The sequence below is a fragment of the Streptomyces sp. NPDC088785 genome (assembly GCF_044750685.1).
Taxonomy (GTDB): Bacteria; Actinomycetota; Actinomycetes; order Streptomycetales; family Streptomycetaceae; genus Streptomyces.
The window spans coordinates 57,672-115,342 of sequence record NZ_JBIVKH010000019.1; the positions used below are offsets into that span (position 1 = coordinate 57,672).

44 protein-coding genes, 1 tRNA gene and 3 pseudogenes (1 of these 48 only partly in view) are annotated in these 57,671 nt (G+C 70.8%); 29 read left to right on the forward strand and 19 right to left on the reverse strand.

Features of this window, described 5'->3' with window-relative positions; translation table 11 throughout:
- Positions 1-156 precede the first annotated feature (156 nt).
- The 5 genes from ACIP5K_RS33270 to ACIP5K_RS33290 all read left to right on the forward strand — a co-directional run bounded on the left by ACIP5K_RS33270 (position 157) and on the right by ACIP5K_RS33290 (position 7,084).
- Complete coding sequence (locus ACIP5K_RS33270) at positions 157-981, forward strand: deoxyribose-phosphate aldolase (RefSeq protein ID WP_401415814.1); 825 nt, start codon at positions 157-159, stop codon at positions 979-981.
- On the forward strand, positions 978-1,796 hold the full coding sequence (gene iolB / locus ACIP5K_RS33275; RefSeq protein WP_401415660.1) for a 5-deoxy-glucuronate isomerase: 819 nt from the start codon (positions 978-980) through the stop codon (positions 1,794-1,796). The genes ACIP5K_RS33270 and iolB overlap by 4 nt, the downstream gene beginning before the upstream one ends.
- Entirely contained in the window at positions 1,793-3,724 is a 1,932-nt protein-coding gene (gene iolD, locus ACIP5K_RS33280; RefSeq protein WP_401415662.1) for a 3D-(3,5/4)-trihydroxycyclohexane-1,2-dione acylhydrolase (decyclizing), read from the forward strand. The genes iolB and iolD overlap by 4 nt, the downstream gene beginning before the upstream one ends.
- A 20-nt stretch (positions 3,725-3,744) precedes the next feature.
- Positions 3,745-5,259, forward strand: coding sequence for a CoA-acylating methylmalonate-semialdehyde dehydrogenase (mmsA, locus tag ACIP5K_RS33285; RefSeq protein ID WP_401415664.1), 1,515 nt, complete (start codon positions 3,745-3,747; stop codon positions 5,257-5,259).
- A 421-nt stretch (positions 5,260-5,680) separates the two neighbouring features.
- A complete protein-coding gene (locus ACIP5K_RS33290) occupies positions 5,681-7,084 on the forward strand; it encodes an APC family permease (protein WP_401415667.1) in 1,404 nt (467 codons plus the stop codon).
- Positions 7,085-7,161: 77 nt separating this feature from the next.
- On the opposite strand, the gene ACIP5K_RS33295 is transcribed toward ACIP5K_RS33290, so the two are convergent.
- A complete protein-coding gene (locus tag ACIP5K_RS33295) occupies positions 7,162-7,581 on the reverse strand; it encodes a GNAT family N-acetyltransferase (protein WP_401415670.1) in 420 nt (139 codons plus the stop codon).
- A gap of 193 nt (positions 7,582-7,774) precedes the next feature.
- Here ACIP5K_RS33295 and ACIP5K_RS33300 point away from each other — a divergent pair, with 193 nt between their 5' ends.
- Both ACIP5K_RS33300 and ACIP5K_RS33305 read left to right on the forward strand, forming a co-directional pair.
- Positions 7,775-10,486, forward strand: a complete 2,712-nt coding sequence (locus ACIP5K_RS33300) for an alpha/beta fold hydrolase (RefSeq protein ID WP_401415671.1) — start codon at positions 7,775-7,777, stop codon at positions 10,484-10,486.
- Between the two features lie 46 nt (positions 10,487-10,532).
- Positions 10,533-11,396, forward strand: a complete 864-nt coding sequence (locus ACIP5K_RS33305) for an ABC transporter permease (RefSeq protein ID WP_401415674.1) — start codon at positions 10,533-10,535, stop codon at positions 11,394-11,396.
- Between the two features lie 520 nt (positions 11,397-11,916).
- On the opposite strand, the gene ACIP5K_RS33310 is transcribed toward ACIP5K_RS33305, so the two are convergent.
- On the reverse strand, positions 11,917-13,128 hold the full coding sequence (locus tag ACIP5K_RS33310; protein WP_401415677.1) for an acyl-CoA dehydrogenase family protein: 1,212 nt from the start codon (positions 13,126-13,128) through the stop codon (positions 11,917-11,919).
- A gap of 20 nt (positions 13,129-13,148) precedes the next feature.
- Positions 13,149-13,616 carry an SCP2 sterol-binding domain-containing protein gene (locus ACIP5K_RS33315; protein WP_401415679.1) on the reverse strand — a complete coding sequence of 156 codons (468 nt, stop codon included), beginning with the start codon at positions 13,614-13,616 and terminating at the stop codon, positions 13,149-13,151.
- Between the two features lie 138 nt (positions 13,617-13,754).
- Here ACIP5K_RS33315 and ACIP5K_RS33320 point away from each other — a divergent pair, with 138 nt between their 5' ends.
- The 3 genes from ACIP5K_RS33320 to ACIP5K_RS33330 all read left to right on the forward strand — a co-directional run bounded on the left by ACIP5K_RS33320 (position 13,755) and on the right by ACIP5K_RS33330 (position 18,261).
- Positions 13,755-14,375, forward strand: a complete 621-nt coding sequence (locus ACIP5K_RS33320) for a TetR/AcrR family transcriptional regulator (RefSeq protein WP_401415816.1) — start codon at positions 13,755-13,757, stop codon at positions 14,373-14,375.
- 168 nt (positions 14,376-14,543) lie between these two features.
- Entirely contained in the window at positions 14,544-16,466 is a 1,923-nt protein-coding gene (locus tag ACIP5K_RS33325) for an AMP-dependent synthetase/ligase (RefSeq protein ID WP_401415680.1), read from the forward strand.
- Positions 16,467-16,560: 94 nt separating this feature from the next.
- Positions 16,561-18,261 carry an FAD-dependent oxidoreductase gene (locus ACIP5K_RS33330; RefSeq protein ID WP_401415818.1) on the forward strand — a complete coding sequence of 567 codons (1,701 nt, stop codon included), beginning with the start codon at positions 16,561-16,563 and terminating at the stop codon, positions 18,259-18,261.
- 28 nt (positions 18,262-18,289) lie between these two features.
- Here ACIP5K_RS33330 and ACIP5K_RS33335 read toward each other — a convergent pair whose 3' ends face one another.
- The 5 genes from ACIP5K_RS33335 to ACIP5K_RS33355 all read right to left on the reverse strand — a co-directional run bounded on the left by ACIP5K_RS33335 (position 18,290) and on the right by ACIP5K_RS33355 (position 24,571).
- Entirely contained in the window at positions 18,290-19,093 is an 804-nt protein-coding gene (locus ACIP5K_RS33335) for an ABC transporter permease (protein ID WP_401415683.1), read from the reverse strand.
- Positions 19,090-20,085, reverse strand: coding sequence for an ATP-binding cassette domain-containing protein (locus ACIP5K_RS33340; protein WP_401415685.1), 996 nt, complete (start codon positions 20,083-20,085; stop codon positions 19,090-19,092). The genes ACIP5K_RS33335 and ACIP5K_RS33340 overlap by 4 nt, the downstream gene beginning before the upstream one ends.
- 228 nt (positions 20,086-20,313) lie before the next feature.
- Complete coding sequence (locus ACIP5K_RS33345) at positions 20,314-21,165, reverse strand: DUF4097 family beta strand repeat-containing protein (protein WP_401415687.1); 852 nt, start codon at positions 21,163-21,165, stop codon at positions 20,314-20,316.
- An 81-nt stretch (positions 21,166-21,246) separates the two neighbouring features.
- The gene (locus tag ACIP5K_RS33350; RefSeq protein WP_401415689.1) at positions 21,247-21,768 is read right to left on the reverse strand and encodes a toxin-antitoxin system HicB family antitoxin; all 522 of its coding nucleotides are present in this window, start codon (positions 21,766-21,768) and stop codon (positions 21,247-21,249) included.
- A gap of 904 nt (positions 21,769-22,672) precedes the next feature.
- Positions 22,673-24,571, reverse strand: a complete 1,899-nt coding sequence (locus tag ACIP5K_RS33355) for an HNH endonuclease (protein ID WP_401415691.1) — start codon at positions 24,569-24,571, stop codon at positions 22,673-22,675.
- 480 nt (positions 24,572-25,051) lie between these two features.
- Between ACIP5K_RS33355 and ACIP5K_RS33360 the strand changes: the two are divergent.
- Positions 25,052-25,887 (forward strand): annotated as a pseudogene (locus ACIP5K_RS33360) (IS5 family transposase); the annotation flags it as partial.
- Positions 25,888-25,902: 15 nt separating this feature from the next.
- Here the strand turns inward: ACIP5K_RS33360 and ACIP5K_RS33365 are convergent.
- Positions 25,903-26,199, reverse strand: coding sequence for a barstar family protein (locus ACIP5K_RS33365; protein ID WP_401415693.1), 297 nt, complete (start codon positions 26,197-26,199; stop codon positions 25,903-25,905).
- 142 nt (positions 26,200-26,341) lie between these two features.
- On the opposite strand from ACIP5K_RS33365, the gene ACIP5K_RS33370 reads away from it, so the two are divergent.
- Positions 26,342-27,165, forward strand: a protein-coding gene (locus ACIP5K_RS33370; protein WP_401415695.1) for an IS5 family transposase whose coding sequence is annotated in 2 segments (ribosomal slippage) — positions 26,342-26,656 and positions 26,659-27,165 — 822 coding nt in all. Because the reading frame shifts where the segments join, the coding sequence is not laid out codon by codon here.
- On the opposite strand, the gene ACIP5K_RS33375 is transcribed toward ACIP5K_RS33370, so the two are convergent.
- Positions 27,162-27,755 (reverse strand): SRPBCC family protein, encoded by a 594-nt coding sequence (locus ACIP5K_RS33375; protein ID WP_401415697.1) that lies wholly within the window; start codon positions 27,753-27,755, stop codon positions 27,162-27,164. The genes ACIP5K_RS33370 and ACIP5K_RS33375 overlap by 4 nt on opposite strands.
- Before the next feature lie 112 nt (positions 27,756-27,867).
- On the opposite strand from ACIP5K_RS33375, the gene ACIP5K_RS33380 reads away from it, so the two are divergent.
- The 9 genes and pseudogenes from ACIP5K_RS33380 to ACIP5K_RS33420 all read left to right on the forward strand — a co-directional run bounded on the left by ACIP5K_RS33380 (position 27,868) and on the right by ACIP5K_RS33420 (position 36,349).
- Positions 27,868-28,410: a GntR family transcriptional regulator gene (locus ACIP5K_RS33380; protein WP_401415700.1), complete on the forward strand. Its 543-nt coding sequence runs from the start codon at positions 27,868-27,870 to the stop codon at positions 28,408-28,410.
- A gap of 45 nt (positions 28,411-28,455) precedes the next feature.
- Positions 28,456-28,581, forward strand: coding sequence for a hypothetical protein (locus ACIP5K_RS33385; protein WP_401415702.1), 126 nt, complete (start codon positions 28,456-28,458; stop codon positions 28,579-28,581).
- Positions 28,582-29,026: 445 nt separating this feature from the next.
- Entirely contained in the window at positions 29,027-30,451 is a 1,425-nt protein-coding gene (locus ACIP5K_RS33390; RefSeq protein ID WP_401415705.1) for an ATP-binding protein, read from the forward strand.
- Positions 30,435-33,152: a Z1 domain-containing protein gene (locus tag ACIP5K_RS33395; protein WP_401415707.1), complete on the forward strand. Its 2,718-nt coding sequence runs from the start codon at positions 30,435-30,437 to the stop codon at positions 33,150-33,152. The genes ACIP5K_RS33390 and ACIP5K_RS33395 overlap by 17 nt, the downstream gene beginning before the upstream one ends.
- Positions 33,149-34,132: a PD-(D/E)XK motif protein gene (locus tag ACIP5K_RS33400; protein ID WP_401415709.1), complete on the forward strand. Its 984-nt coding sequence runs from the start codon at positions 33,149-33,151 to the stop codon at positions 34,130-34,132. Before ACIP5K_RS33395 ends, ACIP5K_RS33400 begins: the two co-directional genes overlap by 4 nt.
- Positions 34,133-34,166: 34 nt before the next feature.
- Positions 34,167-34,505 (forward strand): annotated as a pseudogene (locus ACIP5K_RS33405) (plasmid transfer protein); the annotation flags it as partial.
- Positions 34,506-34,599: 94 nt separating this feature from the next.
- On the forward strand, positions 34,600-34,782 hold the full coding sequence (locus ACIP5K_RS33410) for a hypothetical protein (protein ID WP_401415825.1): 183 nt from the start codon (positions 34,600-34,602) through the stop codon (positions 34,780-34,782).
- Positions 34,783-34,785: 3 nt separating this feature from the next.
- Positions 34,786-34,926: pseudogene (locus ACIP5K_RS33415) on the forward strand (DUF2637 domain-containing protein); the annotation flags it as partial.
- A gap of 28 nt (positions 34,927-34,954) precedes the next feature.
- Positions 34,955-36,349, forward strand: a complete 1,395-nt coding sequence (locus ACIP5K_RS33420; RefSeq protein WP_401415712.1) for a tyrosine-type recombinase/integrase — start codon at positions 34,955-34,957, stop codon at positions 36,347-36,349.
- A 189-nt stretch (positions 36,350-36,538) separates the two neighbouring features.
- Here ACIP5K_RS33420 and ACIP5K_RS33425 read toward each other — a convergent pair.
- Positions 36,539-36,611 (reverse strand) — tRNA-Arg (locus ACIP5K_RS33425).
- Positions 36,612-37,021: 410 nt separating this feature from the next.
- Here ACIP5K_RS33425 and ACIP5K_RS33430 point away from each other — a divergent pair.
- The 7 genes from ACIP5K_RS33430 (at position 37,022) to ACIP5K_RS33460 (ending at position 46,059) form a co-directional block, all read left to right on the forward strand.
- Positions 37,022-38,659 carry a dynamin family protein gene (locus ACIP5K_RS33430; RefSeq protein ID WP_401415714.1) on the forward strand — a complete coding sequence of 546 codons (1,638 nt, stop codon included), beginning with the start codon at positions 37,022-37,024 and terminating at the stop codon, positions 38,657-38,659.
- Between the two features lie 5 nt (positions 38,660-38,664).
- Complete coding sequence (locus tag ACIP5K_RS33435) at positions 38,665-40,617, forward strand: GTPase (RefSeq protein WP_401415717.1); 1,953 nt, start codon at positions 38,665-38,667, stop codon at positions 40,615-40,617.
- Between the two features lie 141 nt (positions 40,618-40,758).
- Positions 40,759-41,277, forward strand: a complete 519-nt coding sequence (locus ACIP5K_RS33440) for a single-stranded DNA-binding protein (protein ID WP_401415720.1) — start codon at positions 40,759-40,761, stop codon at positions 41,275-41,277.
- A gap of 334 nt (positions 41,278-41,611) precedes the next feature.
- Positions 41,612-43,048 (forward strand): TQXA domain-containing protein, encoded by a 1,437-nt coding sequence (locus ACIP5K_RS33445; RefSeq protein ID WP_401415722.1) that lies wholly within the window; start codon positions 41,612-41,614, stop codon positions 43,046-43,048.
- A gap of 226 nt (positions 43,049-43,274) precedes the next feature.
- Positions 43,275-44,939 (forward strand): energy-dependent translational throttle protein EttA, encoded by a 1,665-nt coding sequence (gene ettA, locus ACIP5K_RS33450; RefSeq protein ID WP_401415723.1) that lies wholly within the window; start codon positions 43,275-43,277, stop codon positions 44,937-44,939.
- Positions 44,939-45,355, forward strand: coding sequence for an acyl-CoA thioesterase (locus ACIP5K_RS33455; protein ID WP_401415726.1), 417 nt, complete (start codon positions 44,939-44,941; stop codon positions 45,353-45,355). The genes ettA and ACIP5K_RS33455 overlap by 1 nt, the downstream gene beginning before the upstream one ends.
- A gap of 5 nt (positions 45,356-45,360) precedes the next feature.
- A complete protein-coding gene (locus tag ACIP5K_RS33460; RefSeq protein ID WP_401415820.1) occupies positions 45,361-46,059 on the forward strand; it encodes a hypothetical protein in 699 nt (232 codons plus the stop codon).
- A gap of 63 nt (positions 46,060-46,122) precedes the next feature.
- Here the strand turns inward: ACIP5K_RS33460 and ACIP5K_RS33465 are convergent, their stop codons facing one another.
- Positions 46,123-46,527, reverse strand: coding sequence for a globin (locus ACIP5K_RS33465; RefSeq protein WP_401415728.1), 405 nt, complete (start codon positions 46,525-46,527; stop codon positions 46,123-46,125).
- Positions 46,528-46,610: 83 nt separating this feature from the next.
- Here ACIP5K_RS33465 and ACIP5K_RS33470 point away from each other — a divergent pair, with 83 nt between their 5' ends.
- Positions 46,611-47,618 carry a methyltransferase domain-containing protein gene (locus ACIP5K_RS33470; protein WP_401415731.1) on the forward strand — a complete coding sequence of 336 codons (1,008 nt, stop codon included), beginning with the start codon at positions 46,611-46,613 and terminating at the stop codon, positions 47,616-47,618.
- 87 nt (positions 47,619-47,705) lie between these two features.
- Here ACIP5K_RS33470 and ACIP5K_RS33475 read toward each other — a convergent pair whose 3' ends face one another.
- The 7 genes from ACIP5K_RS33475 to ACIP5K_RS33505 all read right to left on the reverse strand — a co-directional run.
- Complete coding sequence (locus ACIP5K_RS33475; RefSeq protein ID WP_401415734.1) at positions 47,706-48,815, reverse strand: FHA domain-containing protein; 1,110 nt, start codon at positions 48,813-48,815, stop codon at positions 47,706-47,708.
- Positions 48,816-48,895: 80 nt separating this feature from the next.
- Positions 48,896-50,248, reverse strand: coding sequence for a VWA domain-containing protein (locus tag ACIP5K_RS33480; RefSeq protein WP_401415736.1), 1,353 nt, complete (start codon positions 50,246-50,248; stop codon positions 48,896-48,898).
- 58 nt (positions 50,249-50,306) lie between these two features.
- A complete protein-coding gene (locus ACIP5K_RS33485; RefSeq protein WP_401415738.1) occupies positions 50,307-51,548 on the reverse strand; it encodes a PP2C family serine/threonine-protein phosphatase in 1,242 nt (413 codons plus the stop codon).
- A 31-nt stretch (positions 51,549-51,579) separates the two neighbouring features.
- On the reverse strand, positions 51,580-54,066 hold the full coding sequence (locus tag ACIP5K_RS33490; protein WP_401415823.1) for a tetratricopeptide repeat protein: 2,487 nt from the start codon (positions 54,064-54,066) through the stop codon (positions 51,580-51,582).
- A 176-nt stretch (positions 54,067-54,242) separates the two neighbouring features.
- On the reverse strand, positions 54,243-55,544 hold the full coding sequence (locus ACIP5K_RS33495; protein ID WP_401415740.1) for a hypothetical protein: 1,302 nt from the start codon (positions 55,542-55,544) through the stop codon (positions 54,243-54,245).
- A gap of 52 nt (positions 55,545-55,596) precedes the next feature.
- Positions 55,597-56,667, reverse strand: a complete 1,071-nt coding sequence (locus tag ACIP5K_RS33500) for a glutamate ABC transporter substrate-binding protein (protein WP_401415743.1) — start codon at positions 56,665-56,667, stop codon at positions 55,597-55,599.
- Between the two features lie 14 nt (positions 56,668-56,681).
- On the reverse strand, positions 56,682-57,671 hold the 3' portion of the coding sequence (locus ACIP5K_RS33505) for a hypothetical protein (RefSeq protein WP_401415744.1). It continues 465 nt past the right edge of the window; 990 of the gene's 1,455 nt are visible here — the last part of the coding sequence; the start codon falls outside the window, past its right edge — the gene reads right to left on this strand; it ends in the stop codon at positions 56,682-56,684.

Here is a 57,671-nt window from a genome sequence, read left to right on the forward strand (position 1 = left end):
GAAAAACCCCGACCAGGAAAACCCCGAGCAGCAGAACCCCGGGCGAAAGACCCCGCCACCCTGATCCGCCTCCGAGCCGAACACCCCGAGACGATCCAGGAGGCGGCGACCACAAGGACCCGCCGCCCCCTCCTGCCCACCCCCGACACCCACCTCATGATCATCGCCGCCGACCACCCGGCCAGAGGAGCCCTCGCGGCAGGCGACCACGCACACGCCATGGCCGACCGCGCGGACCTCCTGGAACGGCTCTGCCTCGCCCTGTCCCGCCCCGGCGTCGACGGCGTCCTCGCCTCCGCCGACGTCCTGGACGACCTGCTCCTGCTCGGCGCCCTGGAGAACAAGGTCGTCATCGGCTCCATGAACCGCGGCGGCCTGTCCGGCGCGGCCTTCGAACTCGACGACCGGTTCACCGGCTACCGCCCCCGGGACCTCGCCCGGCGCCGCTTCGACGCGGGCAAACTGCTGCTGCGGCTCGGCTACGACGAGCCCGGCGATGGCACCGTACGGACCCTGGAGAGCGCCGCCCGCGCCGTCGACGCGATGGCCGCACGCCGCCTGCCCGTGTTCGTCGAACCGTTCGTCTCCCGCCGCGACCCCGGCACCGGCGTGCTCCGCAACGACCTGGGCGCCGACGCCGTCGTCCGCTCCATCGCCGTCGCCTCCGGGCTCGGCGGCACCTCCGCCTACACCTGGCTGAAGGTCCCCGTCGTCGACGACCCCGACACCATGGCCCGCGTCATGGAGACCTCCACCCTCCCGGCGGTCCTGCTCGGCGGCGACACCAAGGACGGCGACCAGGACGCCATGTTCGAGAGGTGGCGCAGTGCGCTGCGCCTGCCCACCGTGCGGGGCCTGGTGGTCGGCCGCTCCCTGCTCTACCCGCCGGACGGCCGGGTCGCGGCGGCCGTCGACACGGCGGTGGGCCTGCTCGCGCGAACCGGTCCGGCGACGACACCGAGGAGGACAGTGGAGGAATGACCCACCTCCCCAGGGGCAGCGCCGCCGACGGCCCGTACGCCCTGCACGTGGACCCCGACCGCATCCCCGGCAAGCCGCCCTGGTCCCGCGCGGCCCTGCGCGTGCTCGAACTGGAGCCCGGGCAGCGGCACGCCTTCGACACCGGCGGGAGCGAATGGATCGTGCTGCCGCTGGCCGGCGCCTGCTCCGTGCGCACCCCGGAGCGGGACATCGAACTGCACGGCAGGGACAGCGTGTTCAGTGGCGCGAGCGACTTCGCGTACGTCCCGCGCGACACCCGCGCAGAGATCTCCTCCGGTGCGGGAGGCCGCTTCGCCCTGGCAGGAGCGAAGTGCGGACGACAGCTCCCCGTCCGCCACGGCCCCGCACCGGAGGTCCCCGTCGAGGACCGGGGCAGCGGCACCAGCGCCCGCCAGGTCCGCAACTTCGCCGCCGCGGGCACCTTCGACTGCGACCAGCTCATCGCCGTCGAAGTGATCACACCGGGTGGCCACTGGTCCTCGTACCCGCCCCACAAGCACGACGAGCACCGCCCCGGCGAGGAGTCGGAGCTGGAGGAGATCTACTACTTCGAGATCGAGGGCCCGCGCGGATACGGGTACCAGCGGGTGTCGCCCTCCCGCGCCGGCGGCACCGACCTGCTCGCCGAGGTCCGCACCGGCGACGCCGTCCTGGTCCCGGACGGCTGGCACGGCCCGTCGATCGCCCAGCCGGGGCACGCCATGTACTACCTGAACGTGATGGCGGGCCCCGGGCAGGAGCGGGAGTGGAAGATCCGCTTCCATCCCGACCACGTGACGGAGGGATACCGATGACCGAGCCCACCGCTGGGCCGACCGCTGGGCCGACCACCGGGCCGTCCACCGGGCCGACGACCCGGCTCACCACCGCGCAGGCCCTCGTCCGCTTCCTCGCCCGCCAGTACACGGAGCGCGACGGCACCCGCCAGCGCCTGATCACCGGCGCCTGGGGCATCTTCGGGCACGGCAACGTGGCGGGGATCGGCCAGGCGCTGCTCCAGTACGCCGACGACATGCCGTTCCACCAGGGCCGCAACGAACAGGCGATGGTGCACGCGGCGGTCGGCTACGCCCGCCAGCGCGACCGGCTCTCCACCCACGCGGTCACCACCTCCATCGGCCCCGGCGCCACCAACCTCGTCACCGGCGCCGCCCTCGCCACCGTCAACCACCTGCCGGTCCTGCTGCTGCCCGGCGACGTGTTCGCGGGCCGCCCCGCCGACCCGGTGCTCCAGCAGCTCGAAGTCCCGTACGCGGGAGACGTGTCGGTCAACGACTGCCTGCGCCCGGTCTCCCGGTACTTCGACCGGATCACCCGCCCCGAGCAGCTGATCCCTGCCGCGCTCCAGGCGATGCGGGTCCTCGCCGACCCCGTCGACACCGGCGCGGTCACCCTCGCGCTGCCCCAGGACGTCCAGGCGGAGGCGTACGACTGGCCGGACGACTTCTTCGCCGAGCGCGTCTGGACGGTGCGCAGGCCCGCCCCCGACGCCGCCGAACTGGCCGCCGCCGTCCGCGCGCTGACCACCGCCGAGCGGCCGCTGATCGTCGCGGGCGGCGGCGTCCACCACAGCGGCGCCGAGGAGGCCCTCGCCGCGTTCGCCGAGACCACCCGCATCCCCGTCGCCAGTACGCAGGCCGGCAAGGGCGCGCTGCCGTACGACCACCCGGCCGACGTCGGCGGCATCGGCCACACCGGCACCGCGACCGCGAACGAGCTGGCCCGCGGCGCCGACCTGGTCCTCGGCATCGGCACCCGCTACACGGACTTCACCACCGCGTCGGCCACCCTCTTCGCCCACCCGGGCGTGCGCTTCCTGAACCTGAACATCGCCCCCTTCGACGCGCACAAACTGGCCGCCCAGCCGCTGGTCGCCGACGCCCGCGAGGGCCTGACCGCGCTCGACCGGGCGCTCGGCGCGAGCCTGCGCGCCGCACCCGCCCAGGTCGCCGCGTACACCGAGGACAAGGAGCGCTGGGAGGACCGGGTCGACGCCTGCTACACCGCCGACGACGACCTCGTCCGCCCGACCCAGACCCAGGTCCTCGGCCTGCTCGACGAGCTGGTGACCGGCGACGACATCCTCGTCAACGCCGCCGGCTCGCTCCCCGGCGACCTGCACAAGCTGTGGCGCACCCGCTCCCGCGACCAGTACCACGTCGAGTACGGCTACTCCTGCATGGGCTACGAGATCCCGGCCGCCCTCGGCGTCGCCCTCGCCGCGCCCGGCCGGCCGGTGTGGGCGCTGGTCGGCGACGGCACGTACCTGATGATGCCGACCGAACTGGTCACGGCCGTGCAGGAGAACGTCCCGGTCAGGATCGTCATTCTCCAGAACCACGGGTATGCCTCGATCGGCGGCCTGTCCGCGGCCGTCGGCGCGGAGGGCTTCGGCACCCAGTACCGGTATCCGGGCGCCGGCGGGCCGTGCTCGGGGGCGCCGCTCCCCGTCGACCTGGCCGCCAACGCGGCCAGCCTGGGCCTGGACGTGCACCGGGCGAAGACCGTCCGCGACCTGCGCGAGGCGCTCGCCGCGGCCCGCGCCGCGACCCGGCCCACATGTGTCTACGTCGAGACCGAAACGGCAGACACAGTGTCGGGCCCGCCCCCGGCGCAGGCGTGGTGGGATGTGCCCGTGGCCGAGACGGCCGACCGTCCGTCGACCGTCGAGGCCCGCGAGGAGTACGACCGGCACGTCACCGCTCGACGCCGCCACCTCTGAGACACCACAGGAGTCGCCCCATGTCTGACAGCGTTGCCAAGTCCGTCCACCACTGGATCGGCGGCAAGTCCGTCGAGGGCGCGTCCGGCCAGTACGGCCCGGTCACCGACCCGGCGACGGGCGCCGTGACGACCCGGGTCGACTTCGCCTCGGTCGAGGAGGTGGACGCGGCGGTCGCGGCGGCCAAGGCGGCGTACGCGAGCTGGGGCCGGTCCTCGCTGGCCAAGCGCACGGAGATCCTGTTCCGCTTCCGGGCGCTGCTCGACGCCAACCGCGACGCGATCGCCGAGCTGATCACCGCCGAGCACGGCAAGGTGCACTCGGACGCGCTCGGCGAGGTGGCCCGCGGCCTGGAGATCGTCGACCTGGCCTGCGGCATCAACGTCCAGCTGAAGGGCGAGCTGTCGATGCAGGTCGCCAGCCGCGTCGACGTCTCCTCGATCCGCCAGCCGCTCGGCGTGGTGGCGGGCATCACGCCGTTCAACTTCCCCGCGATGGTCCCGATGTGGATGTTCCCCATCGCCATCGCGTGCGGCAACACCTTCGTGCTGAAGCCGTCCGAGAAGGACCCGTCGGCCGCCGTCAAGATCGCCGAGCTGCTGGCCGAGGCCGGACTGCCCGACGGCGTCTTCAACGTCCTGCACGGCGACAAGGTGGCCGTCGACCGTCTCCTGGAGCACCCGGACGTCGCCGCCGTCTCCTTCGTCGGCTCGACCCCGATCGCCCGCCACATCCACCGCACGGCCTCCGCCAACGGCAAGCGCGTGCAGGCGCTCGGCGGCGCGAAGAACCACATGCTGGTGCTGCCCGACGCCGACCTGGACGCCGCGGCCGACGCCGCCGTCTCGGCCGCGTACGGCTCGGCCGGCGAGCGCTGCATGGCGATCTCCGCGGTCGTCGCGGTCGGCTCGATCGGCGACGAGCTGGTCGCCAGGATCAAGGAGCGCGCCGAGAAGATCAAGATCGGCCCCGGCAACGACCCGGAGTCCGAGATGGGCCCGCTCATCACGGCCGCCCACCGCGACAAGGTGGCGTCCTACGTGAAGGGCGCGGCGGCGGAGGGCTGCGAGGTCGTCCTCGACGGCTCCGAGCACACCGTGCCCGGCTTCGAGAACGGCCACTGGGTCGGCCTGAGCCTCCTGGACCGCGTCCCGACCTCCGCGAAGGCGTACCAGGACGAGATCTTCGGCCCGGTGCTGTGCGTGCTGCGCGTCGACACGTACGAGGAGGGCGTGGCGCTGATGAACGCGTCGCCCTTCGGCAACGGCACCGCGATCTTCACCCGCGACGGCGGCGCCGCCCGCCGCTTCCAGCTGGAGATCGAGGCCGGCATGGTCGGCGTCAACGTCCCGATCCCGGTCCCCGTCGGCTACCACTCCTTCGGCGGCTGGAAGGACAGCCTCTTCGGCGACCACCACATCTACGGCAACGACGGCACGCACTTCTACACCCGCGGCAAGGTCGTCACCACCCGCTGGCCCGACCCGTCCGACGCCCCCTCGGGCGTGGACCTGGGCTTCCCGCGCAACCACTGATCCGGTACGCACCCGAAGGCGCCCCGGCCGTCTCCGAGACGGCCGGGGCGCCTTCGGGCGTCCGGAGTCCGGACAAGTTTTGAACAAGTTCCCGGGGGCGGGCTGCGGTTCCCGTACAGAGGGGATGAATGGGGCGTCGGAAGCTCTTCGCCCCCTACACCTTCGATAGCAAGGTCATCTGCCCGCATCAACACATGGAAAGCGGCGGACTTTGCGAACAGCTAAGGAAGTCCGGGCGGTTGGCGCGAGGGGCGCGTACGGAATCCGTAGGGAAACGGCCGTTGACGTTCCGGTTATCGGCGATGTTCGATAACGCGCCGGGAGCGACGCACCACCCCACCCCCCAGCGTGTCCAGCCCATCGGAGGCGATAGCGCTCCCGCCCCACCCCGCTGCCGCACGAGTCGATCGGAACCGCCTTCATGACCGACACGCTTCGCCCCACCGCCGTCCCCGCGGCCGCGCCGGAACCCGGTGCGGCCCCGCAGCAGCTCAAGCGTTCCATCGGCGTCGTCGGCGGCACCCTGCTCACGCTGTCGTGCGTGACGCCCGCCTCCACGCTCTTCGTCGTCGTCCCCGACCTCTTCGGCGACCTCGGCACCGCCACCGCCCTCACCATCGCCATCGGCTCCCTGCTCTGCATCGGCGTGGCGTTCTGCTACTCGGAACTGGGCACCCTGATCCCCAGCGCCGGCGGCGAGTACGCGATGGTCACGACGCTCGCCGGCCGCCTCGCGGGCTGGCTGGTCTTCGTGCTCTCCCTGCTGGTCGTGATGATCGTGCCTCCGGTGATCGCCATGGGCACGGCCGACTACCTGGCCCCGCTGGTCCACCTCGACCCGTCCGTCGCGGGCGCCGGCGTGATGGGCCTGGCCACCCTCGCCGGCCTGCTCGACCTGCGCGCCAACGCCTGGATCACCGGCGTCTTCCTCGTCCTCGAAGTCATCGCGGCGGCCGTCGTCGCGGTCCTCGGCTTCGCCCACTCCGAGCGCGGAGCGGGCGCGCTGTTCTCGATGCGGGTCGCGGGCGACGGCGGCCACACCGACACCGTGACGGCGATGCTCGTCGTCTCCGGACTCGCCATCGCGCTCTTCGTCACCCAGGGCTTCTCGACCGCCGTCTACCTCTCCGAGGAACTGGAGAACCCCCGCACCTCCGTGGCCCGCACCGTCCTGGCCACCCTCGCCATCTCCACGGTGATCATCCTCGTCCCCGTCGCCGCCATCACCATGGGCGCGCCCGACCTCGCCGCGCTCACCTCCGGCAACATCAGCGGCATGGTCGAGGCCTGGTCGAACTCGGCCGTCGGCACCTTCGTCTCGCTCTGCGTCGCCCTCGCCATCATCAACGCGGGCATCGTCATGGTCATCCAGAACTCCCGCGTCCTCTTCGCCTCCGCCCGCGACAAGGCGTGGCCGGAGCCGGTCAACCGGGGCCTGGCGAAGCTCGGCCGCTTCGGCTCCCCGTGGGTCGCCACGCTCGTCGTCGGGGTGCCCGGCGCCGCCCTGTGCTTCGTCAACCTGGACACCCTGTACGGCGTGACCGGCGTCTCCGTCACCGGCATGTACCTGCTCGTCGCGGTCGCGGCGCTGCTCGCCCGGCGCGGCGACCACCGCCACCACTCCGCCTGGCGCATGCCGCTGTGGCCCGTGGTGCCGGTGGTGCTGATCGCGGTGATGGCCTACATCCTCGTCGAGCAGGACGTCTCGTACCTGCTGTGGACGGGCGGCATCACGGCCGTCGCCACGCTCTACTGGGCCTTCTACCTGCGCCCGCGCCGCGAGACCCGCTGGCTGGTGTCCCTGCCGGAGGACGCGCGCGACTAGCGCACGCGCGCGAGACCGGAGCGGGCGGGAGGGGAGTACGGGGGCGTACGACAGGGGCGGACGTAGGACGGGAGCCCCTAGCGTCCGCCCGGGAAGTCCCACGTGATCACCTGGCACGCCTCCGCCCGCGTGCCGCCCGCGCTGCGGTACGCGGCGAGCGCCGCGTCGTTGTCGAGGTCCACGCCGACCCACATGCCGTAGCAGCCGAGGCCGGCGGCCAGCTCCGCGAGCGTCCCGATCAGGGCGCGGGCGATGCCGCGCCGCCGGTACGGTGCGGCCACGGCGAGTTCGTAGAGGAACATCTCGCGCCCCTTGTCGGGGTGGACGGTCTCGACCCCGCTGATGAAACCGGCCGGTCCGCCGTCCGCCTCCGCGAGGTAGAGATGGTGGCCGGGCGCCGCGAGGAAGTCGGCCGCCCAGTCCTCGCGCGGCGGGGCGTCGAAGAGGGCGGCGGCCGCGTGCAGTTGTCCGGTCGAGGTGGCTCGGGTGATGCGCATGGGGGAGTCGTAGCACGGCGGGCCGGCCGGGGCGTCCGGTTTCGGAGCGTGAGGGGCCGGGCAGGCGGGGCTGAGCGGCCCGCCCCGTACCGCGTCCGTGGTAGACGGGCCGCACACCGTACTCCTCCGGGAGGGCACCCGGCTCCGACCGGGGACGGCGGTGACTGTCAGTGGCGACCCCTACCGTTGAGGCATGGATTCACAAGTGCGCGCATGGCGTGAGCGAGTACGCGGCGGGCCGCGACGGTTGATCGCCGTCGTGGCCGCCCTCGTGGTGCTCGCGGGCGCCGGGACCTGGACGGCCACGGCGTCGTCGGGTGCGGCGCCCACGGTGCACCGGCAGGACCGGATGATGGCGATGGGCGGCGGCGTCCGCATCGACACGTCGTACTTCACGACGGGGTCCGAGAGCCGGCGGCGGCCCGCCGTCCTGCTCACGCACGGCTTCGGCGGCAGCAAGGCCGACGTGCGCGGCGAGGCGCAGAAGCTGGCCCGGCACGGATACGCCGTGCTCACCTGGTCGGCGCGCGGCTTCGGGAAGTCCACCGGCAGGATCGGGCTGAACGACCCGCGCGGCGAGGTCGCCGACGTGTCGCGGCTGATCGACTGGCTGGCCGAGCGCCCCGAGGTGCGGCTCGACAAGGCGGGCGACCCGCGCGTCGGCATGACCGGCGCCTCTTACGGCGGCGCGGTCTCGCTGCTCGCCGCCGCCCACGACCCGCGGATCGACGCCATCGCCCCGCAGATCACGTACTGGAACCTCGCGGACGCCCTGTTCCCCGACGGCGTGTTCAAGAAGCTGTGGGCCGGCATCTTCTTCACCTCCGGCTCGGCGAACATCGGCTCGCGCACCAGCGAGGCCGGCCTGAACTGCGGCCGGTTCCTGCCGCAGCTGTGCGCCATGTACCAACGGGTGGCCGTCTCCGGCCGGCCGGACGCGGCGGCCCGCAAGCTCCTGGAGGAGCGCAGCCCGTCCGCCGTCGGCGACCGCATCAAGGTGCCCACCCTGATCGCGCAGGGCCAGACCGACTCGCTGTTCCCGCTCGGCCAGGCCGACGCCATGGCCCACCGGATCAAGGCCAACCACGCCCCCGTCACGGTGGACTGGCTGGCCGGCGGGCACGACGGCGGCGACATGGAGACCGACCGGCTCACCGGGCGCGTGACCTCCTGGTTCGACCGGTACCTGAAGGACGACGCGGACGCCGACACCGGCCCCGCCTTCCGCGTCACCCGCACCGGCGGCGTCGACTCCACCGACGGCGCGGCCACCCTGCGCGGCGCGAGCGGCGACCGGTACCCGGGGCTGCGCGGCGAGCGGCGCAGGAGCGTGCCGCTCAAGCACGCCACGGAGACGTTCCAGAACCCGCCGGGCGGCGGCCCGCCGTCCATCTCCTCCGTCCCCGGCCTCGGCTCCCTGGCGAAGCTGTCGTCCCTCGGAGTCGGCGTGTCGCTCGACTTCCCCGGCCAGTTCGCGCGCTTCGACTCGGCGCCGCTGGACACCTCGGTGCGCATCACCGGCTCACCGACGGTCACGGCGCACGTGAAGTCGTCCACCGGCACGGCCGTCCTGTTCGCGAAGGTCTACGACGCCGGCCCCGGCGGCGCCCGCGAGGTGCTGCCCTCGCAGCTGGTCACCCCGGTCCGGGTGACGGGCGCGGGCGGCGCGGGCAAGGACGTGCGGATCGCCCTCCCGGCCATCGACCACCAGGTGCAGAAGGGCCACATACTGCGGCTCGTCCTGTCCGCGACCGACCTGGGGTACGCGTCACCGGTCGAGCCCGCCACCTACCAGGTGTCGGTGGCCGGCGGGCTGAGCCTGCCGACCGCGCCCGACGTGCGCACCGCCGACACCCCGCTGCCCGGCTGGGTGTGGTGGCTGCCGCTGGGCGCGCTCGTCGTCGCCGCGGCGCTGCTGCTCACCGCGCGCCGCCGCACGACGGCACCGGCGCCCGACCCGGCCCTGGCCGACGTGCCGCTCCAGATCACCGGCCTCGCCAAGCGGTACGCGAAGTCCACCGACCGGTACGCGGTCCGCGACCTCTCCTTCCGCGTCGAGCAGGGCCAGGTCCTCGGCCTCCTCGGGCCGAACGGCGCGGGAAAGACGACCACCCTGCGCATGCTCATGGGCCTGATCGCCCCCGACGCGGGCGAGATCCGCGTCTTCGGGCACGCGATCCGGCCGGGCGCCCCGGTGCTGTCCCGCGTCGGCGCCTTCGTCGAGGGCGCCGGCTTCCTGCCGCACCTGTCCGGCCGGGAGAACCTGGAGCTGTACTGGCGCGCCACGGGCCGCCCGCCCGAGGACGCCCACCTGGCGGAGGCCCTGGAGATCGCCGGCCTCGGCGACGCGCTGGCCCGCGCGGTGCGCACCTACTCGCAGGGCATGCGGCAGCGCCTCGCCCTCGCGCAGGCCATGCTCGGCCTGCCGGACCTGCTGATCCTGGACGAGCCGACGAACGGCCTGGACCCGCCGCAGATCCGCGAGATGCGCGAGGTGATGATCCGTTACGCGCGCGGCGGCCGCACCGTCATCGTCTCCAGCCATCTCCTCGCCGAGGTCGAGCAGTCCTGCACGCACCTCGTCGTCATGGACCGCGGCCGGCTGGTGCAGGCCGGGCCCGTCGACCGGATCATCGGCTCGGGGGACACGCTGCTGGCCGGCCTGGCCGTGCCGGTCGCCGATCCGGTGGTCGAGAAGGTCGCCGCGCTGGCGGGCGTGGAGTCCGTCGTCCGCGCGGACGACGGACTCCTGATCCGGCTCTCCCCGGCCCCGGCCGAGCCCGACGGCGCCCCCGCGGCACGGCTGCTGGCCGACCTGGTGCGGCTCGACGTGCCGGTGAAGTCCCTCGGCCCGCACCGGCGGCTGGAGGACGCGTTCCTCACGCTCATCGGGGGTGCGCCGTGACCCGCGCCGTGCCCGATCCCGCCGCCCACCGCCCCGGAGGACGAGCATGACGACGACCACCCCCGCCGCGGAGCGCGCCGACGGCTACCGCCCCGGCCGCACCCTGCCCCTGCGCGTCGAGCTGGCCCGGCAGGTCAAGCGGCGGCGCACCCTCGCCATGGGCGCCGTCCTGGTGCTGCTGCCGTTCGTGCTGGCGATCGCGTTCGCCATCGGCGGCGACCCGGGCGGCAGGAGCGACCGGGTGACGCTGATGGACACGGCCACCGCGTCCGGCGCCAACTTCGCGGCGACGACGCTGTTCGTCTCCGCCGGGTTCCTGCTCGTCATCCCCGTGGCCCTGTTCTGCGGCGACACCATCGCCTCCGAGGCGAGCTGGTCCAGCCTGCGCTACCTGCTGGCCGCGCCGGTGCCCCGGGCCCGGCTGCTGTGGTCCAAGCTGACGGTCGCGCTGGGGCTCAGCCTCGCCGCGATCGTGCTGCTCCCCGTCGTCGCGCTGGCCGTGGGCACGGCCGCGTACGGGTGGGGGCCGCTGGAGGTCCCGACCGGCGGCGCGCTGGCCGCGGGCACGGCGGCCCAGCGGCTGCTCGTCGTCGTCGCGTACGTCTTCCTGTCGCAACTGGTCACGGCGGGGCTGGCGTTCTGGCTGTCGACCAGGACGGACAATCCGCTGGGCGCGGTCGGCGGGGCCGTGTTCCTGACCATCGTCGGCAACGTCCTCGACGCGGTGACGGCGCTCGGCCACTGGCGCGACTTCCTGCCCGCGCACTGGCAGTTCGCCTGGGCCGACATGATCCAGCCGCAGCCCGAGTGGAGCGGCATGATCCAGGGCACATCGATCTCGGTGGCCTACGCCCTGATCCTCTTCGCCCTGGCCTTCCGAGGCTTCGCCCACAAGGACGTGGTCTCCTAGCCCCGCGTCCCCCCGCCCTCCAGGGGGCGGGGGGAACGGCGCGACCAGCCCCCACCGCCGGGACAGCCGGAGAACGACCGAGGGGCGCGGGGGCGAGAGCCCCGGCCACCGCCCGGTGAGCCCCCAGGGGCGCGAGGAACTGCGCGACCAGCCCCCACCGACCGGATAGCCGGAGAACGACCGAGGGCCGCGGGGAACGGCGCAAGCCGCGGCCACCGCCCGGCGAGCCGAGGAACAACCCGCCCAGGGGCGCGAGGAACTGCGCGAGACGCGGCCACTGGCGGGTGAGCCGTAGAACAACCCGCCCAGGGGCGCGGGGAACTGCGCGACCAGCCCCCCCCGGCCGGATAGCCGAAGAACGACCCAGGGGCGCGAGGAACTGCGCGACCAGCCCCCACCGACCGTCAGCCGACCGCCCCCCGAGCCAACCGTCACCCGAGACACCCCGACGCCCAAAACACCCCGGCACCAAGACACCCCGGCACCAAGACCCCCCGCCCCCCCCCGGCACGCGCCGCAGTCAGCGGATCTGCCGCCCCGAGATAGCCCGAGCAATGACCAGCCGCTGAATCTCACTGGTCCCCTCGAAGATCGTGTAGATCTTCGCGTCCCGGTACATCCGCTCCACCGGATGCTCCCGGCTGTACCCGGCACCCCCGAGCACCTGAATCGCCTTCTCGGAGGCGGCCACCGCCAGCTCACCGGCGCGCAGCTTCGACATCGACCCCTGCCCGGCGTCGAACACCTTGTCGTTGCGGGCCATCCAGGACGCCTGCCAGATCAGCAGCCGGCACGCCTCGATCTCCGTACGCAGGTCGGCCAGGGCGAACGCGATGGCCTGGTTCTCGATGATGGGCCGCCCGAAGGCGTGCCGGTCGCCCGCGTACTCCAGCGCGTACTCGTAGGCGGCCCGCGCGATGCCCAGCGCCTGCGCGCCGACCGTCGGCCGGCTGACCTCGAAGGTCGACATCGCGGCCTGCCCCTTGGCCCGGCCGCCCTCGCGGGCCCGCGCGAGCCGCGCGTCCAGCTTCTCCCTGCCGCCGAGCAGGCAGTGCCCGGGTACGCGGACGTCGTCGAGGAAGACGTCCGCCGTGTGGGAGGCGCGCAGCCCCAGCTTGCGTATCTTCTTGGCGCCTTCGAGGCCGCGCGTGCCCGGCGGCACGATGAACGCCGCCTGGCCGCGCGAGCCGAGGTCCGGGTCGACGGAGGCGACGACCACATGGACGTCGGCGATGCCGCCGTTGGTGATCCAGGCCTTCTGGCCGTTGAGCACCCACTCGTCGCGCGCCTCGTCGTACCGGGCCCGCGTCCGCATCGCCGCCACGTCCGAACCGGCCTGCGGCTCCGACACGCAGAAGGCCGCCACCTTGGGCTCGTCCTCGTCGCCGAAGCACTGCGGCACCCACTCGGCCAGCTGGTCGGGGGTGCCGGACGAGAAGATCCCGGCGACCGCGAGGGAGGTGCCGAACAGCGCCATGCCGATGCCCGCGTCGCCCCAGAACAGCTCCTCGTTGGCGATCTGGAGCGAGATGCCGCTCGGGTCGCCGAACAGCTCGGCGAGCGACTCGAACCCGTAGAGGCCGATCTTCGCGGCCTCCTGGATGACCGGCCAGGGGGTCTCCTCGCGTTCGTCCCACTCGGCGGCTGCCGGGCGGACCACGTCCGCCGCGAAGCCGTGCACCCAGGCGCGCAGATCCCGCTGCTCTTCGTCCAGTTCGAGAGAGAATGCCATGACCGAACCCCGCCCCGCCCCTACGCCTTGGGAATGTCGAAGTAACGGGTCAGGCCCGCCGCGAGCGCGACATCGCCCGCGATCTTCACCTTGCGCATCATGAACATCGTGACCGGCGAGGAGTTCCCGGAGACCAGCTTCAGGAAGTCGGCGTCGCCCATCACGAGCGTGACGCGCGGCTCCGCGTTCGAGCGGCCCTCGGTCACCGTGCACGTCGCGTTCGCGATCTTCGTCTCGTAGACCGCGTCCTCGGTGTCGCCCTGGCCGGTCACCTTCCAGCGGATCAGCGCGTCGAGCGACCCGGCGACGTCCGGCTTGAACTGCCGCTCCATGCGCCCGAACACCTCCTTCAGGACCCGGGCGCGCAGCGGGGCGTCCTGGGCGATCTCGTTGATCTCCTTCGCGGACAGGCCCTTCACGATCCGGGCGAACTCCTCGGGCGTGACGCTCGCGAAGTCGAGCGAGGCGATGTCGTCGGCACCACTCATGGACCAGGCTCCTTACTGCCAAGTAAACTTACTACTTGGTAAGGTTACGGCGAGGTAGGTAGGCTGACAAGAGTGACGGGCACATCGGGAGCGGCTCAAGGGCGCACGGCGGGACGGCCGGTGGCGCGGCGCAAGCGCGTGCCCCGCCAGGTCCGTGAGCAGCAGATCATCGACGTGGCCGTGGCGATCTTCGCCAAGCGTGGCTACCACGCGGCCTCCGTGGACGAGATCGCCGAACTCGCCGGGATCTCCAAGCCGATGGTGTACCTGTACCTCGACTCCAAGGAAGGGCTGTTCCTGGCCTGCCTGCGGCGGGAGGCCGAGCGGCTGGTCGCCGCCTTCCAGGAGGCCGCCCGGGGCGCGGGCGCCGCGCCCGAACGGCGGCTGTACGCGGGGCTGTCGGCGTTCTTCGCCTTCGTCGCCGCGCACCGCGACAGCTGGGTCGTGCTGCACCGGCAGGCGTCCGAGCTGACCGAGGCGATCGCCGCCGCCGTCGCCGAGGCCCGGCGCGCGGTCATGGCCGAGGTCGCGGGCCTGATCCGGGACGGGATCACGCGCAGCGGGCGCGGGGCGCGCCTGGGCGGCCAGGACGCGGACTTCGTCGCGCACGCGCTGGTCGGCGCGGCCGACTCGCTCACCGACTGGATGGAGCACCATCCCGGCCAGTCGCCGGAGGCGGTCACGCTGCGGCTGATGAACATGGTGTGGGTGGGCATGCGCAACGTCCTCGACGGCGAGGCCTGGCTCCCCGAGGGCTGATCCGCCGCCCGCGACGGCCGATTCGCGCGGGACCCATTGAATTTTCGTTACGCATGAGTAAGTTGACTCCCGAGTAAGTTCAGCTCCGGGTGCGCGCACCACCGTTCACCGGGGAGCGGAGCACCTGAGTTCAGCAGTGCCGCAGCAGCCGCGCGACCGGGAGCCGTCATGGGCGTACGCAAGGATCTGAAGCGGGCGAGGAAGCACAGCGACCTGGCCGACCGCGTACGGATCGAACTCGTCAGGGACGAACGGGGAGTGGTGCGCGAGGCGCGCGCCGAACCGCTCGCCGCACCACCGGAGGACGGCGGCACACCGGCCGACATCCCGTTCCTGAACGCCGCCGAGGCGCCGGACACGGTGGTCCTGCGGCGCAAGGAGGCCGGCGGGTGGAAGCCGGTCACCGCCGCCGCGTTCGCCCGCGAGGTGACCGCCGCCGCCAAGGGCCTGATCGCCGCGGGGCTCGAACCGGGCGGCCGCGTCGCGCTGATGTCCCGCACCCGCTACGAGTGGGAGGTCCTCGACTTCGCGATCTGGGCGGCGGGCGGCCAGACCGTCCCCATCTACGCCACCTCCGCGCCCGAGCAGATCGCGTGGATCGTGCGGGACTCCGGCGCCCGCCTGCTGATCGTGGAGACGGCCGAGAACGCCGCCGCCGCCGAGGCCGCGCTGCCCGCCGCCGAGCGCCCGCGCATCTGGCGGATCGACGACGGCGACGTCCTCGAACTCGCCCGGCTGGGCCGGGACCTGCCCGACGGCGAGGTCACCGCACGCCGCGCGGCCCTCACCCCCGACACCATCGCGACCATCTGCTACACCTCGGGCACCACGGGCCGCCCCAAGGGCTGCGTCCTGACCCACGGCAACCTGTACGCGGAGGCCGCCAACACCGTCGAACTGCTGCACCCCATCTTCCGGGCCATCACCGGCCAGACCGCCTCGACGCTGCTCTTCCTCCCGCTCGCGCACATCCTGGGCCGCACCATCCAGGTGGCGTGCCTGCTGGCCCGGATCGAGCTGGGGCACTGCGCGAGCATCAAGCCGGACGAGCTGCGGCCCGAACTGCGCTCGTTCCGCCCGACGTTCGTGGTCGGCGTGCCGTACCTCTTCGAGAAGATCCACGACACCGGGCGGGCCACCGCGGAGAAGCTCGGCCGCGGCTCCTCCTTCGACCGGGCCGACCGGATCGCCGTCGCTTTCGGCGAGCGGCACCTGGCGAAGTTCCTGGGGACCGGCCCCGGACCCGGCCCCGGCCTGCGGCTCGCCGCCGGGCTGTACGACCTCCTCGTCTACCGCCGCGTACGCAAGGAGCTCGGCGGCCGGCTGCGGTACGCGATCAGTGGCGGCTCGCCCCTCGACCGCAACCTCAACCTCTTCTTCTACGCCTCCGGCATCGTCATCTACGAGGGATACGGCCTCACCGAGACCAGCGCCGCCGCCACCATCACCCCACCGCTGCGGCCCCGCCCCGGCACCGTCGGCACCCCGGTGCCCGGCACCGCCGTCCGCATCGCCGACGACGGCGAGGTGCTGGTCAGGGGCGGCATCGTCTTCGGCGCGTACTGGAACAACGACGCGGCGACCGCCGAAGTCCTCGACCCCGACGGCTGGTTCGCCACCGGCGACCTCGGCGCGCTCGACGACGGGGGCTACCTCACGATCACCGGACGCAAGAAGGACATCCTCGTCACCAGCGGCGGCAAGAACGTCTCCCCGGCCGTCCTGGAGGACCGGCTGCGCAGCCGGTCGCCCGTCGGCCAGTGCATCGTCGTCGGCGACAACCGCTCGTACGTCGCCGCCGTCATCACCCTCGAACCGGAGTCCGTGGCGCACTGGCTGGCCGTCCGCAAGATGCCCGCCGACACCCCGCTGAGCGAGGTGATCCGCGACCCGCGCATCGTCGCCGACGTGCAGAAGGCGGTCGACTACGCCAACGAAGCGGTGTCCCGCGCCGAGTCCATCCGCAAGTTCACGCTGGTGGAGGGCGAGTTCACCGAGGACAACGGCCTCCTCACCCCGTCCCTCAAGATCAAGCGCCCGGTGGTCATGGCGGCCTACGCGCGGGAGATAGAGGAGCTCTACGGTGCCTGAGCCTGAGGCCACCCCGCCGGAGGACACCCGGACCGGCCCCGGCACGGACCCCGCCCCCGGCGCCGGCCCCGACCCCGCCGCCGACCCCGACCCGGTGGCCGACTTCGACGTCATCGTCGTCGGTTCCGGGTTCGGCGGCTCCGTCGCCGCCCTCCGACTGACCGAGAAGGGCTACCGGGTCGCCGTCCTGGAGGCCGGCCGCCGCTACACCCGCGACACCCTCCCGCGCACGTCCCTGAAGCTCCGCGACTACCTGTGGGCACCGCGCCTGGGCCTGTACGGGATCCAGCGCGTCCACCTGATGAAGAACGTGATGGTGCTCGCGGGAGCGGGCGTCGGCGGCGGCTCCCTGAACTACGCCAACACCCTCTACGTCCCGCCGCCCGCCTTCTTCGAGGACCGGCAGTGGGCGGGCATCACCGACTGGCGCACCGAACTCGCCCCCTACTACGACCAGGCGCGCCGGATGCTCGGCGTGCGCACCAACCCGACCACCACCGAGGCCGACGTGCTGCTGCGCGCGGCGGCCCGGAAGATGGGCGCGGGCGACACCTTCCGGCTCACCCCCGTCGGCGTCTTCTTCGGCGACGGCCTGGACGCCGACGGCACCGCGACCGCCGAGCCGGGCGCCACGGTCCAGGACCCCTACTTCGGCGGCGCCGGACCCGCCCGCGCCGCCTGCACCGAGTGCGGCTCGTGCATGACGGGCTGCCGGGTCGGCGCCAAGAACACCCTCACCGAGAACTATCTGCACCTCGCCGAACGCATCGGCGCCGAGGTCCGCCCCCTCACCACCGTCACCCGGCTCCGCGAACGCGACGACGGCACGTACGAGATCACGACCGTGCCCACCGACCGGCGCCGCCCGGGCCGGCGCACCGTGCTGCGCGCCCGGCGCGTCGTCCTCGCCGCCGGCACCTACGGTACCCAGACCCTGCTGCACCGCATGAAGGCGGAGGGGGCTCTGCCGCGGCTGTCGGCGCGGCTCGGCGTGCTGACCCGCACCAACTCCGAGGCGCTGGTGGGGGCGTTGACCTGGCCGCGCCGGCTCGGCCGCACCGACCTGGACTTCACGCGCGGGGTCGCCATCACGTCCTCCGTGCACCCGAACCCCACCACGCACATCGAGAACGTCCGCTACGGCAAAGGCTCCAACCTCATGGCCCTGATCTGCGTACCCCAGTACCGGCAGAACCTGCCGAAGCCGCTGGCCGCCGCGCTCGCCTTCGTCTCCCACCCGGTGCTCGTGGCCCGCACGGTCGCGCTGCGGCGCTGGTCGGAGCGGACCATCATCGGGCTCGTCATGCAGACCCACGACAACTCCCTCACCACCGGCCTCACCCGGCGCGGGCGGCTCACCGCCGAGCAGGGCCACGGCCGCCCCAATCCGGTGCACATCCCCGAGGGCTGGCAGGCCGCCGGGCTGATCGCCGAGTCCCTCAACGGCTTCGCGGGCACCAACCTCGGCGAGCTGCTGGGCAAGCCGCTCACCGCGCACTTCCTCGGCGGCTGCGTCATCGGGGAGTCGCCGGCCACCGGGGTCGTCGACGCGTACCACCGGGTGTACGGGCATCCGGGCCTGTCCGTGGTGGACGGTTCGGCGGTCTCCGCGAACCTGGGCGTCAATCCGTCGCTGACCATCACGGCGCAGGCCGAGCGGGCGATGGCGTACTGGCCGAACAAGGGCGAGCGCGATCCGCGGCCCGCGCCGGGGGAGCGGTACCGGACCGTGACACCGGTGCGCCCCGCGGCACCGGCCGTTCCGGCGGGTGCCCACGGGGAGCTGAGGTTCTGAGACCGGGGGCCTGCGGCCCGCGCAGGGGTCACCGCTTCCCGGTGTTGTGGAACGTGGCGGCGGACCAGAAGTAGCCGAGCGCGGTGAGCCCGACGCTCCAGGCGACCGCGAGCCAGCCGTTGTGGCCGATCTCGGTACCGAGGAGCAGGCCGCGCAGGGTCTCGATGGCGGGGGTGAAGGGCTGGTACTCGGCGATGGGCTGGAACCAGCCCGGCATCGAGTGCAGCGGCACGAACGCGCTGGAGATGAGGGGCAGGAAGATCAGCGGCATCGCGTTGTTGCTGGCGGCCTCGGCGTTCGGGCTGATCAGGCCCATCCCGACGGCGATCCAGGTGAGGGCGAGGGAGAAGAGGGCGATGAGCCCGACGGCGGCGACCCATTCCAGGGCGGTGGCGTCGGTGGACCGGAACCCGATGGCCACCCCGACCGCGCCGACCAGCACGACACCGGCGACGGACTGCACGACGCTGCCGACGACGTGCCCGATGAGCACCGACCCGCGGTGGATGGCCATGGTGCGGAACCGGGCGATGATGCCCTCGCTCATGTCCATGGCGACGGAGACCGCGGTGCCGATGGTGGTGGAGCCGACCGTCATCAGCGCGATGCCGGGCAGGAGATAGGCGAGGTAGGCGTCGCGGCCGGCGCCGCCGCTCATCACGTCCCCGAAGACGTAGACGAAGAGCAGCAGCAGCACGACCGGGGTGAGCAGCAGGTTCAGGGTGAGGGACGGGTAGCGGCGCGCGTGCAGGAGGTTGCGGCGCAGCATGGTCGCGGAGTCCCGCACGGCGAGGGAGAACGAGGACGGGCGGGCGGGGGCGAGGGCGCTCATCGGGTGGTCTCCTTGGCTGCGGCGGGGCTGGTGGGGTCGGGGATGGGGCTGGTGAGGGCGAAGAACACGTCGTCGAGGTCGGGGGTGTGCACGGTGAGTTCGTCGGCCTCGACCTCGACGGAGTCCAGCACGTCGAGCACGGCGCGCAGTTCGCGCTGACCGCCGTCGCTGGGGACCCGGAGGGTGAGGGCCTCGTCGTCGCGGGTGGCGACCTGGAGCGCGTCGGCGGCGGCCCGGTAGGCGTCGGGGTGGGTGAAGCGGAGCCGGATGTGCCCGCCGGGGACGATCCGTTTGAGCTGGTCCGGGGTGCCCTCGGCGGCGATCTTGCCGTCGTGCAGCACGGCGATCCGGTCGGCGAGTTCGTCGGCCTCTTCGAGGTACTGGGTGGTGAGGAGCACGGTGACGCCGTCGGCGACGAGCGAGCGGATGATCCCCCACATGGTGTGCCGGGAGCGGGGGTCGAGCCCGGTCGTGGGCTCGTCGAGGAAGATGATCCGCGGACTGCCCACGAGGGTCATGGCGATGTCGAGCCGCCGCTTCATGCCGCCGGAGTAGGTGGAGGCGGGCTTCCGCGCGGCGTCGGAGAGGTCGAACCGCTCCAGCAGCTCGGCGGCGACCCGCCGGCCCTCCTTCTTGGGCAGGTGGTGCAGATCGGCCATGAGCAGCATGTTCTCCTCGCCGGTGATCAGCCCGTCGACGGCGGAGAACTGCCCCGTGACACCGATCGCGGCCCGGACGCCCTGCGCCTCGCCGACGAGCCGGTGCCCGGCGACCCGCACGTCGCCGCTGTCGGCGTCGGCGGGGATGAGGGTCGACAGGATCTGCACGGTGGTGGTCTTGCCGGCGCCGTTCGGCCCGAGCAGCGCGAAGACCGAACCGGCGGGGATGTGCAGGTCGATGCCGTCGAGGACGGTCTTGTCGCCGTAGGACTTGCGCAGGCCGACGGCGGAGACGGCGGCCGATGTAGACGTGTGCATGACAGAACTTGGCATGGGGTCCTCCCGTACGGGACGAGGCGAGAAGAGCAGATGAAGAGAAGAAGAGACGAAGAGAAGAAGAGGCGAAGAGACGAAAAGGCGAAGAGGGGAGCGGGCGCGAAGGGGCCGGAGGATGCGGCCGGCGCACCCGCTGACGGGCTGAACCGGTGAGAAGCCGTACGGGGAGCAGTGCCGGAGGCCGTACCGGAGGCCGTCCGGCGATGCGGTGGCCCGGGGCGGGTCTCAGACGAGGCGGGCGCGGCGGACTTCGATGTTGCCGTGACTGGTACGGGCGGTGACCTCGACGGTGTTCTCGCTCTGGTCGGGCCCCGAGGCCTCGGCGAGCCGGTTGAGGACCTGCCCGGAGCCGGAGTTGAGATCGAGCCAGGTGGCGGTGCCCTCGCGGACACCGATCTCGATGGCGCCGTTGGAGGTCTTCAGCTGGACGGTGCCGCTGGTGACGTCGAGGACGCGCAGGGTGCCGTTGGCGGTGGTAGCGGTGACCGAGCCCTCGGCGCGCTCGACGGTGATGTCACCGTTGGCGCCGTTGACCCGGAGGGCGCCGGTGACGTGCCCGACGGTGGTGGTGCCGTGCGAGTTCTTCAGTACGGCGGTGCCCTCGACGGTGCCGAGCCGCAGGCTGCCGGAGCTGGTGGTGATCTCGGCGGGCCCGGCGACGCTGTCCACGGAGATGGACCCGTGGGAGGCGGTGAGGTGCAGCGGCCCGGTGGCGTCGAAGCGGACGTCACCGGCGGAGGTCTTCACCCGGACCTCGCCGAGAGATCCCTCGCCGCGCACCTGCGCCCAGGCGCCGGTGACGTCCAGCGCCGAACCGGCGGGCAGTTCCACGGTGACATCGACGGTGCCGGTGCGGCCCAGGCCGAAGAAGTTCCCCTTGGGCGTCCGGAGCGTCAGCCGGCCGCCCGAGAAGGAGACCTCGGTCTGCTCGGCGGCGCGGACGTCGACTTCCCTCTTCACGTTGCGGGGCCGCACGTCCACGACGGTGTCGACGCGGTCGCCCGCGAGGAACAGGAGGGATCCGGCGTCCAGGGTGGCGGTGACCGAGATGGGCTTGGGGCTGTCGAAAGAAGGCATGGCTGTCCCGTCCTAGTGACTCGTGGGTGATTTCGTGAAGGTTCCTGAACGTGGTCGTCCGGCGTGTCGGACCGGCCGCGGCTAGCGCACCCAGCCGGTGAAGCTCTGTCCCACGGACCGCCCCTTCTCGGGCGTACGGGGCTGTCCCTGGCCGGGGTCGACGGCGGCCGAGACGGCCCGCACCAGCCAGGCGTTGACCGAGAGCCCCTCCCGGCTCGCCGCCTCCTCGGCGCGGGCCTTGAGGTGGGCGGGCAGTCGCAGGTTGACCCGCGCGGTGCTGCCGTCGTCCGCGGTGTCGGCCACGGCCGCCCGGACCGGCTCGACGGGCTGCGGCCCGCGCTGGTCGTCGGCGGTGTCGCCGGGCGGCAGCGTCACCACGAAGTCGGGGTCGAGTCCCCGCAGCCGCACGTCCACCGAGCCCGGCGCGAGATCGCGGGTGATCTCGTCCATGGCGGCGGAGAGCACGTTGAGCAGCGTCAGTCGCGTCGCCGACTCCAACGGCGCGGTGAGCCGCTCGGCCAACTCGCGAGCATCATCCCCACCGGCTTCGGCGGCCACCGCGAGTTCCCGGTGCAGAGTGTCGACGTACGGCGTGAGGTCCATGACGTCATAGTGGCACCATTGTGGTGCCATGCGCAAGCGCTAAGGCGCTAAGACCTTGCTCGTTGCTGTCGAAAGCCGCCCTGAGCTGGGAAAATGTGACGGCACCTAGCTGGCATCACGGAGCCGAACGCGTCGCTCGGACGCTGATGACTCGTTGAGTGGTGCCACGTGGCACCACCCGGCAGGAGGAGAGATGGCCAGAAGATCGCCTTCTGCACACTGCACACTTCACACGCGGGTGGGCTGACCCTTCACACGCGGGTGGGCTGACCCTAAAGTGCGCGCTGAAGGCGCGACCAGTCGGCGAGAAGGCTGTTCTCGGACGCCAGGTATGGGGGAGCGGTGCCACAGGTTCGCGGCTATCAACGTGCCGACGGCACATGGGTGGCCCCGCATTGGCGCGGAGACGGAGCTGCGTCCCCCGGGCATGTCGATCTCAGAATCGACCGGGCCACGGTTCTCCTCGTCCTGATCGTCTGCGTCACCGCTCTCGCCCTGCTGTGTGCGGCGCTCGGCTGGGCAGTGGACGGCGACTACTTCGGCGGAGTGTTCATGTGCGCCACCGTGGATGCCTGCTTGCTTCTCCTGCTGCTCGGCAGGTGGCGGTCGCGGCGAACGCGGGAAGCGGCCCGTAATCGTAGAGAGATCCAGCAGGCGCTGGACGACGAACACCGACGACGCCGACCCCCGACCCCCGAAGAGCCCACCGTGACGAGGTCCTCCGTGGAGGAGCGGGTGGACGGATCGCCACGAGGTCGGACACCGTACGGAAGCCCCGCCGCCCCCCACGGGCCGACGGCTCGCCCGCGCCGCCCCCGATGCGCCCGCTGCGACACGCAGAAGTACGGACGTCCCGGATCCGAGATCTGCGTCCGGTGCGGGGAATGAGGACGGCCGGCCGGGCTCACCGTTCGGGCAACGCTGCTGACGGTGCCGTCGTGCGACGCGGTTCCGCGGACGAGTCCTTTGAGGTGTCCCTGCCGCACAGCGCGCGGTGATAGCGGAGATGGGCCTCACTGATGGGGTGACCCGGAAGGCGCCGAAGTTCGCCGCTGCGTCTGCCGTCCCACGTCTCGCGGACGACACCGTGCGGGTCGATGTAGAGCGCCAGAAAGTCGAACTGGACGTGATGGTTGGGGCACAGCACGAGAAGGTTGGCCAGCTCGTCGGGCCCGTGGTGCGGCCGGCCGAGCCCGCGGATATGAGCTGCTTCGCTGTACGTGCCGAACCGTGTCGCTATACGAATGCCGCAGACCTGGCACCGGTCCTCGTGCATTTCCTTGACCCTCTTGGCCAGCGCCACATCGCGGACCAGGCGCGACGTGTGCGTGGCCCGACGCCCGACGGGCTCCCTATCCCGCTCCTCTTCCTCGGTGGCGGACGACTCGACGCCACTGGCGCTCTCGTAGCCCTCCAGGCCCAGTTGCAGCATCAGTTCATGCTGGGCGAACTCGGCGAAGTGGGTCTCCCGCAGGACGGCGATCGCCTGGGACCGCACGAACGGATCACTCAGCAGTCTGTCGGCCTGATCGGTGAAACCTGCCTCCGGAGCCGCCCTGTCGAACGCTGCGGCGCTGACCTTCCCCTGCTGCTCCGGCGGAACCCCTTGCACGTCCCAGAGCCCGCTCGTCCGCAGGTGCCAGAACGGGTACTCCGGTGTGGACGACGACTGAGGAAGCCCGTACTCGACGAGCAGCGCACCGACCTCCCTCCGGAACTCCGGCCAGGGGACGAGCCGGGACCCGCCACGGGAGTTCCGGGCGATGGCCCACATGAGGGCCAGCGGCTTGTGGCGGCTCGAGCGGCCGTTCTGCTGATGAACCTTGAGGTTCCGCAGCCTCTCCATGAGCTGTTCCACCGTGAGCCTCTGCCGCGCGCCGTCCCGCTCGCCCGCCTGCGGGGCGTTCTCGTCGCGTGGCCGGGGAAGAGCCGGGGGCAAGGCATCGTCCACGGGCCCGTCGGCGGCCCGACCGCGCACGACGGGCTCATCCAGTTCCATCGGCCGCTGCCGGATCTCGGGTAGTACGGCGTGGCCGTGCTCCACCCATCGGCGCCACGACCTGGGCGCCGCCGCCAGGGTCTCCCGTGCTTCGAGCCGACGATCCCCGCGGGCCTCGATCCACGCCCAACTGACCTGGTCGTTCTCGTGCTCCAGATCGAGAAGGGCAAGCTCGTAGCGGTAGTTGGGGAACGGGCGCCCCCTGTCCTGCTGCTGGACCTCCTCGACGTCCTCGATGACTCCGAGACCGCAGAATTTGACGTACCCCTTGGGGGTCCCGTTGCGCGTCACGGTGGCGAAGACGAGCAGCGGCGCGGCGAGGGCACGCTCACGAGCGGTGGCGGCTCGGTGACCTTCCCAGGTTCGCAGCAGCGCGCGATTGCCGTCCGTGGCGCCCACCGGGACGCTGTGATCGACGCGATGATCCCCGAAATAGCTGACACGGCCCCGACGCAGGTCGAACTCGTCGTGCCACGGCGTCTCGACCGATCCGGCCTTCCACGGACTCGAACGGATGAGGATCGCGGGCCGCCGTGCCACGCCGGAAACCCTGACCTCACGGATCGGGTTGATTCCCTCGTTCACCTGTACCTGGGCAAGGACGTCCGAAGCCGTGACGTGGTGGATGTCCGGGTGACCGGCCATGACCGGGACGGACGGGTCCCTGTCCCGCGCGGACCGCAGGACCTCCCCCACACACAGCTTGCCACCCACCGAGCTCAGCTCCCCGACGTCGTGCCACTTGGTCCGCCGATTTTGCCAGGTGCGGCGCTGAACAACGATGACGTTCATGGCCTCGGGCATGGCCCGCAGGGAACCAGACGCGAACTGCCTGCCGGCCCCGAGATCCGGACGAGAACCGAAGCCCAGGGGGGCTAAGGACTGATGAAGGAGGTCGCCGTGGGGGACACACTGAGCTTGTGGCGTCAAGAGCTCGGCAAGGTGCCCGAGTCGGTCTGGTGACAGACTGGGCTCCGTGTGGTGATCCTCGCGGACACCAGACTTACGGCCGTCTCTCCGGACATCGGGCAGCTTCAAAGGATGTGGAGACCGGCATCCTCGCCGGCTCCGGCTTCCGGCGGATCCCGCCCGTTCTAAATGGCCAGCTGGACGGGCAACAGCGTCTCCCCGTCTTCGACACAGCGAGAAGGCCCACGGAAGCAGGGCCTCTGGGAGGTGCCCCCGGTAGGACCGGTAGGGCTCGAACCTGCGGCTAGAGCGTGTCTCTTTGGTGGGTTGGTCAGTTGATCGGATGTGTCTGTCCGGTTAGTGATCACTGATGCGATGTGGGACCGGATCGAGCCGTTGATGCCGGCCGATCCGGCCCGTGGACGCCAGTGGGCCGACCACCGCCGAACCCTGGAAGCCATCGCGTGGAAGTACCGCACCTGCTCGCCCTGGCGTGACCTGCCAGGAGAGCTCGGGTCTTTTCAGACCGCACACAAACGCCTAATCAGGTGGGCCGTGGACGGCACATGGGAACGGGTCCTCGCAGCAGTCCTTGCAGTGGCGGATGCCGGTGACGACGTGGGCTGGACAGTCTCTGTGGACTCCACCGACTGCCGGGCTCACCAGCACTCGGCCGGAGCAAGAAAAAGGGGGGACTTGGACGGTCCGAGCCCGAGGATCACGCACTTGGTCGCTCCCGCGGTGGATTGAGCACGAAGGTCCACCTGGCCAGTGACAGCCGGGCACGGCCTCTATCCATCCATGTCACCGCAGGCCAGGCCGGTGACGCGCCGGCCTTCGAGGCAGTCATGGCCGGAATCCGGATCCCGCGAAGCCGACTCGGCAGGCCAAGAACCCGGCCTGCGGTCGTCCTTGCCGATCGCGCGTACTCTTCCCGCGCGATCCGCGGACACCTCCCTCGACGTGGCATCCGTGCCGTCATCCCACAGCCCGCCGACCAGATCGGCCACCGTCTGCGGCGAGGCCGCGCCGGAGGCCGCCCGCCCGGCTTCGACGCTGAGACGTACAAGGAGCGCAATACCGTCGAGCGGTGCATCGCCCGACTCAAGCAGTGGCGCGGCCTCGCAATGCGGACCGACAAGCTCGCCATCGCGTACCAGGCCGCACTCCACCTTGCCGCCATCCTCATCTGGACCCGGCGCCGAGCAAGGCGTCAGATGGATTCGTCAGGCCGCCGCGTGGACGACGAGCCGGTTCTGCTCTCCGTCAAAGATGCTGGCCAGGGCGTTGGCCTCCTGCCGGTGCCCCTCGAAGAGACCCTGCTGGTCGACGTGCACGATCAGAATGTCGTGGCTGTCGATCACCTCAGAGATACCCCGGGTCTCAATCGTGTCCGACCACGCGTCCAGGTTCCGGCCGGACCACTCTGGCAGCCCGCACGGCTCGGCAACTGCATCCCAGAAGTCGTCGAGTGTCTCGATCAGCCGACCGCGCAGGTCAACGATCAGCTCGGTGTCCGTCATTGCATCAGGCTAACCAGCCCACCACGACTCACTGACTGGTCAAAGAGACGGGCCCTAGGCACTAAGAGCTCGTAACAGGATGTTGTTGAGGTGTCCTGGTCGGGCGTGACCGATGTGATGATTCGGGCGTTCGTGTCGTGTGATGACTCGACCGTGGATCGTGGAGGACGACTTGTGGGCGCGGATCGAACCGCTGCTCCCGCCGTGGCCCGAGCGGTCACCCGGGCCGAAGCCAGTTGATGACCGACTGTGCCTGCAGGGCATCTTGTATGTCCTGTACCAGGACATAGCCTGGCAACTCCTGCCCCTGGAGCTGGGTTTCGGCTCAGGGCAGACCTGTTGGCGCCGTCTGGACCGCTGGCAGGAGGCAGGCGTCTTCAAGCAGCTGCACCGCGTCCTGCTCGCCGAGCTGAACGCGGCCGGCGAACTCGATTGGTCCCGTGTATGCGTGGACGGCTCTCACGTCCGCGCCAAAAAGGGGGAGCCGCGACCGGCCCGTCACCGGTCGACCGGCGGAAGACGGGCAGCAAACACCACCTGATCTGCGACGGCAGAGGCACCCCGCTGCACGTCACCACTACCGCGGCGAACGTCAACGACATCACCCAGACCCTCAATCTGGTGGACGGCATCCCGCCCGTCGCTGGTCGACCCGGCCGACCACGCCGACGCCCCGAGTCTCTCCTGGGTGACAAGGCGTACGACTCGAAGTCCGTACGCCGGGAACTACGACGCCGCAGGATCCTGCCGGTCATCTCCCGCAAGGGCGCCCCGAACATCAAGGGCCTGGGCAAGCTCCGCTACGTCGTCGAGCAGACTTTTGCCCTGCTCCACCAGTTCAAACGCCTCGCCGTCCGATGGGAACGGCGCCTAGAACTCCACGACGCCTTCGTCTCATTGGGCTGTAGCGTCATCTGCTGGAGACGCCTCAAAAGATTGGATCATGAACGCGTGCAGTGCTTCTAGGAGTTGCGGCTCACGATCGAGTTGGCGTACGACGCGAGGTCCTGGGCCCACACCTGCAGTCGCCGCCTCCGGAGCATGCCCAGAAGAGGCAGGGAGAGACGGTAGGTCACCGACCAAGTGATGTCGGTACCCCCATGAGCGGCTCCGGCCAGGTCGACGGACCCTCGATGAGATGTGAAAAGTCCTGACGCCTGTTCGTAGCTGAACCGCCGGTCAGGAACCATCTCAACGACGCGCTCGCGGCAGCACGTCCGCCCCGTGCTCGTGCGGATGGTACGCATGTCCCCCACGCGTGCCGGCCGGTCGACACCTGCGGGAACATCCCACTCGACGTCGGCGTAGGCCGACCACGACGGCCAGGACTCCGCATCCACGAGCGCCGCGTAGACGAGGGCAGCAGACGCCGATGAGTGCGAAGAGGCGATGAGAACGAGGGAGGACACCTCAACAAGGTTAGATGCGCCTCTCCATGATCGTGTTACGAGTTCTAAGAAGGCCGTGGCAGCATCCATCGAGATCACTGCGTCCAGCATCCGACGCGAGGACGTCATCAGCGTCGGTGGCAGCCCGCATCGAGTAGTTGATCTCATCTAACTTCCCGGAGGCACCAAACAGGTCCGGTTCGAAACGGGCGATCTCTTGAACATGGGCTCACGGGCTCGCCTGATCGCCCTCCGAACGCTGAGAAGGTGGTGACCGGCAATGCCCTCTCGCCGCCAATCGATCGCTGACGACGTCCGCAATCAGATCACGACAGGCGAACTCAAAGCGGGCGAACGCCTCCCCTCCGAGACGACCCTCGCTTCGCGTTACGGAGTGAGTACATCGACGCTGCGAAGCGCCTTGGCCCTCCTCCAGAGCGAGGGCTTGGTCGAGAAGACCCACGGCAAGGGCAACTTCGTCGGTCACGCATCGCGTCATCACACGTATGTCGGCGGTGCCCGAGCGCGCTCTGAGACGAGCGGGATTGGCCCAACGCTGCGGGTCACCGTCCGCACCACCCGACTCCAGGCACAAGGGCACTTGGTCCCTCTGCTGCGGGTGCCGGCCAACACAGAACTAACTCAGTTCCCGTGCATCCACAACGAGGGCCCCTCCCCACACAGCCTGGCCCGCATCTACGTGCCATCTGATCTGCCACCGAAGGGCCTGCCTTACCCGCGTCGCGCACGCAGAGAACTGGAGGGAAGGATGACGACACCGGACGAGCTGCGGCTCCTGTCTTGGTCTGGCCCCGAGGGTTAGCCCTGCTACTTGAGCACGGACAACCCCAACAGCTAGTTGTCCCGCTTGGCCAACACCACCGAAGCCATCCACCTGGGGTTGGCTGCCGAAGTACTGGAACACGCTGACGAGCTGCTCGCTGGAGAGAAGGTGACGCCGACCGACTTGCGCTGGGGGCAAGGGACCTTGTGAGGGCACTGAGGACAACTCTCAGAGTTGCCGCAAGCCGCGGACAGCGGTTGTCCCAGGTCGACTCAGCCGGCCATGAACGCGGCGACGAAGGAATCTCGCTGTCGGCATTTGGCTAACCAGCCGAAGCACGGGCCACGGAGGACTCCGGGGACCAACCGGGGTCCTCTGTCGTCACCGTCCGGCGCTTCGGTCTGCGAGTGAGCGTCAAACACATGCACCGCGGTACCCACTGGCAGGGCTCCAACTTGTGAGCAAGCGATGTGGACGCCCGCAGGTTGGCGGGCGTCCTGCGAGTCTGCATCGAGAGGGCCCCGCTCGTCTTCCTCCGAAGACCGTCGGCCCTTGGACCCACTTACAGGACAGTCCCCTAGCTGGCCAGCAGTACTCGTCGTCATTGTCCGCTAGAGATGGCAGTATTGGGGGAGTTTCGAGTGGGGGGCCGTTCGTGGCTGTACGCAAGACCATCCAAGTGGTGCCGCGAGCGCGGCGCACGCTGACTTCGCTTCGCAACCTGGGTTACGACCTGCGTCATGCGGTGGCGGACGTTGTCGACAACAGCGTCTCGGCAGACGCGACGGCTGTGCACATCACTGTGTACTTCGACGGCACACGCTCTTGGATTCGCATTTCGGACAACGGACGAGGTATGGACGCCGAGACCTTGACGGAGGCGTTCCGCTACGGAAGCGACCGTGAGTACGGCAGGACGGAGTTGGGGCGCTTCGGCTTCGGGCTCAAGTCCGCATCAACTTCTCAGTGTCGACGGGTGACCGTGGTGTCGCGCGCTGACGCTCCTGGTGCCGTGCTGGAGGCACGTCAGCTCGACCTCGATCACATCGAGGAGGTGGACAACTGGGAGATCTTCGGACTGTCCTCGGACGAGTTGCCCGAACCGAGCAGGTCCGTGCTCGGTGAGGCTGCTGGAACGGTCGTCCTGTGGGAAGGGCTCGACCGAGTTCTCCGCTACCAGGACCCATTCGGCGGGTGGGCGAAGAAACAGCTAATGGCTCACGCTGAGGACATCGACGAGCACTTGGGTATGGTGTTCCATCGTTTCCTTGCTGGAGAAGTCGCCAACCGAGATCCGCTTCAAATCACGGTAAATGGGACCCCCGTGGAAGCATGGGATCCGTTCTGCCGCACAGAGTCGAACGCCTCGGCCCTCCATGAGGAGGACATAGAGGTGCCCTCCAGAGAGGGTAGCGGGATCGTGCATCTGAGTCCTTTTGTGCTCCCCAACCAAAACCAATTCTCCTCGCAGGCCGCGTGGAAGAGGGCTTCAGGACCCAAGGGCTGGAATCGGCAGCAAGGCTTCTACATCTACCGAGCCGATCGCCTGATCCAGTCTGGTGGCTGGTGCCGCCTGCGAGCTGTCGATGAGCACGCCAAACTCGCCCGAATATCGCTTGAGTTCTTCCCGGAGCTCGATAGTTCCTTCGGAGTTAACGTGGCCAAGGCATCAGTCTCGCTTCCTGAAGAGCTGCGCAAGGAAATCGCTCCGCTGGTGAAGACATGGGGCAGGGTGGCTGACTCTGCCTACCGTCAGAAGCAACGGCCTTCGAGCCCGCCGCCTAGACGTCCCAAACCATCGGGCGTAGTAGCGGCACCACCAGCGCGCAGCGTGCATCCACCCCACAGCAAGCCCGGCCGTGACCGGTCCTCAAATAGCGGGCCCGCGACTTTCTCACCTACGTTGGCTAACTACCGGGGCGTCGGCACAAGCTCCCGGGTCTCGGCTGCCGGTTCCATGTCAGCACGTCAGGCACTGGAAGCTGCCGCCGATCACGCTGGCGAGAATGAGGCTCTGAGTCGGATCTTGTCGGCCCTGCGCACCATGTCCCCGGAGGTGGCGCATGACCTCGGTTGGTAACCGCATAGAGGGACACCTCTTCGTCCTCAAGGCCATCATGGACCGAGATAGCCTGACCCTTGAGGAAAGTCTCTCTCAGCACCCGGGGCTCGTGCCGCCCGAGGATCACGACGCCGTTCGCCGCCACTGGGAACAGCAGCGAACGACCACCATCATCCGTACCGTGCGCCCAACCGAGCTCACCGCTACGGGCGGGCCAAGGGCTTGGGCCGAAAATTGGGATACCGCCGAGGGCTACTACTGGGCACGCCAACGTCGCTTCCTTAGCCACGTACTACGCCGCCAAGACTATGAGATTGACAGCGTCGACCTTGCGAGCGACCGGGTACTGGCCCACCTGGAGAACCCGCGGCACACGGACCCATTCAGCGTGCGCGGCCTGGTCGTGGGACACGTACAGAGTGGCAAGACGAGCAACTTCTCCGCGCTGATCGCCAAGGCGTCCGACGCTGGCTACAAGATCATTATCGTGCTTTCAGGGCTTCACAACACGCTTCGACTGCAGACTCAGAGGCGACTTCAGCGCGACCTCGGTCACGAAAACGTCCCGTTCCCCAAGGGCGTGGGTCAGGGGGACCCTGAGAAGTACTGGACCTGGTTGACCCGTGACGATCTAGATGGCGACTTCGACCCGGGAGTCAATGTCGGACCTCTACAGGGACAAAACCAGGTAATTCTGGTGGTAAAAAAGAACAAAACGCGCCTTGACAGGCTTTTGGACTGGCTCGAAAACAAGGTTCCCGAACATGTGCCGGTTCTCGTTGTCGACGACGAGGCCGATCAGGCATCGGTCAATACAGGCGGCAACCGTCCCGACGACGAGCCAGTCTCTGAGGTACTTGACCTCAGGGCAGCGGACTTTGACGGCGACCTGCCGGCGGACGACGAGTTGGATCCCAGCGCGATCAACCTCCGAATCAGGAGGCTCCTGCGCGGTTTCGCGCGCGTTTCCTACGTGGCCTATACAGCCACTCCTTTCGCCAACATCCTCGTCAACCCCAACGCCGAGGATCGCGAGGTTGGGGACGACCTTTTCCCGCGGGACTTCATTCTTACCCTGCCCCACCCCCCTGGTCAGAAGTACGTGGGCACCGACCGGCTGTTCGGTCGCGAGCAGCTCCCTGGTGAGGTCGGACAGATCGACGGACTTGACGTCATTCGAATCGTTCCGGACGTAGAGGTGGAGCAGGTAATTCCTCCGAAGGGGAAACGAAAGCCTTACAGCCCCAGAATCCCGAGCAGCCTAAAATGCGCTCTTACGGACTTTCTGCTGGCAGCTGCGGGTAGAATGGAGAGAAGTGGCGCCGATCAGCCTTGCACCATGCTTGTTCACATCGACATGCGCAAGGAAGCCCAGGATAAACTTGCGGCCGAGATAACCGCCGGGCTTGGCCACATGCGTCAGCAGTGGCGCTATGATCGGGCGAATTTTCTGCCTGTGCTAAGCGATCGATGGGAAACAGAATTCCGTCCGCTCACTTCTTCGGTGGACCTGGACAATGACACGCCTTTCGAGAAGATCGAGCAGCATCTGGATGCTCTGCTCACCCCCGGGATAGAAGTTCGGGTTCTGAACTCAAACCATGAAGACGAGCTCGATTTCGAGATTGAGCCGGGCCTGAAGTCCGTCCTGGTCGGAGGTAATAAGCTCTCCCGAGGTGTCACTGTCGAAGGTCTCCTGATTTCATACTTCGTGAGACGCAGCCCTTACTACGACACGCTCCTACAGATGGGGCGCTGGTTTGGTTATCGTGGCGACTACGTAGACCTAACGCGTTTGTACAGTACCCAGACCCTCGTTACGTGGTTCCACGATCTAGCTACGATTGAGGAGGAGCTTCGACGGCAGATCGAGCACTACGCCCGCCGGAAGCTCACGCCATGGGAAGCGGCGCCGCGTATCCGTAGCCACGAGAAAATGCTTCCGACAGCCAAGAATAAGATGAAGGAAACCTCGCTCCAACAGGACTCCTTCGATGGCAGGAAAATCCAGACCCTCCGCTTCCCGTTTGACGATCCCAGGATTCTTAATCTGTGCAGTGAGAACCTCCGGACCGCTCGCACTTTTATGGGATCACTGGGGGAGCCATACGGCGGAGACCCAGGTCGCCTGAGTTGGGAAGGCGTCAATGCCGAGGCAGTAGTCCGCTTCATCGAACGTTTCCAATTCAGCGATCAGAACGCTTTCGACGTGCCGTCCGTCGCGAATTATATTCTGGCGCAGACACAACATAATGAACTCGTATCCTGGCGAGTGTTGGTATCCTCGGCTCGAAGGCAACTTAGCGAGCATCAGACAGTTGACTTGGGCATCTCGGGACATCCTGAGGTGGCCATGATCCAGCGCAGCAGGCTCATTAAGGATCCCTCCTCGCTTGGTGTTGTGACCGAGCCGGAGGATGAGCTGCAGGGACTCACGTCGCCCCAGATTGAAGAGGCAAATAGATTGCAAAAGGCCGGGGAGTTCACCACGCTCGGCGACGCATTCAGGTCTCAGCGGTCGCCGCGGGAGGGATTGCTAATTCTCTACCCAATCGATCCGAGTAGCGGAATTGGTGCGAACGCGAAGAATCGCCGTAGGCTGTTCGATGAGCGAGCCGAGCGGCCCGATTGCGTCCTGGCTTACGCCGTTTCTTTTCCCTACTCCACGAGTCCGAGGAGTCTGTCCTACGTGGCCGGACGTAAGGCTAGGCGCCCGTGAACGCGGCCGAACTAGAAAATATCTGGAGCAGGATTCCGGATGCTCCAGCGCCTGGCCTGCTATCTGCGGAAAAGCTGCCGTCTGGAGATCTATGGGCCGCGGTGGATGCCGACGGGCACTGCCACCTGCTGCTACAAGTACCACCAGGCACACAGGCTCCAAATGCTCTCACTAAAGGCCTACAAGTCCGTGTGGGAGAGCATCAAGTGACCGGTCAACCGGTCAGCGAATATATAGATGTTTCCTGCCTGGAAGCAGCAGCCGTGACGACCTTCGCTGCTGTGGCTGCCGACATTATTCACGAGGCAGGAGACCTGCAGGGGGCAGAGAGGGCTGCCGCTGTGGGCGACGTCCTCGAACGGTGGAAGTGGTTCTGGGGGGTGGATGCGAGCCGCCTCACAAGTAACGACGCTTTGGCTCTTTTTGCGGAGCTGTGGTTCCTGGTGCGGTGGGCTGGCGTGACTCCGGCCAACATAGACGCTTGGACAGCCTCCGAGGGGTCCCGCCACGACTTCCAATGGCCGTGCAGGTCTGTCGAGGTTAAGGCCACCGCGCGCAGTGGTGACGCCGGCAGCGTTCACACGATCCGAAGCCTGGATCAACTGGCAGCACCTGTGACTGGCGAGCTGCACCTCTTCAGTCTCCGCGTGACGCGGGATCAACTTGCCAACAACACTCTGCCCAAGCTCGTGGACAGAGTGACGGCGGACCTGCGAAACCACCCGGCCGCCCGCGAGCGATTCCTGCAAAAAGTTGGAAAGCGCGGTTATACCCCTGCCCAACGTAAGACTCATGAGATCCCCTACCGAGTCGTGGAGGAATATCTCTACCAAGTCACGGATGACTTCCCCCGCCTGATCAACGATTCCTTCGCTGCTGGGTTGCCGAACGGAGTCGTGCGGGTTTCGTACGATCTAGACTTGACTGCTTGTGGGGCATGGCTCCTTTCGGTTAACCCCAAAGACTGGTCGCCCAACTAGACAGCCCACGGAAGGTTACGGAAGGCAATTCGCCCGCCGTGACCGCATCATCACCGCGCTTGTCCGCCTCGCCCAGCTCGGCCGCACGGTCGGCATCTATGACGAGACCAGCGCCAACATGGCCTTCGGTGATATCTCTCCGGACGCCGTGCTCGCCGCCATCCAGATCTCACCCGGCACCCCCGGCATCGCCGTCGCCGCTGACTCGACCGGCGGCTGGGCCCGTATCCGCGCCCCGCACACCTCGCTGCGCGACGCCGTTAACCTCTGCAACGCCCACGCCGACCGCGCCCCGGACCTGCCCGCGCTCGCCGCCTTCCGGCCCGCCGTCGCCGCGTTCTCTCCGGCTGCAGTGTCGCTCACCAAAGCCGCCGGGTCACGGCCTCACCCTCTCCGCTCCACGGTCGGCGCGACCGTCCCCGCGCCAGCTCCCTACCCCGCCCATGCCGAAAACAGGAGGCCAACCCATGCACGCCGACGAGGACTTCGCCCGCACCGTCGCCCTCCTTCGCGCGCTGGATCTCTACGAGAGGCGCTACGAGGCCGACACGGCCTTCATCCCCATCGTCGTTCCCGCGCTCGCCCTGTCGCTCCCGATCGAGGTTCTGCCGCCCCTGCTCCGCGACGGCGACGACCCCACGGAGGGCTGACCCATGGTGGCCCGCAGCGCGCTCCGCTCGGACGCCGTCCTCATCCAGGCCGTCATCGCCGGAGCCCTCTCCTTCGCCCACCTCCACGACTTGGCCGCCGCTGCCGGACAAGACGACTGGAAGGCCTGGGCCTACCCGGTCTCTAGCTCGACGACCGTGAGGAAGCCGCCTGATGGAGACGACCTACGACGTCAAGGTGTACAAGATCCTCACGTACAAGGGCGCCCGCAAGACCACGTACACGGTGCGATGGATGGTCGCCGGCAAGGCCTGGCGCGAGCCGTTCGGCACGGTCGCACTCGCCGAAGGTTTCCGCTCCGAGTTGATCCAGGCGACCAGCAAGGGCGAGGGGTTCGTTATTGCGACGGGTCTTCCCGTCTCGCACCGCTCCAAGGCGGCCTCCATGAGCTGGTACACGTTCGCTGTTCAGTACGTGGATGCGCGCTGGGCCCAACTGGGCGGCAACAGCCGGAAGAACACCGCCAAGACGCTTACGGCCATCACGATCGCCCTGCTTCGCGCTCGACCTGCCCAGTTCGACCCCGTTGCCCTGCGCACAGCTCTGCGGGAGTGGGCCTTCAACGTCAACCGCCGGCCGGACGCTCCGCGGGACGTCGTGAGCATCCTGCGGTGGGTCGAGCGGAACTCCCTGCCCGTCTCGGTCTGGGAGGACCCCGAGAAGGTCGACGAGGTCCTTCGGGCCATCGATACGCGCCTCGACGGCAAGCAGGCCGCAGCCTGGTCCCGTAAGCGCCACCGTCGGATCCTCAACGTCGTCATGAAGTACGCGATCCGGCGTCGCATCCTGCGCACCAACCCGCTCCCCAAGGGCAAGGAAGCAACGACCACCACCAAGACCACGAACGCGGTGGACAAGCGTTGCCTGATCAATCCGGCGCAAGCTGCCGCGCTTCTCGACTGGATCCGTCAGCGGCCTCGGGGTGGTAAGCGGCTGCACGCGTTCTTCGCCGCCCTGTACTACTGCGGGCCGCGCCCCGAAGAGGCAGTGGCCATGCGCGTGGCCGACGTGAAACTGCCCGATGTCGACTCCGCCGACCAGTGGTGCGAACTCCTGATCCACACCGCGACTCCGGAAGTCGGCAAGCAGTGGACGGACACGGGGGAGATCCACGAGGAGCGCGACCTCAAAGGCCGAGCCGAAGGGGAGACGCGAACCGTCCCGGGGCACCCCGCCCTGACCCGGATCCTCCGCCAGCACATCGAGGACGAAGAACTGAAGCCCGGCGATCTCCTCTTCCAGGGCGAGAAGACCGGCATCCTCGCCGGCTCCGTCTTCCGGCGCGCCTGGCGTAGCGCCCGCAAGGCCGTGCTGCCCCCGCACGTCTTCGAGTCACCCATGGGCAAGCGCGTGTACGACCTCCGGCACACCCGCCTGACCAAGTGGCTCAACGACGGGATCCCGCCCGCTCAGGTGGCCGACTGGGCAGGCAACAGCGTCCCCGTGCTGCTTTCGATCTACGCCCGGTGCGTCGACGGTCAGTTGCCGGACCTGAAGAGGCGGCTCGAAGCGGCAGGAGATCTCGAAGACCTGCCCGACTCCGACTGAGCCACCGACCGCCCCGCCGCCGAAAACTTCGACACGTATTCGACACAGCGACCCGCAGAGACCCGGTTTCAGCCGGACAGTCCCGGACCCACCCCATGATCGGCGGGGGAGAGGCCGGGGCTTCTGCATGTGCACGTAAAGGGCCTCTGGTCAGCAGAAAGGCCCCACTGAAGTGAGGCCTCTGAGAGGCGCCCCCGGCAGGACTCGAACCTGCGGCCAAGCGCTTAGAAGGCGCCTGCTCTATCCACTGAGCTACGGGGGCCGGTGTGTGGCCGGTGGCTCGGCCGGGTGGATGTGGGGGTGATCCATGACCTTGCCGGGGACAAGGATAGGGCTCCCGAGTCCCAGTCCTTGCTGCTTCGCCTCCGCGACTCGATGTGGAGGTTCAGTGAAGCGGTCCTGATAATCGCAGGTAGGTACGAATCCCGCATCGCTTTTGGCGACTCCAGCCACGGGTGTTGTGCACTCGTTATGCCTGCGCCCCCTGTCTCCGCTTCCGTCCCGCTGTGTGCTCCCTGTGACGTATCACGCGCCTTGTGGGGTGCTGTCCGGGCCTTCCGACGGGGCTGGGGAGGGTTTCGGATGGGCCTCCTGGTCTGTTCTGGCGTGTTATCGGCGCGCAGGTGCTCTCATATGCTTCAGAAAGCGCACGAAATTGGGCATTCTTCGCATGTGGTGACCTTGGACGTACGGCCTCAGCTGCTCGACGCACTTACCGCGCTGCGCGACCGTGTCGCCGCCGCGCGCTTCCCGCTCCCCCTGGCGGGGGCGCCACGCGCGCGTGCCAACAGGAACGAGTTGCTCGCCCAGCTCGACGACTACCTGGTGCCCCGGCTGCGCGCCCCCGAAGCGCCCCTGCTCGCCGTGATCGGCGGGTCGACCGGCGCCGGCAAGTCCACTCTGGTGAATTCACTCGTAGGGCGCGTGGTCAGCGAGGCCGGAGTGCTGCGGCCGACGACCCGTACACCTGTGCTGGTCTGCCATCCGGACGACCACCACTGGTTCTCCGGGATGCGGGTGCTGCCCGACCTCACGCGCGTGTGGGTGCCCCGCCAGGCCGACGACGAGGCCGCCGACGGGGACGACGACGCGCTGGACCCCGTACTGGAGGAGGGCGAACAGGTCCTCCGGGTCGAGACCGCGGGCACCCTGCCGCCGGGGCTCGCGCTGCTCGACGCGCCGGACGTCGACTCCCTGGTCGCCGAGAACCGGCTCCTCGCGGCGCGGCTCGTCACCGCCGCCGACGTCTGGATCATGGTCACCACCGCGTCCCGGTACGCCGACGCCGTGCCCTGGCACCTGCTGCGTACCGCGAAGGAGTACGACGCCAGCCTGGTCACGGTCCTCGACCGCGTCCCGCACCAGGTCCTCGCCGAAGTGTCGCGCCAGTACGGGGCCCTGCTCACCAAGGCCGGACTCGGCGACGTACCGCGCTTCACCGTGCCCGAGCTGCCCGAGTCCACCGGGAACGGCGGCCTGCTCCCCGCCACCGCCGTGGCCCCCCTGCGGGCCTGGCTCACCCACCGCGCCCAGGACCCCGACGCCCGGGCCATCGCCGTCACCCGCACGGCGCGCGGCGTCCTCGACTCGCTCCGGGCCCGCATGCCGGAGCTGGCCGCCGCCGTCGCCGCCCAGCACTCGGCCGCCGTCCGGCTCACCACCGCGGTCGAGGAGGCGTACGAGAACGAGCACGCGCGCGTACGGAGGCGTTTGCAGGGAGGCGGCGTGCTCGCCGGAGACGCCCTCAAGCGGTGGCGGAGCTATCCGCTGGACTGCTCGGCCGGAGAACTCCTCGACGCGCTCGTGGAGAGTCTCAGCGCGCTTCTTCTGTGCGCCGTCAGCGCCGCCGACCAGCGCGTCGACGAGGCGTGGCGGCGCGAACCGGGCGGCGCCGCACCCGAACTGGCCGGCCGGGACCCCGAGCTGGAGAGCGCCGAGCACCGCATCGGGATGGCCGTACGGCGCTGGCGGCGGGTCCTGGAGGAGTACGCGGAGGAAGAGGTGCGGGCCGTCGGCGACTTGCAGGGCGTCGCGCCGCCCGAGCCCGAGAGCGTCGCCGCGCTGGTCGCCACCGCCCTGCTCGGCGGCCGGCGGGCCAGGGCCGCGGGGGAGCACCTCGCCGAGCGCATCGGCGCCCAGGCCGCCCTGAAGCTGCGCGACCGCGGTGGGCGGCTGCTCGGCGAGTACCTGGACACCGTGCTCGGCGCGGAGCGCGAACGCCGGCTCACGCCGATCGACGGGTTCGGCGTCACCCCGGAATCCCAGGCCGAACTGATCGCGGCCCTTTCGCTGCTGCAGAAGGAGAGGTGAGGGCGGTGACCGCCGTCACGGACCACAACACCGAGTACTCCGACCAGCCTCAGAACGGTCAGCCCCGAACCGGTCAGCCCCGAACCGGCCAGCCCCAGAACGGTCAGCCCCAGAACGGTCAGCCCCCTCAGAACGACCAGTCGCAGAACGACCCGTCCCCGAACGACCGGCCTCAGAGCGGTCGGTCGCAGAACAGGCAACACCTCGTACCGTCCGGCCAGACGGCCGCAAGCGGCGGCGCCTGGGACGACGGGCTCATCGCGCGGCGGGCCGCCGGACTGGCGGGCGACCTCCTGGAGGCGGCCCCGCAGACCGACCCGGGACCGCACGACGACGGGCGGCTGAAGGAGCGTCTCGACGCGCTGCGCGAGCTCGTCGGCCTGTCCAGGACGCGGCTCGACGGGCCGACCCTCGCCGAGGCGGGCCGGGTGCTCGACGAGGCCGCCGCCCGTCGCCGGCTCTCCGCGCGGCACACCGTCGTGGCGGTGGCCGGCGCGACGGGGAGCGGGAAGTCGACCCTGTTCAACGCCCTCGCGGGCGTGCCGCTGTCCGAGACCGGGCTGCGCCGGCCGACCACGTCGGCGCCGATCGCGTGCAGTTGGACCGACGGCGCGGCAGGGCTGCTCGACCGGCTCGGCATCCCGGGCCGCTCCCGGCGCAGGCCCCTCCAGGGGCAGCACGGCGACGCGCGCCTCGACGGGCTCGTCCTCATCGACCTGCCCGACCACGACTCCGCCGCGCCCGCCCACCGCGCGCAGGTCGACCGGGTGCTCGCCCTCGTGGACGCCGTGGTCTGGGTCGTCGACCCCGAGAAGTACGCCGACGCGATGCTCCACGAGCGCTACCTGCGGCCCATGGCCGGGCACGCCGAGGTGATGTTCATCGTGCTCAACCAGGTCGACCGGCTGCCCGGCGACGCCGCCGAACAGGTCCTGGACGACCTGCGGCGCCTCCTCGACGAGGACGGCATCGCGCTCGGCGAGCACGGCGAACCGGGTGCCACCGTGCTGCCGCTGTCCGCGCTGACCGGGGAAGGCGTCGACGAGCTGCGCGAGACCCTGGACCAGTTCGTCGGCGAGCGGCGCGCGGCCGCCCGGCGGATCGGTGCCGACCTGGACGCGGCCGCGCAGCGCCTGCGGCCCGTGTACGCCGCGGGGCGGCAGACCGGCCTCAGCGAGGCGGCCCGCGAGGAGTTCGCCGACCGGCTCGCCGAAGCGGTCGGCGCGGCGGCGGCGGGGCAGGCCGCCGAACGCGCCTGGGCGCGCGGCGCGAACAAGGCCTGCGGCACGCCGTGGCTCAGGCTCTGGCGGTGGTACGAGGCCCAGCGCGCCGCCACCGCGAGCGCCCCGGCCGGCGTGCCGCCCGCCGCCGACGAGGAGGCCACGGCCCGCCAGCGTGTCGAGCACGCCGTGCGGGCCGTCGGCGACGCGGCCGCGACCGGGCTGCCCGTCGCCTGGGGGCAGGCCGTGCGGGAGGCGGCCACGCGCGGCGCCGAAGGGCTGCCGCAGGCGCTCGACGAGCTGGCCCTGGCGGAGGGCGCGCCGGACGCGGGCGCGCGGCAGCCGGGACCGTCGTCCGGCACCGCCGCGCGCCCGCCGCGCCCCGGCTGGTGGCCGGTCGCGGTGCTCGCCCAGGTGTCCATGACGGTGCTTCAGGTGCTGGGCGGACTGTGGCTGTTGGGGCAGATCGTGGGCATCGTCTCGCCCAATCTGGGGGTGCCGGTGCTGATGATGCTGACCGGGATCGTGGGCGGGCCGTGCGTCGAGTGGGCGTGCCGGTTCGCGGCGAAGGGGCCGGCGCGACGGTACGGGCAGGACGCCGAGCGGCGGCTGCGGGACGCCGCGGCGGCCTGCGGGCGGGCCCGGGTCCTCGATCCGGTCGCCGCGGAGCTGCTGCGCTACCGGGAGGTGCGGGAGCAGTACGTACGGGTGACGGGGATTTCCACAACCGGCCGGTAGGACACAGGCGTCTGCGGGGGGTCGGGGACGGGGGCAGTCTGGGGATCGCGGTTCGGGAAGGGCCCGGGCCGCCGTCGAGGCCAGCCGGTCGACAGGGCCGGCCGGGGACGGTCTTCATGCGATCAGGGGAGGGCGTACGCCATGAACGAGACGCTGCTGACGGTGGTGGGGAATGTCGCGACGACTCCGGTCTACCGGGAGTTGCCGAGCGGGCCGGTGTCCCGGTTCCGGCTCGCGGTGACCCCGCGCCACTTCGACCGGGTGCGCAACGAATGGGTGGACGGGCACACCAACTTCTTCACGGTGTGGGCCAACGGCCCGCTCGGCGCCAATGTGCAGGGTTCGATCACCATCGGGGAACCGGTCATCGTGCAGGGCCGGTTGAAGGTGCGGGACGAGGAGCGCGGCGGACAGCACTGGACGTCGGCCGACATCCAGGCGAGCACGGTCGGGCACGATCTGTCGCGCGGCACCTCGGCGTTCCGGCGCGCCACGCGGCGGATGACCGGCGGGGGAGGCGAGCACCCGGCGCAACAGGCCCAGGACGACGTGTCGTTCGAGATCGAGCCACAGCCGCAACCACAGGCAGAGGTACAGCCGCCGCAGTCGAGGTCGAAGTCGCGATCCAAGTCGGCGCCTCAGCCGGAGCCGGTGGGGTGATGCCGGTCTGACACGACGGAGAACCGCGCCGCCGGTGATGTGGCGATAAGACAGCTTCACTCACGGTTTCGGGGATAACGATTCCGATTCGGATCGCCCGCCTGGCCGCACCTCAAAGAACCGCCACAGCCGACTTCCTTAGGATGCGGGCGGAGTTCCTGGGCTCGAAGACGCGTCCGAGAGCTCCGGTGGCTTCGAAGGCTCCCGCGGTGCGAGGGGCCCACGAGCCGACCGGGTCGCTCAATGTTGCTCAGGAGCACCCGGGTTGGCCTTGATTCTGGCGGCGGGACCTCACCCCCCGAGCTTCAACGCGTCCTGCCTGAAGGGGAACTACGTGTATTCAGTGTTCACGCGGGCCGCACGGCACGGGCGGTCCACCGTCCGGATCGCCGCGGCGGTCCTGCTGTCGGGGCTCGTGACGGCCGGCGCGATATCCGGTGCGGGCCCGGCCCGAGCGGTCGACGGCGCCCCGGAGCAGGGCGGGGCGAGCGCCGTCATCAGCGGCATGGACACGCACGGGATGGCCGTCGTGCACGAGGACGGGAAGGACGAGCAGGTCTCCGCCGGCCTGTTCCGCATGATCGTCGACGGCGGCGGGATGCTCCAGACGTACTGCGTCGACATCCACAACCCGACGCGGACCGACGCCCGGTACCAGGAGACCCCCTGGAGCGGCACCTCCCTCGGCGCCAACAAGAACGCGGGCAAGATCCGCTGGATCCTGGAGAACTCGTATCCGCAGGTCAACGATCTCGCGGCGCTGGCCCGCGAGGCCGGGACCACAACCCTCACCGAGCAGGACGCCGCGGCCGGCACCCAGGTGGCCATCTGGCGCTTCTCGGACCAGGCCGACGTCGACGCCGTCAGCCCCGCCGCCGAGAAGCTCGCCGACCACCTCCAGCGCAGTGCCGTGAACCTCGCCGAGCCGCGCGCGTCGCTGACCCTGACGCCGCAGGCCGTCTCCGGGCACCCGGGCGAGCGGGTCGGGCCGGTCACGGTGCGGACCGACGCCGGCGGCGTCAGCCTGATGCCGCTGACCGGGGCGGCCGAGGAGGGCGTGCGGGTCGTCGACAAGAAGGGGCACCCCGTCACGTCGGCGGCCGACGGCAGCCGCCTGTACTTCGACATACCGAAGGACGCCGACGCGGGCTCGGCCGCGCTGAGCGTGCAGGCGTCGACGACGGTGCCGGTGGGCCGCGCCTTCACCTCCGACACCCGCAGCCAGGCGCAGATCCTGGCGGGCTCCAGCGAGTCCACGGTCGCCGCGGGCACCACGGCGACCTGGGCGCGGCAGGGCGCCGTCCCGGCCCTCTCCGCGCAGAAGAACTGCGCCGAGGGCGGCGTCGACATCACGGTGGCCAACAAGGGGGACGAGCCGTTCACCTTCGCGCTGATGGGCAAGCGGTACACGGCCGCGGCCGAGGCGACACGGACGGTGACCATCCCGCTCCAGGAGGACCAGGCCTACGACTTCACGATCACGGGCCCGCACGGCTTCGAGAAGCGGCTGCGCGGCATCCTCGACTGCCGCACGACGTCGGCGGCCCACACCGACGACAAGGGCCTGCGCACCCAGGCGCTGATCCAGCCCAGCCCCGCCTCGGTCGGCGGCACGGGCGCCGCGGGCACCGACCTGGCGGACACCGGCACCTCCAACGCGACCCCGGTGATCGCGGGCACGGCCATCGTGCTGGTCCTGGTCGGCGGCGCCGCACTGGTCCTCGTACGCAAGAAGAAGGCACCGGCGGAGGAGCCGTCCGGGGACGAGTGAGCGCGGGGCCGGCCCCGGGTGGACCACCGGGGCCCTGCCCACGACCGACCGTGAGGGACCGGATACCGGGGGGTGAGGGGAACCCCCAGCTCAGGGCCGTAGTCCGATACACGTTTTCGCCCAGCAGTAGCGATGCGGCAAGATGGGGTGTATCTGCCCTCGCGCGGTGGAGCCGCGCTTGCGGGGCCCTGGACGCGACCACACTTCGACTGCCGGACGGTTTCTCTTGGCTGAGTTCATCTACACCATGCGCAAGACGCGCAAGGCGCACGGCGACAAGGTGATCCTCGATGACGTCACCCTGAACTTCCTGCCGGGAGCGAAGATCGGCGTCGTCGGTCCGAACGGTGCCGGCAAGTCGACCGTGCTGAAGATCATGGCGGGCCTGGAGCAGCCGTCGAACGGTGACGCGTACCTGTCGCCCGGTTTCAGCGTCGGCATCCTGATGCAGGAGCCGAAGCTCGACGAGTCCAAGACCGTGCTGGAGAACGTCCAGGACGGCGCCGCCGAGATCATGGGCAAGCTCAAGCGCTTCAACGAGGTCGCCGAGCTGATGGCGACCGACTACTCGGACGCGCTCATGGAGGAGATGGGCAAGCTCCAGGAGGACCTCGACCACGCCGACGCGTGGGACCTCGACGGTCAGCTGGAGCAGGCCATGGACGCCCTGGGCTGCCCGCCCGGCGACTGGCCCGTCACCAACCTCTCCGGTGGTGAGAAGCGCCGCGTCGCGCTCTGCAAGCTCCTCATCGAGGCGCCCGACCTGCTCCTCCTCGACGAGCCCACCAACCACCTCGACGCCGAGTCCGTGAACTGGCTGGAGCAGCACCTCGCCCAGTACAAGGGCGCCGTCGTGGCCGTCACCCACGACCGCTACTTCCTCGACAACGTCGCGGAGTGGATCCTCGAGCTCGACCGCGGTCGCGCCATTCCCTACGAGGGCAACTACTCGACCTACCTCACCAAGAAGTCCGAGCGGCTCAAGGTCGAGGGCAAGAAGGACGAGAAGCGGCAGAAGCGGCTCAAGGAAGAGCTGGAGTGGGTGCGGTCCAACGCCAAGGGGCGGCAGGCCAAGTCCAAGGCGCGTCTGGCCCGTTACGAGGAAATGGCCGCCGAGGCCGACAAGATGCGCAAGCTGGACTTCGAGGAGATCCAGATTCCGCCGGGCCCGCGGCTCGGCAGCATCGTCGTCGAGGTCGAGCACCTCAGCAAGGCCTTCGGGGACAAGGTCCTCATCGACGACCTGTCGTTCACCCTGCCGCGCAACGGCATCGTGGGCGTCATCGGCCCGAACGGCGCGGGCAAGACCACCCTGTTCAAGATGATCCAGGGCCTGGAGACGCCGGACTCCGGCGACATCAAGGTCGGCGAGACCGTCAAGATCTCGTACGTCGACCAGAACCGCGCCAACATCGACCCGAAGAAGACTCTCTGGGCCGTCGTCAGCGATGAGCTCGACTACATCAACGTCGGGCAGGTCGAGATGCCCTCGCGCGCGTACGTCTCCGCGTTCGGGTTCAAGGGCCCCGACCAGCAGAAGCCCGCCGGTGTGCTCTCCGGTGGCGAGCGCAACCGCCTCAACCTCGCGCTCACCCTCAAGCAGGGCGGCAACCTGCTGCTCCTCGACGAACCGACGAACGACCTCGACGTCGAGACCCTCAGCTCGCTCGAGAACGCGCTGCTGGAGTTCCCCGGCTGCGCCGTCGTCGTCTCCCACGACCGGTGGTTCCTCGACCGGGTGGCCACGCACATCCTCGCCTACGAGGGTGACTCCAAGTGGTTCTGGTTCGAGGGCAACTTCGAGTCGTACGAGAAGAACAAGGTCGAGCGGCTCGGTGCCGACGCGGCCCGCCCGCACCGCGCCACCTACAAGAAGCTGACCCGCGGCTGATGGCTCGCCACGTATACGCCTGCCCGCTGCGCTGGGCGGACATGGATGCGTACGGCCACGTCAACAACGTGGTGTTTCTTCGGTACCTCGAAGAAGCGCGCATCGACTTCCTGTTCCGTCCGGACAAGGATTTCCAGCAGGGGTCCGTCGTGGCGCGCCATGAGATCGACTACAAGCGGCAGTTGGTCCACCGGCACGCGCCGGTGGCCATCGAGATGTGGGTGACCCAGATACGGGCCGCCTCGTTCACGCTCACCTACGAGGTCAAGGACGAGGACGTGGTGTACGTGCGCGCCTCGACGGTCATCGTGCCCTTCGACTTCGAGGCGCAGCGGCCCCGGCGGATCACCGCCGAGGAGAAGGAGTTCCTGGAGGGGTACCGGGACGACCGCGACCCGGGGGCGCTCGCCGCATGAGCAGCGTGCCCGAGCTGTATTTCGCCGATGCCGGGGAGGCGGCGGACCTCGCCGCCTTCCTCGGCCGGCTGCTGCACTACGACAGGGCGGCGGCCGTGCGGCTCCAGGCGCAGGCCGGCGGGCAGGCGCTCGCGGTGTTCGGGCGGCCGCCGTCGTTCGAGGTGCTGGCGATCCGGGCGGCCCGGCTCCTCAAGCCGTACGAGAACGGGATCGACGACATCCTCGACGTGACCGTGTCCGCCGGGGAACTGCTCGAATCCGTCGACGAGAGCGGGGCGACGGCCGGGGTCCCGGCCGCCGTCACCGGACCGCCCTGGGCCGGGGTGCTGCCCCCGCGCGGCGGCTGGCGGCGGGTGGAGGGCTTCCCCGCCGCCGACGAGCTGCGCGGACTCGTGAAGGCCGCCGTGGCGGACTTCCGGGGCCGGGTCGAGGAGCTGGCGGCCGAGGCGCGGACGCGGGCCGCGCTCGATCGCATCGGGCGGGACATCTGGTCCCGCGAGATCAGCGTCGGCGCGGCGCCGGAGCCGGTGCGAATGCCCGTGCGGGTCGCCCACGCCGCCGTCTCGCTCGGCTTCCTGCGCGGGTCCTCGGTCGATCTGCTGGCCGCCGGGGCGTGGTTGCGGCTGCGCACCGCCTACGGGTCCGTGGCGGTGCGGCGCGGCGCCACCGGGGGGCTCGGCGGCTTCGGGGTCATGCCCGCCTGACCGGCCGGGCCCCGGCCCGCCGCGCCGCACACCGGCCGTCGAAGGCCGGCTGCGCGGCGGCTGTCAGCCCGCCGTGTTCACCATCGACGCCGCCGCGTACGTCAGGTAGTTCCACAGCGTCCGCTCGTGCTCCTCGGACAGGTCGAGGGAGTCGACCGCGTCCCGCATGTGCGTCAGCCACGCGTCGTGCGCCGCCCGGTCCACCTGGAACGGAGCGTGGCGCATCCGCAGGCGCGGGTGGCCCCGGTGGTCGCTGTACGTGCGCGGGCCGCCCCAGTACTGCATCAGGAACAGGACGAGACGCTCCTCGGCCGGGCCCAGGTCCTCCTCCGGGTACATCGGGCGGAGCAGCGGGTCCTGGGCGACGCCCTCGTAGAAGCGGTGCACGAGGCGGCGGAAGGTCTCCTCGCCGCCGACCTGCTCGTAGAAGGTCTGCTCCTGGAGTGTGTCGCGCGGGGTCTCAGTCACCCGTCCATCGTCTCAGACGCGGAGATCCAGGACCCGAGGCGTAGGACCTCGCCGATTCCGGGCGCGGGCCGCACAGTGGTCGTATGGGTACGGAGCGCGTCGGCGGAGCGGACGGTCCCGCGGGGCCCGCCGCCCGGGCGCGGGCCGGGCTCGTCCGGGAGATCGCCGCGACCGGGGTCTGGGACCGGGACCCGCGCTGGCGGGACGCCTTCGCCCAGGTGCCGCGGCACCTCTTCGTGCCGTACTACTACGTCCCGGCGCCCGGCGGGCCCGAGCGGCTGTGGGGCGAGGACCCCGACCCCGCGCGGCGCGAGCGGTGGCTGCGCGGCGCGTACGCGGATCAGCCGCTCGCCACCCGCCTGCGCGACGGGGAACTCGTCTCCTCCAGCAGCCAGCCGTCCCTCATGGCGAAGATGCTGGCCCGGCTCCGGGTGCGCGACGGGCACCGGGTGCTGGAGATCGGGGCCGGGACCGGGTACAACGCGGCGCTGCTGGCGCACCGGCTCGGGGCGGGCGCCGTCACCACCGTCGACCTCGATCCGGAGATCACCGAGTCGGCGCGCACGCATCTGGCCGCCGCCGGGTACCGGCCTCTCGTCGTCACCGGCGACGGGGTGCGCGGGTGTCCGGAGCGGGCGCCGTTCGACCGGATCGTGGCCACGTGTGCGTTGCGGGCGGTGCCGGTGGGGTGGCTGGGGCAGTGCCGGGGCGGGGCGCGGATCCTGGCGCCGGTCGCCACCGGGCTGCTGGAGCTCGTGGTGCGGGACGCCGGGTTCGCGCAGGGGCGGTTTCTTCCGACGCCGGCCTATTTCGTCTCCGTACGGGGGGAGGGCGGTGGCGGCGTCGTGGGCGGCGGGGCGGAGCTGAGCGGCGTGGACCCGGGGGTGGCGCGGGAGGACTCGTTCCGGTTCCTGCTGGAGCTGCTCGGGGGGCGGGTCGGGGCCCGGGAGGTCGCCGCCGTGTGGGAGCGGGAGGGGCGGCCCGGGCGCGAGCGGTTCGGGGTGACCGTGTGCGCGGGGCGGGAGTGGGTGTGGCTGGACGACCCGGGTGGGGGATGCGCGTGGGAGGTGGGGAGCCGGGGCGGGGGCTGAGGTCGCCCCCGGCCGTCCGCCCCCGCTCGCCCGTCCCGTGCCGCCCCGTGCCGTCCCGCAGCCGGGCACCGCGCCCCTGCGGCGGCGTCAGCCCCGGTGGATCGTGATGGTCGTCCACGCTCCGACGTGGACGCGGTCGCCGTCCTGGAGGGGGACCGGGACGAACGGCTGGATGGGGTCCTCGCCGCCGTTGACCGTCGTGCCGTTCGTCGAGTTCTGGTCGACGACCGCCCAGCTGCCGTCCGGCTGCTGGACCAGGACCGCGTGCTGGTGCGAGACGCCGGGGTCCTCCGGCGGGACCGACAGGTCGATGTCGGGGGTGTCGCCCGTGGAGTGGCGGCGGCGGCCGATCGAGAGCTGGTTGCCGGTGAGGGGGCGCTGCTGCTCGGGGGAGTACGCGGGCAGGTTCAGGCCCGACGCCTCCGGGCCGCTGCGCTGCATCATCGCCATGAAGTAGTCGCGGTCCGGGCCGATCGTCGCCGACCACGTCACATGGCCCTGCGGCTGCGGGGGCTGCTGCTGATAGGGGGGCGGCTGCTGCTGGTAGCCGTCCGGTGACGTCGCGGGGGACGACGGCGGGGAGATCGTCCAGTCGTCGCCCGGGCCGCCCGGGCCGCCGAACGACGGCTGCGGCGGCTGCATCGGGCCGGGGCCCGGCATCGTCGGCTGCGGCGGCTGCTGCTGCGGCTGGTAGGCCTGCGGTCCCGGCGGGAACGGGGCCGGGCCCGACGGCTCGCTGCCGAACGGTCCCGGCGGGATCGGCTCGGCCGGGCGGTTCATCTGCGAGGGGCGCGAACCCTGGTACTCGTACGGGTCCTGGCCGGGACCCGGACCCGGACCCGGGCCCTGCGGCGGCTGCTGGAAGCGCAGCGCCGGGTTCGGGGGCTGCTGCTGCGGGCCGCCCGACGTGGGCAGCGGCGGGTTCGGCGCCGCGGGCGTGTACGACGTCGCCGTGTTCGTCAGGAAGTTCCAGCGGCACTCCTCGCAGAACGGAGCACCGCCCTCACGCGGCGTGCGGCACTGCGGGCACAGCTCCGGGGCCCGCTGCGCGGGCGGCTGCTGCTGCTGCGGCGGGTAGCCGTAGCCGGGGGCCGGAGGCGGCGGCGGGGGCGGGGGTACGGCACCGGCCATGCGGTGACCGCAGACCTCGCACCAGTCGTCGGAACCCGACTGGTGTCCGTTCGGGCAGGTCGGCATGTCGGCGCTTCCCCCTCTCCTTCAAGTGCAAGCCCGGGCTTGCCGTCGTGGTGACTGCTTGTGGTGGCTGCTCGTGGTGGTTACTTCTTGACGCGGACGGTCTTGGTGGAGCGGGTTTCGAGAGTCATCTCGTCGGCCTCCGCGACCTTCGGCTTCAATCGAACAGTACCTTCCGCGGCGTCCACCACGTCCACCACCTTCGAAAGCAGCTTCGCCGTATCCGCGTTTCCGGACAGCGCCGCCAGCTGCACCGCCCGGCCCAGCTTGGCCGTCGCCCCGTCCGCGTCGCCCGCCTTGCGCGCGTCCAGGCCCTGCTGGATCGCCTGCGCCAGTTCCGCCTGGCCCGTGTAGTGGGCGACCTGCGGATTGATCGACGTGGAGGCCGTCATGTCGTCCGTCCAGACCGCGCGGACCAGGCCCTGCGACAGCGGCTGGGCGGAGCCGTCCGGCTGCGGGACCACCAGGGAGACCCGGGCGGCCAGCATCTCCTGGCCCAGCTCGGCCGTCGGGACCTGGACGCACACGTGGTAGTCCCGGGACTCGTCCCCCCAGGAGCCGGTCGGGTAGTCGCCCGCCCGCGGGCCGGCCTCGGTGCGGCGCCCGGTCAGTTCCTCGACGGTGGGCGCCACCTGCTTGACGAACTTGATCTCGGAGCCGAGCGGGGTCCACAGCCGCAGCGCCACGTCCGCGACCTCCTTGCCCATCGCCGTCTCCATCATCTGCGTGAAGTCGTCGGCCAGGTGCGCCGGGTCGGCGACGATGTCGGCGGTGCCGAGCAGCGCCGAGGCGATCCCTGTGACCTCCTTCACCTCCCAGTCGGTGCCCACGCCCCGCGCGTCACAGGTGAAGCGCCCCGCGGTCGCGTCCAGGGTCGCCCGCAGGTCCTCCGGCGACTCGTGCTCGTTGCGCCCGTCCGTCAGCAGGATGCCGTGCCGCACCATCGGCGCCGCGGCGTCGGCCGCGTACAGCAGCCGGTCGGCGAGGCGCAGCCAGGTGCCGATCGCCGTGCCGCCGCCCGCGGACAGCTTGCGCAGCGCCTGCTTGGCCTGCTCGCGGGTGGTGGCGTCGGCGACGGCGAGCCGGCCGTTGCCCGGGTAGATCTCCTTGGCGACGTGGGTGCCCGCGATCACCGCGAAGTGCACGCCGTCGCGCAGGGTGTCGATCGCGGCGGCCGACGCCTCGCGGGCCCCGCGCATCTTCGTCGGCGGATAGTCCATCGAGCCGGAGCAGTCGACCATCAGCGCGACCGCCGCGGCCGCGGAGCCGCCCCGGTCGTACGCGTGCGGGCCGCCGACGGCGCTGCCCACCGTCCCGCCGCCGGTCGAGGTCACCGTGACGATCGCGTTGACCTCGCGGCCCCCCTCCGGCAGGTACTCGTTCTGGTACACCTCGACCGAGAACTGCGGAACGGTCGGCTTCGAGAAATTGGCCATGATGACAAGTCCCCCCTGGACAACATCACTTGTGCTGTGAGCGACGCGCGGGCCGGCCTCAGGCCGATCCTGCCCCCTGCCGGGTCCCCGGGAACGGCAGGACCGCCACTGTTACGTTGTCGTGGCCCCCGCCGTCGAGGGCGTGACCGGTCAGGACCTGCGCCGCGTGCAGCGGACGCGCGGCGGCGTCGCCGGGCACGGCACCGGCCATCTCCTGCGCGGACTCCGCGTAGTTCCACAGGCCGTCGGTGCAGACCACCACGACACCGGGCCGGTCCGGCTTGAAGGAAGCGGTGTGCGGCTCCAGTTCGTAGGCGTCCGCGCCGAGCCAGCCGGTGATCGCGTGGGCGCGCTCGTCGGCGTACGCCTCCGCCTCGCTCATCAGGCCCGCCGCGACCATCTGCGCGGCCCACGAGTCGTCCTCGGTGAGCCGGGCGGCGGTCGCGGAGCGGTCGTCGGGCACCCAGTAGGCCCGCGAGTCGCCGACCCAGCCCACCACGAGCAGGTCGCGGGTGACGATGGAGGCGACGAGGGTGCACGCCGGGGCGTTCTGGTGCGGCTGGTGCTCGCGGGCCGTCGCGGGTTCCTGCGCCAGCGCGTTGACCGCCTCGGCGGCCACCAGGATCGCCTCGTGCAGCGCCTGCTGCGGGTGGGTGCCGCGCGGCAGCGACTCGTGCAGCGACTCGTCGGCCGCGCGGGTCGCGGCGAGCGAGGCGGCGTCGGGGCGGGTCGCGGACGACACCCCGTCGCAGACCACGGCGACCACGGCGGGCGAGCCGTCGGGCAGTGCGGCCGAGGAGATCACGAACGCGTCCTCGTTGCGGTGGTGGCGCAGGCCGCGGTCGCTGACCGCGGCGACCGCGTCCAACTCCTGCTCCATGTGGTCGCGTTCGCGCGGCTGCGCGTGCCCGCAGTTCTCGCAGTAGCCGTCCGGGTCGACCTGCCCGGCCCGGCAGGCCACGCACAGCCTGGTGCCGGCCGGCGGGGTGGCCGCCTCCAGCTGCTCGGGCGTCGCCGTCCGGGGATCGGGCGCGCCGTCGGGCCGCGCGGGCGCCTCGCCGCCGGCGGACTCGATGCCCTCCAGGTCGGTCGGCAGGTGCACCGGCGCGGGGGTGTCGGAACTGTCGGTCTCCTGCGCGGCCGGCCACGCCGGTGGCTCCTGCGCCGCGGGCGCCGTCACCGGCTCCGCACGCCCGTCCGGGGCCGACGCGTGCGGCGCCGACGAAAGGTCGTACCCGCAGGCCCCGCAGAAGCGGTCGCTCTCCTCGAGCGGCTCCTCGCAGCTGGGACACACTGACATAGCCGTCGACCGGTGCGTCTGCGACATCAACTCACACCCACGTCCGAGGGCGGTAGCGGTTGGCCCGCTCCACCAGTTCGATCCTCTCCTCGCCCCTTGAAGCGAGCCTGGCCAGTGTCCGGTACGAGCGCTCCAGGCCGAGGCGCAGTCCGCGCTCGTCCAGATCGTTGCCGAGCACCACCGTGCCTGCGGGGCCTGCCGGCTGACCGGAACCCTGCCTACCGGAGAGTACCCAGTCGAGCGCGGTACCGAGGACCTCGGTCGACAACTGCTCCCGGCGCACCGCGTCGAGGCCGAACGCGTCGAGCGCCTCGACCTGGCCCGCGGCGGCCGTCAGATCGCCGAGGAGCGGGTCGCCGTCCGGTGCCGTCGGGGCCTCCGCGATCCGTCCGCGCAGCCGGGCGCGGACCGCGGCGACCCGGGCCGCCGTGTAGTGGATGGAGGACTCCGGCACCGACTCCAGCGTGCGCACCGAGCCCGCTCGGTCCCCGGCGGCGAGCTGCACCCGGGCCAGGCCGAACGCGGCGCTGACGTAGCTGGGGTCGGTGGTCCACACGAGGCGGTAGTACTCCGCCGCGTTGTCCAGCTGGCCCAGGACCTCCGCGCAGACGCCGAGCGCCAGCTTCGGCGCCGGCTCGCCGGGGAACGCGTCGTAGATCGCGTCGAACGACAGGGCCGCGTTCGCGTGGTCGCCGACCGAGAGCGCGGCCACTCCCCGGTACCAGACCACCCGCCAGTCGTCGGGGTGGTCGGCCTCCAGGGCCGTGAGGCCCCGGACGGCGGCGTCCAGTTCGCCCATCTCCAGGCGGGCCCGCAGCTCGCGCAGGCGCAGTTCGGGGGAGCCGGCGGGCGCCGCGTGCAGGGCCGCGATCAGCTCGGCGGGCGCCGAGGCCATCAGGCCCGCGAGGAACCCGGCGTTCGGGTCGTTCGGGTCGACCCGGGGGACCGGCAGGGCCAGCGCGGTGGTGACCGCCCGGAGCGGGCGGACCAGCGCCGACGGCGACGGCGGCAGGACGGGCTGGGCGGGCGCCGGGTCCAGCGCCGCCCGCCTGCCCCGGCGGGCCCGTACGGGCACCTCGCGCACGCCGAGCCGCGACACGTCGGTGTCGAGCCGGCCGAACAGCTCGGTGTCCGTGACCTTCACCTCCGGCCCGAAGAGCGTGGACAGGGCCGGCCGCGGCCTGTTCGTCTGGAGCGCGACGACCTCGCGCAGGACGCCCGTCAGCTGCTCGGCCATCTCCTGCGCCGACGCGAAGCGGCGGGCCGGGTCCGGGTCGGTGGCGCGCACCAGCAGCCGGTAGAAGGACTCGTAGCGGCGGAACACCTCGATGTTGCCGGGGTCGGGCAGCGAGTCCACGAAGACGTTCGTGTAGCCCTGGAAGTCGAACGTGAGCAGCGCCAGGGTGCGGGCGACCGTGTACAGGTCGGAGGCGACGGACGGGCCGACCTCGGCGACCTCGGGCGCCTGGAAGCCGACCGTGCCGTAGATCGCCGACTCGGCGTCGTCCATCCGCCGGACGGCGCCCATGTCGATCAGCTTGAGCTGGTCCTCGGTCTGGATCGCGTTGTCGACCTTGAAGTCGCAGTAGAGGAGGTTGCGGCTGTGCAGGTGGCCCAGCGCCTCCAGCGCCTCGATGCCGAAGGCGCACGCCTGCTCGACCGGCAGCGGGTCGCGCCGGCCCTGCGGGGTGCGCCGCTCGTTGGCGATCTCCTTCAGCGACTTGCCGCCGACGTACTCCATGACGATGTAGCCGTCCATGGAGCCGGTGCGCTGGTCGAGGTGCTCGACGAAGTTGTAGATGCGGACGATGTTCGCGTGCTCGATCTCCGCGAGGAAGCGGCGCTCCGAGATCGCCGCCGCCATCGCGTCCTGGTCACCGGTGTCGAGCAGGCCCTTGAGGACCACCCAGCGGTCGGAGACGGCGCGGTCGACGGCGAGGTAGACCCAGCCGAGCCCGCCGTGCGCCAGGCAGCCCACCACCTCGTACTGGCCGTGCACCACGTCACCCGTGGCCAGCTTCGGCACGAAGGAGTACGGGTGCCCGCACTTGGTGCAGAAGCCCTCGGTGCGGCCGGGCCGCTCCCCGCGCGAGCGGCCCACCGGCGCCCCGCAGTCCGAGCGCGAGCAGAATCGCTTCCGCTCGGGGACCTCGGGCTTCTCCTGGACCATCGCGCGCGGGTCGGGCCGCGGCACGTCGGGCACCCGGACGAGGCCGGCGCCGAGCCGGGCCCGGCCCGAACCGCTCGCGCCCGCCCCCGAACTGCGCACCGACACGGACCGCGAGGCCGCCGTCCCGGACACCGAGCGCGACAGCCGCCCCGACACCGACCGGCGCGACTGCGAGGAGCGCGACGACGTGCGCGTGGAGCGGGCCGACGACCGGGAGCTGGAGCGGGCGCTCTGCGAGCCGCGCGAGCCGCCGCCCGCGATCCCGGTCGGCGGCGAGGACACCATCCCGGTCGCCGACACCACCGGGGCGAGCCCGCAGGTGTCGCAGTACAGCTCGCCGCCGCCCATGTCCGTGTACGTGCCGCCGCAGCCGGGCCGCTGGCAGGAGCCGGGACCGGCGGCCGGCCCCGGCGCCGCCGCGGACCCCGGCGTCAGGCCGCAGGTGTCGCAGTACAGCGCCCCGCCCATGTTCTCGTAGTGGCCCGCGCATCCGGGCCGCGTGCATCTCTGAGCCCCCGCCACGACTAGGACTCCCCCCTCTGGTCCGTGGGCGCGGCCAGCGCGTCCGCCGCCGCCCGTTGATACCGCAGCACCGCCGACTCCGCCGCCCGCAGATCGCACGGCGCGCTCCACAGCATGCGGCGGGCCGCGTCGTACCGCTCGACGAGCATCGGGTCCTCGGCGAGACCGAGCCGGGCCACCTTCGCCTTGTAGGCGTCGAGCCGGCCGCGCAGCTCCGCGCGGACGGCCAGCGGAGCGGTCACCGCCGTCAACGACTCACGGGCGCGCAGCAGTTCGTCCTCGGCCTTCGTCTCCAGCGACTCCAGGAGCGGGGAGAGCCGGTTCCACTGGCCGTGCCTGCGGTACTCGGCGGCCGTCGCCAGCTGTTCCTGGAGCGCGGTCGGCGGGCCCGACACGGCGGGCACCTCCGAGGCGGCGATCTTCGCCAGGACCTCGCCGCGCGCCGATCGCGCCTCGGCGAGGGTGCGGTCCGCGCGCGAGAGCACGTCCCGCAGCCGCCCGAGGCGCACCTCCGCGTCCTGCCGCACGGTGAGCACGGCGTCGATCTCGCGCCGCACCTCCTCGATGGCGCGCGCCTCACGGTCGTACGCCGTGGTGTCCGGGCGGCCGCCGCCGGGCGCCGAACTGCCCGGTGCCGGGCGCCAGTACGCCAGCGGGTCGGAGACCACCTCTTCGCGCAGCCGGGTCAGCACGGCGGTGATCCGCTCCAGGTCGTCACCGGCCGGGTGCTCGCCGGGGCGGACGCCGACGGAGTGCGCGAGCTGCCGGGTGCGGGCCAGCTCGGCCGCGAGCAGGTCTATCCGGGCGGGCAGCGCCGACCACACCGCGTCGGCGGCCACCACCATGTCCAGCGACGACGCGTACAGGTCGTTCATCCGCTGCACGACGGCGGCGAGCGTGAACTGCTCGGAGAGCTTCGCCGGGCCGGTGAGCGACGGCGACAGGCCGCCGGTGCTCGCGCCCTGGGCGACGGTGACGCTCTCGCCGCGCAGCAGGTCGGTCAGCGCCGTCAGATCGTCCCGGTTGGGCCAGCGGCGCTGGGCGCGGATCTCGCGGGCGGTGCGCAGGGCGCCCGCGTACGCGTCGAAGTACGCCCAGAGCAGCGTGATCGCCTGCTCGGCCGTCGACCAGCGCTCCCGGGTCGTCCCGGTCAGCTCGGCGCCTTCGAGCAGGCGCCGGCCCGCGTGGTCCTGGAGCGCGAGCAGCGAGGTCTCGATGGCCTCGTGCTCGGCGTCGAGACGGGCCAGGGCACGGTCCACGTCGTCGCGGTCCATCACCGGACCAGGGGGTCCCGCGACGCCCATCGATCACCTCTCGCTCTTCTCGGCCGCTGACTCGGCTGCGCTGTGCGTGCTGTCACTGGTACTTCGGTGCGGGCGGACCCGACGACGGGCCGAGGTCGGCGGCCAGCCACTTGTCGTACGACTTCTGCCAGCCGCTGCCCTTGCCGCCGCGGCGGTAGTCCTCCAGCACCTGGTTGACCCGGCGCACCAGGTCGTCGGAGCCCTTGCGCATGGCGACGCCGTAGTACTCGGTGGTGAACGGCTCGCCCTTCAGCTGCACCGTCGGGTCCTGCGCGGCCTGGCTCGCGGCGAGGGCGCCGTCGGTGACGACCGCGTCGACCTCGCCGAGCTGGAGCCGCACCAGGCAGTCCAGCTGGTTCGGCACGGTCGTGGTGATGTCGGTGCTGCGCGGGATGTCGTCCTGGTCCCGGCCGTCGCCCAGCGCGGTCTCCGCCGTGGAGCCCTTGGCGGTGCAGATCCGCTGGTGGGCCAGCGACTTGTCGTAGCCGGTGATGTCCGAGGCGCGCGGGGCGAGCACCTGCTGGCCGGTCTGGAAGTACGCGGTGGAGAACGCGACGTCGGCGAGCCGGTCGCAGCTGATGGTCATGGTGCGCACCACCATGTCGACCTGGCCGCTCTTGATCGCCGGGATGCGCTGGTTGGTGGGGATGGCGTGGAACCGGATCGCGTCGGGGTCGCCGAGGATCTCGCCGGCGATCTCGTGCGCGAGGTCGATGTCGAAGCCCTCAAGCTCGCTGGCCCTGTCGTCCTGCGACGCGGTCTTCTCCAGGCCCTTGTTGGGATCGCGGTAGCCCCAGCGGTAGCTGTTCTGGTCGACGCCGACCGACAGGTAGCCGCGCGCCTTGATGGCCTTCACGGCGTCGCCGTTCTGGTCGCCCTTCGGGTCGAGGCTGCGCTCCGGCTCGTGCCCCTTGCGGCCGGGGGCGCAGTCGTCGGCCCTGGCCTGCACGCCGTCGGCGACGCCGCCCGGCCCGACGCCCGTGCTGCCGTCGCCGCTCGCCGTGTGCGACAGGGGGAGCAGCACCGTGAACACCGCCACGAGGGCGCAGGCGACCGCCGCGGCCATCGCCGCCACGCCGCCCCAGCCGCGCAGACTCACCCTGCGTGCGTCGCGCTCGTCCATCTCCGCACCCCCTCTCACCGGTACTCCGAAAGCCTGCGTCCGATGCCCAGCACCGCGCCCGCCGCCGCGAGGACCGCGAGGACCGCCGCGCCGACCGACAGCCCGGTCATCGCGTCGCGGCCGCCGGAGGCGTCGGACGTGAACTGTGCCTGCTCGTGCACCAGTGCCCGGTCCAGGCTCTGGTCCACCAGATCGAAGCAGTCTCCCGTCGGTTTGTCGTCCTTCGAGCCGATGATCTTGTCGAGGGCGCCCTGATAATTACCGGAATCGTCCTGCTTGCGCGCGTCGGTGTGGCGGATCCGCCACTCCTTCATGCTGCTGTTCGCCTTCGTCACCGGTGCCACGGCGGCCGCGTCGCCCTCGGCGAGGTCGCCCGCCACCTTCAGCTTGGCCGCCAGGGTGCCCATCTGCTTCTGGAAGTCGACGTCGTACTTGTCCTTGACCTGGTCGCCCACGGTCACCGTCTCGGCGCCCCGGCTGACCAGCGTCAGGTTCTCGTTGCCCCGCGCCTTCAGGGAGGCGATGCTCGCGTCGTGCAGCACGTTCAGCGAACGGACGCCCTGGTCGTACGAGGTGTTGAGCCCGCTGCGCGCCACCGTGTGGCCCACCACCAGCCACAGCAGCACCACGGCCGACGCCGCCGTGGCCGCGAGCAGCCCGTGGTTGAACACCCGGTTCGTCAGGCGGTAGTTGCGGCGCTGCGCCCAGGCCAGGCCGGCGAGGGCGGCGACGCCGAGCGCGATCGCGATCCAGGGATACGGGGTCGCCGCGTCGTAGTCGTCGCGCAGCCGCTGGTTCTCCTTGGTGTACAGGTCCTCGGCGGCCGGGAGCATCTCGGTCTGCATCTTCTCGTTGGCGTACCGCAGGTAGGCGCCGCCCAGCGGGTAGCCCTGCCGGTTGTTGGCGCGGGCGCGCTCGATGAGGCCCTTGTACTCGGGCAGCAGCTTGTTGAGCTTCGCGATCGTGTCGGCCGAGGGGGTGCCCGGGTCGGTGCTGGCGGCGGC

What these genes read in the sequence shown, in the direction of transcription:
- ACIP5K_RS33270 (WP_401415814.1), top strand. Translation starts at nt 157, where the DNA reads ATGATCATCGCCGCCGACCACCCGGCCAGAGGAGCCCTCGCGGCAGGC.
- iolB (WP_401415660.1), top strand. Translation starts at nt 978, where the DNA reads ATGACCCACCTCCCCAGGGGCAGCGCCGCCGACGGCCCGTACGCCCTG.
- iolD (WP_401415662.1), top strand. Translation starts at nt 1,793, where the DNA reads ATGACCGAGCCCACCGCTGGGCCGACCGCTGGGCCGACCACCGGGCCG.
- mmsA (WP_401415664.1), top strand. Translation starts at nt 3,745, where the DNA reads ATGTCTGACAGCGTTGCCAAGTCCGTCCACCACTGGATCGGCGGCAAG.
- ACIP5K_RS33290 (WP_401415667.1), top strand. Translation starts at nt 5,681, where the DNA reads ATGACCGACACGCTTCGCCCCACCGCCGTCCCCGCGGCCGCGCCGGAA.
- ACIP5K_RS33295 (WP_401415670.1), bottom strand. Translation starts at nt 7,581, where the DNA reads ATGCGCATCACCCGAGCCACCTCGACCGGACAACTGCACGCGGCCGCC.
- ACIP5K_RS33300 (WP_401415671.1), top strand. Translation starts at nt 7,775, where the DNA reads ATGGATTCACAAGTGCGCGCATGGCGTGAGCGAGTACGCGGCGGGCCG.
- ACIP5K_RS33305 (WP_401415674.1), top strand. Translation starts at nt 10,533, where the DNA reads ATGACGACGACCACCCCCGCCGCGGAGCGCGCCGACGGCTACCGCCCC.
- ACIP5K_RS33310 (WP_401415677.1), bottom strand. Translation starts at nt 13,128, where the DNA reads ATGGCATTCTCTCTCGAACTGGACGAAGAGCAGCGGGATCTGCGCGCC.
- ACIP5K_RS33315 (WP_401415679.1), bottom strand. Translation starts at nt 13,616, where the DNA reads ATGAGTGGTGCCGACGACATCGCCTCGCTCGACTTCGCGAGCGTCACG.
- ACIP5K_RS33325 (WP_401415680.1), top strand. Translation starts at nt 14,544, where the DNA reads ATGGGCGTACGCAAGGATCTGAAGCGGGCGAGGAAGCACAGCGACCTG.
- ACIP5K_RS33335 (WP_401415683.1), bottom strand. Translation starts at nt 19,093, where the DNA reads ATGAGCGCCCTCGCCCCCGCCCGCCCGTCCTCGTTCTCCCTCGCCGTG.
- ACIP5K_RS33340 (WP_401415685.1), bottom strand. Translation starts at nt 20,085, where the DNA reads ATGCCAAGTTCTGTCATGCACACGTCTACATCGGCCGCCGTCTCCGCC.
- ACIP5K_RS33345 (WP_401415687.1), bottom strand. Translation starts at nt 21,165, where the DNA reads ATGCCTTCTTTCGACAGCCCCAAGCCCATCTCGGTCACCGCCACCCTG.
- ACIP5K_RS33350 (WP_401415689.1), bottom strand. Translation starts at nt 21,768, where the DNA reads ATGGACCTCACGCCGTACGTCGACACTCTGCACCGGGAACTCGCGGTG.
- ACIP5K_RS33355 (WP_401415691.1), bottom strand. Translation starts at nt 24,571, where the DNA reads ATGCCCGAGGCCATGAACGTCATCGTTGTTCAGCGCCGCACCTGGCAA.
- ACIP5K_RS33365 (WP_401415693.1), bottom strand. Translation starts at nt 26,199, where the DNA reads ATGACGGACACCGAGCTGATCGTTGACCTGCGCGGTCGGCTGATCGAG.
- ACIP5K_RS33375 (WP_401415697.1), bottom strand. Translation starts at nt 27,755, where the DNA reads ATGAGATCAACTACTCGATGCGGGCTGCCACCGACGCTGATGACGTCC.
- ACIP5K_RS33380 (WP_401415700.1), top strand. Translation starts at nt 27,868, where the DNA reads ATGCCCTCTCGCCGCCAATCGATCGCTGACGACGTCCGCAATCAGATC.
- ACIP5K_RS33395 (WP_401415707.1), top strand. Translation starts at nt 30,435, where the DNA reads ATGACCTCGGTTGGTAACCGCATAGAGGGACACCTCTTCGTCCTCAAG.
- ACIP5K_RS33410 (WP_401415825.1), top strand. Translation starts at nt 34,600, where the DNA reads ATGCACGCCGACGAGGACTTCGCCCGCACCGTCGCCCTCCTTCGCGCG.
- ACIP5K_RS33420 (WP_401415712.1), top strand. Translation starts at nt 34,955, where the DNA reads ATGGAGACGACCTACGACGTCAAGGTGTACAAGATCCTCACGTACAAG.
- ACIP5K_RS33440 (WP_401415720.1), top strand. Translation starts at nt 40,759, where the DNA reads ATGAACGAGACGCTGCTGACGGTGGTGGGGAATGTCGCGACGACTCCG.
- ACIP5K_RS33455 (WP_401415726.1), top strand. Translation starts at nt 44,939, where the DNA reads ATGGCTCGCCACGTATACGCCTGCCCGCTGCGCTGGGCGGACATGGAT.
- ACIP5K_RS33470 (WP_401415731.1), top strand. Translation starts at nt 46,611, where the DNA reads ATGGGTACGGAGCGCGTCGGCGGAGCGGACGGTCCCGCGGGGCCCGCC.
- ACIP5K_RS33475 (WP_401415734.1), bottom strand. Translation starts at nt 48,815, where the DNA reads ATGCCGACCTGCCCGAACGGACACCAGTCGGGTTCCGACGACTGGTGC.
- ACIP5K_RS33480 (WP_401415736.1), bottom strand. Translation starts at nt 50,248, where the DNA reads ATGGCCAATTTCTCGAAGCCGACCGTTCCGCAGTTCTCGGTCGAGGTG.
- ACIP5K_RS33485 (WP_401415738.1), bottom strand. Translation starts at nt 51,548, where the DNA reads ATGTCAGTGTGTCCCAGCTGCGAGGAGCCGCTCGAGGAGAGCGACCGC.
- ACIP5K_RS33490 (WP_401415823.1), bottom strand. Translation starts at nt 54,066, where the DNA reads ATGGGCGGCGGCGAGCTGTACTGCGACACCTGCGGGCTCGCCCCGGTG.
- ACIP5K_RS33495 (WP_401415740.1), bottom strand. Translation starts at nt 55,544, where the DNA reads ATGGGCGTCGCGGGACCCCCTGGTCCGGTGATGGACCGCGACGACGTG.
- ACIP5K_RS33500 (WP_401415743.1), bottom strand. Translation starts at nt 56,667, where the DNA reads ATGGACGAGCGCGACGCACGCAGGGTGAGTCTGCGCGGCTGGGGCGGC.